This window comes from Kribbella orskensis (assembly GCF_004342085.1).
GTDB classification, from domain to species: Bacteria; Actinomycetota; Actinomycetes; order Propionibacteriales; family Kribbellaceae; genus Kribbella; species Kribbella orskensis.
Map to the genome: position 1 here is coordinate 389,669 of NZ_SLWM01000005.1, position 56,960 is coordinate 446,628.

Annotated in this window: 52 protein-coding genes and 1 pseudogene (2 of these 53 running past the window's edge); 23 read left to right on the forward strand and 30 right to left on the reverse strand. The window is 68.6% G+C overall.

The genetic code is table 11. From position 1 onward, the window contains the following. Positions 1 to 142: the final stretch of a Si-specific NAD(P)(+) transhydrogenase gene (gene sthA / locus EV644_RS17260; protein ID WP_132189275.1), read on the forward strand. It extends 1,265 nt beyond the left edge of the window; 142 of the gene's 1,407 nt are visible here — the last part of the coding sequence; its start codon lies beyond the left edge, outside the window; the stop codon is at positions 140 to 142. Here the strand turns inward: sthA and EV644_RS17265 are convergent. Further along, positions 139 to 591: a GNAT family N-acetyltransferase gene (locus EV644_RS17265; RefSeq protein ID WP_132189276.1), complete on the reverse strand. Its 453-nt coding sequence runs from the start codon at positions 589 to 591 to the stop codon at positions 139 to 141. The two genes, sthA and EV644_RS17265, sit on opposite strands and share 4 nt — an antisense overlap. A gap of 163 nt (positions 592 to 754) precedes the next feature. Beyond that, on the reverse strand, positions 755 to 1,474 hold the full coding sequence (locus EV644_RS17270; RefSeq protein ID WP_132189277.1) for a siderophore-interacting protein: 720 nt from the start codon (positions 1,472 to 1,474) through the stop codon (positions 755 to 757). Positions 1,475 to 1,559: 85 nt separating this feature from the next. Between EV644_RS17270 and EV644_RS17275 the strand changes: the two genes are divergently transcribed. Next, positions 1,560 to 4,226 carry a GNAT family N-acetyltransferase gene (locus EV644_RS17275; RefSeq protein WP_241998284.1) on the forward strand — a complete coding sequence of 889 codons (2,667 nt, stop codon included), beginning with the start codon at positions 1,560 to 1,562 and terminating at the stop codon, positions 4,224 to 4,226. Positions 4,227 to 4,492: 266 nt separating this feature from the next. On the opposite strand, the gene EV644_RS17280 is transcribed toward EV644_RS17275, so the two are convergent. The 14 genes and pseudogenes from EV644_RS17280 to EV644_RS17350 all read right to left on the reverse strand — a co-directional run bounded on the left by EV644_RS17280 (position 4,493) and on the right by EV644_RS17350 (position 19,557). Further along, a complete protein-coding gene (locus EV644_RS17280; protein ID WP_132189278.1) occupies positions 4,493 to 4,684 on the reverse strand; it encodes a hypothetical protein in 192 nt (63 codons plus the stop codon). Between the two features lie 206 nt (positions 4,685 to 4,890). Then, positions 4,891 to 6,621: a malto-oligosyltrehalose trehalohydrolase gene (treZ, locus tag EV644_RS17285; protein ID WP_132189279.1), complete on the reverse strand. Its 1,731-nt coding sequence runs from the start codon at positions 6,619 to 6,621 to the stop codon at positions 4,891 to 4,893. Positions 6,622 to 6,624: 3 nt separating this feature from the next. Further along, positions 6,625 to 9,030, reverse strand: a complete 2,406-nt coding sequence (treY, locus tag EV644_RS17290; protein ID WP_132189280.1) for a malto-oligosyltrehalose synthase — start codon at positions 9,028 to 9,030, stop codon at positions 6,625 to 6,627. After that, entirely contained in the window at positions 9,027 to 11,144 is a 2,118-nt protein-coding gene (glgX, locus tag EV644_RS17295; RefSeq protein ID WP_132189281.1) for a glycogen debranching protein GlgX, read from the reverse strand. The genes treY and glgX overlap by 4 nt, the downstream gene beginning before the upstream one ends. Positions 11,145 to 11,418: 274 nt before the next feature. After that, positions 11,419 to 12,099, reverse strand: coding sequence for a DUF4241 domain-containing protein (locus EV644_RS17300; protein ID WP_132189282.1), 681 nt, complete (start codon positions 12,097 to 12,099; stop codon positions 11,419 to 11,421). Beyond that, positions 12,099 to 12,560: a hypothetical protein gene (locus EV644_RS17305; protein ID WP_132333380.1), complete on the reverse strand. Its 462-nt coding sequence runs from the start codon at positions 12,558 to 12,560 to the stop codon at positions 12,099 to 12,101. Before EV644_RS17305 ends, EV644_RS17300 begins: the two co-directional genes overlap by 1 nt. Before the next feature lie 310 nt (positions 12,561 to 12,870). Beyond that, entirely contained in the window at positions 12,871 to 13,533 is a 663-nt protein-coding gene (locus EV644_RS17315; RefSeq protein ID WP_132333382.1) for an SMI1/KNR4 family protein, read from the reverse strand. Between the two features lie 442 nt (positions 13,534 to 13,975). Continuing rightward, positions 13,976 to 15,244, reverse strand: a complete 1,269-nt coding sequence (locus EV644_RS17320; RefSeq protein ID WP_241998286.1) for a hypothetical protein — start codon at positions 15,242 to 15,244, stop codon at positions 13,976 to 13,978. Positions 15,245 to 15,395: 151 nt separating this feature from the next. Continuing rightward, positions 15,396 to 15,734, reverse strand: a pseudogene (locus EV644_RS47770) (DUF4241 domain-containing protein); the annotation flags it as partial. Between the two features lie 94 nt (positions 15,735 to 15,828). Further along, positions 15,829 to 16,152 carry a hypothetical protein gene (locus tag EV644_RS17330; RefSeq protein ID WP_132189288.1) on the reverse strand — a complete coding sequence of 108 codons (324 nt, stop codon included), beginning with the start codon at positions 16,150 to 16,152 and terminating at the stop codon, positions 15,829 to 15,831. Beyond that, complete coding sequence (locus EV644_RS17335) at positions 16,113 to 16,547, reverse strand: hypothetical protein (protein WP_158292850.1); 435 nt, start codon at positions 16,545 to 16,547, stop codon at positions 16,113 to 16,115. The genes EV644_RS17330 and EV644_RS17335 overlap by 40 nt, the downstream gene beginning before the upstream one ends. Before the next feature lie 327 nt (positions 16,548 to 16,874). Then, entirely contained in the window at positions 16,875 to 17,882 is a 1,008-nt protein-coding gene (locus EV644_RS17340; protein WP_132189290.1) for a hypothetical protein, read from the reverse strand. A 334-nt stretch (positions 17,883 to 18,216) separates the two neighbouring features. Next, positions 18,217 to 18,561 carry a hypothetical protein gene (locus EV644_RS17345; protein WP_132189291.1) on the reverse strand — a complete coding sequence of 115 codons (345 nt, stop codon included), beginning with the start codon at positions 18,559 to 18,561 and terminating at the stop codon, positions 18,217 to 18,219. Positions 18,562 to 18,798: 237 nt separating this feature from the next. Further along, a complete protein-coding gene (locus EV644_RS17350) occupies positions 18,799 to 19,557 on the reverse strand; it encodes a DNRLRE domain-containing protein (RefSeq protein ID WP_241998289.1) in 759 nt (252 codons plus the stop codon). A 251-nt stretch (positions 19,558 to 19,808) separates the two neighbouring features. Here EV644_RS17350 and EV644_RS17355 point away from each other — a divergent pair, with 251 nt between their 5' ends. The 3 genes from EV644_RS17355 to EV644_RS17365 all read left to right on the forward strand — a co-directional run bounded on the left by EV644_RS17355 (position 19,809) and on the right by EV644_RS17365 (position 23,514). Continuing rightward, complete coding sequence (locus tag EV644_RS17355) at positions 19,809 to 20,276, forward strand: hypothetical protein (protein ID WP_132189292.1); 468 nt, start codon at positions 19,809 to 19,811, stop codon at positions 20,274 to 20,276. Positions 20,277 to 20,323: 47 nt separating this feature from the next. Continuing rightward, positions 20,324 to 22,486, forward strand: coding sequence for a bifunctional polysaccharide deacetylase/glycosyltransferase family 2 protein (locus tag EV644_RS17360; protein WP_132189293.1), 2,163 nt, complete (start codon positions 20,324 to 20,326; stop codon positions 22,484 to 22,486). Positions 22,487 to 22,569: 83 nt separating this feature from the next. Next, on the forward strand, positions 22,570 to 23,514 hold the full coding sequence (locus tag EV644_RS17365) for a zinc metalloprotease (protein ID WP_132189294.1): 945 nt from the start codon (positions 22,570 to 22,572) through the stop codon (positions 23,512 to 23,514). Between the two features lie 47 nt (positions 23,515 to 23,561). Here the strand turns inward: EV644_RS17365 and EV644_RS17370 are convergent, their stop codons facing one another. Continuing rightward, complete coding sequence (locus EV644_RS17370; RefSeq protein WP_132189295.1) at positions 23,562 to 25,235, reverse strand: alpha-amylase family protein; 1,674 nt, start codon at positions 25,233 to 25,235, stop codon at positions 23,562 to 23,564. Then, positions 25,232 to 26,200, reverse strand: a complete 969-nt coding sequence (locus EV644_RS17375) for a TIGR03885 family FMN-dependent LLM class oxidoreductase (protein WP_132189296.1) — start codon at positions 26,198 to 26,200, stop codon at positions 25,232 to 25,234. The genes EV644_RS17370 and EV644_RS17375 overlap by 4 nt, the downstream gene beginning before the upstream one ends. Before the next feature lie 110 nt (positions 26,201 to 26,310). On the opposite strand from EV644_RS17375, the gene EV644_RS17380 reads away from it, so the two are divergent. Beyond that, entirely contained in the window at positions 26,311 to 27,345 is a 1,035-nt protein-coding gene (locus tag EV644_RS17380; protein WP_132189297.1) for a hypothetical protein, read from the forward strand. Positions 27,346 to 27,414: 69 nt separating this feature from the next. On the opposite strand, the gene EV644_RS17385 is transcribed toward EV644_RS17380, so the two are convergent. Beyond that, entirely contained in the window at positions 27,415 to 28,119 is a 705-nt protein-coding gene (locus EV644_RS17385; RefSeq protein ID WP_199239866.1) for a TetR/AcrR family transcriptional regulator C-terminal domain-containing protein, read from the reverse strand. A 55-nt stretch (positions 28,120 to 28,174) separates the two neighbouring features. Here EV644_RS17385 and EV644_RS17390 point away from each other — a divergent pair, with 55 nt between their 5' ends. Next, complete coding sequence (locus EV644_RS17390) at positions 28,175 to 29,812, forward strand: FAD-dependent monooxygenase (protein WP_132189298.1); 1,638 nt, start codon at positions 28,175 to 28,177, stop codon at positions 29,810 to 29,812. A gap of 5 nt (positions 29,813 to 29,817) precedes the next feature. Here the strand turns inward: EV644_RS17390 and EV644_RS17395 are convergent, their stop codons facing one another. Both EV644_RS17395 and EV644_RS17400 read right to left on the reverse strand, forming a co-directional pair. Further along, positions 29,818 to 30,522, reverse strand: a complete 705-nt coding sequence (locus tag EV644_RS17395; RefSeq protein WP_132189299.1) for a GAF and ANTAR domain-containing protein — start codon at positions 30,520 to 30,522, stop codon at positions 29,818 to 29,820. Between the two features lie 231 nt (positions 30,523 to 30,753). Then, positions 30,754 to 30,975, reverse strand: coding sequence for a CDGSH iron-sulfur domain-containing protein (locus EV644_RS17400; RefSeq protein ID WP_132189300.1), 222 nt, complete (start codon positions 30,973 to 30,975; stop codon positions 30,754 to 30,756). 80 nt (positions 30,976 to 31,055) lie between these two features. Here EV644_RS17400 and EV644_RS17405 point away from each other — a divergent pair, with 80 nt between their 5' ends. The 4 genes from EV644_RS17405 to EV644_RS17420 all read left to right on the forward strand — a co-directional run bounded on the left by EV644_RS17405 (position 31,056) and on the right by EV644_RS17420 (position 35,565). Next, positions 31,056 to 32,030 (forward strand): iron-containing redox enzyme family protein, encoded by a 975-nt coding sequence (locus EV644_RS17405; RefSeq protein ID WP_132189301.1) that lies wholly within the window; start codon positions 31,056 to 31,058, stop codon positions 32,028 to 32,030. Between the two features lie 213 nt (positions 32,031 to 32,243). Then, positions 32,244 to 33,170 carry a zinc metalloprotease gene (locus EV644_RS17410; protein ID WP_158292851.1) on the forward strand — a complete coding sequence of 309 codons (927 nt, stop codon included), beginning with the start codon at positions 32,244 to 32,246 and terminating at the stop codon, positions 33,168 to 33,170. Between the two features lie 155 nt (positions 33,171 to 33,325). After that, positions 33,326 to 34,906, forward strand: a complete 1,581-nt coding sequence (locus EV644_RS17415; protein ID WP_132189303.1) for a flavin monoamine oxidase family protein — start codon at positions 33,326 to 33,328, stop codon at positions 34,904 to 34,906. After that, the gene (locus EV644_RS17420; protein ID WP_132189304.1) at positions 34,903 to 35,565 is read left to right on the forward strand and encodes a Rid family hydrolase; all 663 of its coding nucleotides are present in this window, start codon (positions 34,903 to 34,905) and stop codon (positions 35,563 to 35,565) included. The genes EV644_RS17415 and EV644_RS17420 overlap by 4 nt, the downstream gene beginning before the upstream one ends. 32 nt (positions 35,566 to 35,597) lie before the next feature. Here the strand turns inward: EV644_RS17420 and EV644_RS17425 are convergent, their stop codons facing one another. Then, the gene (locus EV644_RS17425) at positions 35,598 to 35,822 is read right to left on the reverse strand and encodes a hypothetical protein (RefSeq protein ID WP_132189305.1); all 225 of its coding nucleotides are present in this window, start codon (positions 35,820 to 35,822) and stop codon (positions 35,598 to 35,600) included. Positions 35,823 to 36,487: 665 nt separating this feature from the next. Between EV644_RS17425 and EV644_RS17435 the strand changes: the two genes are divergently transcribed. From EV644_RS17435 to EV644_RS17445, 3 genes are all read left to right on the forward strand, one after another. After that, positions 36,488 to 36,883, forward strand: coding sequence for a nuclear transport factor 2 family protein (locus EV644_RS17435; protein WP_132189306.1), 396 nt, complete (start codon positions 36,488 to 36,490; stop codon positions 36,881 to 36,883). A gap of 79 nt (positions 36,884 to 36,962) precedes the next feature. Beyond that, positions 36,963 to 37,529, forward strand: coding sequence for a helix-turn-helix domain-containing protein (locus tag EV644_RS17440; RefSeq protein ID WP_132189307.1), 567 nt, complete (start codon positions 36,963 to 36,965; stop codon positions 37,527 to 37,529). Next, positions 37,526 to 39,910 carry a VIT domain-containing protein gene (locus tag EV644_RS17445; protein ID WP_132189308.1) on the forward strand — a complete coding sequence of 795 codons (2,385 nt, stop codon included), beginning with the start codon at positions 37,526 to 37,528 and terminating at the stop codon, positions 39,908 to 39,910. Before EV644_RS17440 ends, EV644_RS17445 begins: the two co-directional genes overlap by 4 nt. Positions 39,911 to 39,915: 5 nt before the next feature. Here the strand turns inward: EV644_RS17445 and EV644_RS17450 are convergent, their stop codons facing one another. Next, the gene (locus tag EV644_RS17450; RefSeq protein WP_132189309.1) at positions 39,916 to 42,720 is read right to left on the reverse strand and encodes a LuxR family transcriptional regulator; all 2,805 of its coding nucleotides are present in this window, start codon (positions 42,718 to 42,720) and stop codon (positions 39,916 to 39,918) included. 117 nt (positions 42,721 to 42,837) lie between these two features. On the opposite strand from EV644_RS17450, the gene EV644_RS17455 reads away from it, so the two are divergent. Genes EV644_RS17455 through EV644_RS17470 form a run of 4 tightly spaced genes read left to right on the forward strand, consistent with a single transcriptional unit; the run spans position 42,838 to position 44,862 of the window. Then, a complete protein-coding gene (locus EV644_RS17455; protein WP_132189310.1) occupies positions 42,838 to 43,536 on the forward strand; it encodes an alpha/beta fold hydrolase in 699 nt (232 codons plus the stop codon). 60 nt (positions 43,537 to 43,596) lie between these two features. After that, positions 43,597 to 43,923, forward strand: a complete 327-nt coding sequence (locus EV644_RS47195; RefSeq protein ID WP_132189311.1) for an LLM class flavin-dependent oxidoreductase — start codon at positions 43,597 to 43,599, stop codon at positions 43,921 to 43,923. Beyond that, positions 43,923 to 44,477 carry an LLM class flavin-dependent oxidoreductase gene (locus EV644_RS47200; RefSeq protein WP_255511321.1) on the forward strand — a complete coding sequence of 185 codons (555 nt, stop codon included), beginning with the start codon at positions 43,923 to 43,925 and terminating at the stop codon, positions 44,475 to 44,477. Before EV644_RS47195 ends, EV644_RS47200 begins: the two co-directional genes overlap by 1 nt. A gap of 4 nt (positions 44,478 to 44,481) precedes the next feature. Continuing rightward, complete coding sequence (locus EV644_RS17470; RefSeq protein ID WP_132189313.1) at positions 44,482 to 44,862, forward strand: cupin domain-containing protein; 381 nt, start codon at positions 44,482 to 44,484, stop codon at positions 44,860 to 44,862. Here EV644_RS17470 and aceB read toward each other — a convergent pair whose 3' ends face one another. Both aceB and EV644_RS17480 read right to left on the reverse strand, forming a co-directional pair. Further along, the gene (aceB, locus tag EV644_RS17475; RefSeq protein WP_132189314.1) at positions 44,863 to 46,431 is read right to left on the reverse strand and encodes a malate synthase A; all 1,569 of its coding nucleotides are present in this window, start codon (positions 46,429 to 46,431) and stop codon (positions 44,863 to 44,865) included. 105 nt (positions 46,432 to 46,536) lie between these two features. Continuing rightward, positions 46,537 to 46,905 carry a hypothetical protein gene (locus tag EV644_RS17480; protein ID WP_132189315.1) on the reverse strand — a complete coding sequence of 123 codons (369 nt, stop codon included), beginning with the start codon at positions 46,903 to 46,905 and terminating at the stop codon, positions 46,537 to 46,539. Between the two features lie 110 nt (positions 46,906 to 47,015). Between EV644_RS17480 and EV644_RS17485 the strand changes: the two genes are divergently transcribed. After that, positions 47,016 to 48,035 carry a LacI family DNA-binding transcriptional regulator gene (locus tag EV644_RS17485; protein ID WP_132189316.1) on the forward strand — a complete coding sequence of 340 codons (1,020 nt, stop codon included), beginning with the start codon at positions 47,016 to 47,018 and terminating at the stop codon, positions 48,033 to 48,035. Between the two features lie 130 nt (positions 48,036 to 48,165). Here the strand turns inward: EV644_RS17485 and EV644_RS17490 are convergent, their stop codons facing one another. Further along, positions 48,166 to 49,032 (reverse strand): LLM class F420-dependent oxidoreductase, encoded by an 867-nt coding sequence (locus EV644_RS17490; protein ID WP_132189317.1) that lies wholly within the window; start codon positions 49,030 to 49,032, stop codon positions 48,166 to 48,168. Continuing rightward, the gene (locus tag EV644_RS17495; RefSeq protein WP_132189318.1) at positions 49,029 to 49,592 is read right to left on the reverse strand and encodes a TetR/AcrR family transcriptional regulator; all 564 of its coding nucleotides are present in this window, start codon (positions 49,590 to 49,592) and stop codon (positions 49,029 to 49,031) included. The genes EV644_RS17490 and EV644_RS17495 overlap by 4 nt, the downstream gene beginning before the upstream one ends. Before the next feature lie 170 nt (positions 49,593 to 49,762). Between EV644_RS17495 and EV644_RS17500 the strand changes: the two genes are divergently transcribed. Next, on the forward strand, positions 49,763 to 50,812 hold the full coding sequence (locus EV644_RS17500; protein WP_132189319.1) for a glycosyltransferase family 2 protein: 1,050 nt from the start codon (positions 49,763 to 49,765) through the stop codon (positions 50,810 to 50,812). Next, positions 50,700 to 51,977, forward strand: a complete 1,278-nt coding sequence (locus tag EV644_RS17505; protein ID WP_241998292.1) for a hypothetical protein — start codon at positions 50,700 to 50,702, stop codon at positions 51,975 to 51,977. Before EV644_RS17500 ends, EV644_RS17505 begins: the two co-directional genes overlap by 113 nt. 38 nt (positions 51,978 to 52,015) lie before the next feature. Here EV644_RS17505 and EV644_RS17510 read toward each other — a convergent pair whose 3' ends face one another. Beyond that, on the reverse strand, positions 52,016 to 52,597 hold the full coding sequence (locus tag EV644_RS17510) for a TIGR03086 family metal-binding protein (RefSeq protein ID WP_132189320.1): 582 nt from the start codon (positions 52,595 to 52,597) through the stop codon (positions 52,016 to 52,018). A gap of 146 nt (positions 52,598 to 52,743) precedes the next feature. Here EV644_RS17510 and EV644_RS17515 point away from each other — a divergent pair, with 146 nt between their 5' ends. Together EV644_RS17515 and EV644_RS17520 are read left to right on the forward strand one after the other, a co-directional pair. Beyond that, positions 52,744 to 53,724: an aldo/keto reductase gene (locus EV644_RS17515; RefSeq protein WP_132189321.1), complete on the forward strand. Its 981-nt coding sequence runs from the start codon at positions 52,744 to 52,746 to the stop codon at positions 53,722 to 53,724. A 130-nt stretch (positions 53,725 to 53,854) separates the two neighbouring features. Further along, on the forward strand, positions 53,855 to 54,199 hold the full coding sequence (locus tag EV644_RS17520) for a YciI family protein (RefSeq protein WP_132189322.1): 345 nt from the start codon (positions 53,855 to 53,857) through the stop codon (positions 54,197 to 54,199). Between the two features lie 55 nt (positions 54,200 to 54,254). Here EV644_RS17520 and EV644_RS17525 read toward each other — a convergent pair whose 3' ends face one another. Next, positions 54,255 to 55,487 (reverse strand): MFS transporter, encoded by a 1,233-nt coding sequence (locus EV644_RS17525; protein ID WP_132189323.1) that lies wholly within the window; start codon positions 55,485 to 55,487, stop codon positions 54,255 to 54,257. Further along, on the reverse strand, positions 55,487 to 56,960 hold the 3' portion of the coding sequence (locus EV644_RS17530) for an NAD(P)-binding domain-containing protein (protein ID WP_241998294.1). Its footprint extends 35 nt past the window's final position; only the last 1,474 of its 1,509 coding nucleotides appear in the window; the start codon falls outside the window, past its right edge; it ends in the stop codon at positions 55,487 to 55,489. The genes EV644_RS17525 and EV644_RS17530 overlap by 1 nt, the downstream gene beginning before the upstream one ends.

Genomic DNA, 56,960 nt, shown 5'->3' on the forward strand with positions numbered 1-56,960 from the left:
CCAGGCCATCATGGGCTGCGGCGGCACCGTCGACTACCTCGTCGACACCGTCCTCAACTACCCGACCCTCTCGGAGGCCTACAAAGTCGCCGCCCTGGACGTAACCAACAAGATCCGAGCCCTGGAAGCCTTTGGTTCTTAGCGCGTGCGGCTGAAGTGGGTGACTTGTACTCCGGGGGCGATGGTGGCGCGGCCGGTCTCGGTGTAGCCGCGGGAGAGGTAGAGGGCGGTGGCTGGGTGGTTGGCGCTGCCGGTGGAGACGAGGCTGGTGGGGCGGCGTTCGACGGCGTCCAGGTGATCCAGGAGTGCGCGGCCGTGACCTCGGCGGGCGTGCGCCGGGTCGACGACCAGGCGGCTGATCTCGACCGTCGACTCGTCGGGGAACTCGTAGGCGACCGCGGCCACCAACTCGTCCTCGTCATACCGGCCGAACCAGTGCTCAGTAGACGCCATCAGCCCTGCGAGATCCTCCTGCAGCGGCGGGATGCCGTCGAAGCCGATCAGTTCCGCCTCGACCGCGTACGCCAGGTGCTGCACGACGAGCACCCGCACGGCGGTCTCGGGATCGGCCAGGTCGAGCACACGAATCATCCCGCCACGCTAACGCCCACCCACACCCACCGCCCGCCAATTACCTCAGCACACAGCCGGACCGCCTGCCTGTCACGGTTGGACGAGCCCCGGCCGTGCCCCTGCCGCCGCACCCCGCGGGCCACCGGATGCGCAGTACAGGCGCCGGCCGCCGAGGTACTGGTCATGCGGCTCGCCAGTAGCCGAGGGAGTGGATTCGGGCTTTGGGGATTGCCAGGTCCTTGAGGGCGTAGGAGGTGAGGGCTCGAGTGGTGGCGGTGTCGCAGGCGATCCAGACGAAGGTGTTGGCAGGGTCGTCTATCAGGTCGGGCAGGGTTGCCTTGACGTCGGTGACCAGTTGGTCGTCCTTGCGAGAGACCACGCGGAGGTCGTGATGCTCGGGGTCGAGGCGCAGCGGCAACTCGTGGTCGGAGTCGTGCGAGGTCTCGAACCAGATCGTCGCGGGGACCTTCGGCGCCACCGACAGCAGCGAGTTGATCGCAGGCAACGAGGCCGGGTCACCGATCACGAGCATCCGCTGCGGCAGCGGATCCGGTACCTCGAACCCCGTCCCCTGCACTGTCGCGTCGATGGTGTCGCCGGGCTCCGCCTGGCGGGACCAGACGCTCGCGCACCCGTCGTGCAGCGCGAACTCCAGGCTGAACGTGCCCGCCTCGACGTCCGGATCGACCAGGGTGTAGGCGCGCTGGTGCGGTTTGCCGGCGTTGTCGAACCACAGCCGCACCCACATGGTCGGGTGTACGCCGGTCGCCTCCAGCACGCCGCCGTCGGTGAAGTGCACCCGCCGGTAGCGCTCGGTGACCTGCTCAGCGCCCGTCACGGAGAGCACGAAGTCCTTGCCGCGGAACAGCTTGAGAACCACGCCCTCCCAGCCACGCCCCACTGCCGCCTCCTCCTGGATGATTGCCTCGTTGCGACGGAAGTATCCGACTTGTAAGTTAGCGCAGCCTAACCTAACTGAAAGCAGGATGACGAGAGTGAACGCCAAGGTCTTCAGGGACGCCTGGGGTGTACCGCACTTGAGGGCCGGCGACCCGCTCGCACTCGCCTATCTCCAGGGCCGCAACGCGGCGACCGACCGCGCCTGGCAGATCGAGCTGGAGCGACGCCGCTTCCTCGGCACCAGCGCCGCCTTCCTCGGACCCGAGGCGCTCGGCTGGGACGTGTTCGCGCGTCAGGCCCGCCTCGACGACACGGCGCAACACTGCTACCAGAATCTCGACGACGACACCCGCGAGTGGATCTCGGCGTACGTGGCCGGCGTCAACCACGGTCTGCCGGGCGGCGCTCGGCGGGCGCCCGAGTTCGCCGCCACGGGGCTCACCCTGCAGGAGTGGGAGCCGTGGGCGCCGGTCGGGATCTGGCTGGCCGTGCACGTGCTGTTCGCCGGGTTCCCGACCAAGCTCTGGCGCGAGCACGTCGTCCGCCACCTCGGCGACGCGGCGATCGACCTCTTCAACTCCGAAGGCCCCCGTACTGCGGGCAGCAACGGGTGGCTCATCTCCGGCGAACGCACCGCGACCGGTACTCCGATCGTCGCGGGCGACCCGCATCGCTACATCGAGAGCCCGGGTGTCTACCAGCAGCTCCGGCTGGCCTGCCCGGAGTACGACGTGGTCGGTCTGGCGGTTCCGGGCATCCCCGGGATGGCGCACTTCGGGCATACCGGCGGTGTGGCCTGGGCGATCACCAACGCTATGGCGGACTACCAGGACCTGTTCAACGAGCAACTCCGGCGGACCGGATCGGGGAGCGAGTCAGGGGTCGAGGCGCTCGGGCCGGATGGCTGGCAGCGGGCGACGTGGTACACCGAGGTGGTCGAGGTCGCGAGGGGCGAGTCCGTGGAGATCGAGGTGATCGAGACCGACCGCGGCCCGGTGATCATCGGCGGACCCGGCCAGAGCCAGGCGATCAGTCTGCGGTATCCGCCACGGGTGACCGGACGAATCGGTTTCGAGACGCTCCCCGCGTTGCTCAAGGCAACCACTGTCGCCGACGTGGACGCCGCCTTCGATCCCTGGATGGAGCCCGTCAACGTCGTGATGGCGGCCGACACCTCCGGCGGACTCCTGCACCGGACCGCCGGGGTGGTGCCACGACGCCACCCTCAGAACTGGCAACGCGTCGTACCGGCCTGGGAAGCCGATCACCAGTGGCAGGGCTGGTACGAGCCCATGCCGCGCGCCGAGGTCGGCGGTGTCGCGGTGATGGCGAACGCGCGCGAGTTGGCCGAGCCGCTGGGGGTGGATTTCGCCGCACCGTTCCGATCCCGGCGGATCAGGCAACTACTCGACGAGCGGTCCGACTGGACCGTTGCCGAGATGCCTTCGATCCATAGCGACACCTGGCTCGGATCGGCGGGACTGATCCTGGATCTCCTGGCAGGGTTGGAAGAACTGTCGCCGGAGGCAACCGCCTTGCGTGAGCAGTTGCTCGCCTGGGATCGCCGGATGGATGCCGTCAGCAACGTTGCCTCCAGCTACGCGGCAGTCCGGAAGGCGCTGATCCGCCGGCTGGCCGAGCACCCCCGCCTTGCCGTCCTCGACGAGGATGTCGACTCCTCCGAGCTCTTCCTGCCGTGGCTCGACACGCTCACCCACACGTCGTTCGCGCTCGAGAATCTACTCACCACCGACCTGCTGCCTGACCTCAACGTCACCTGGCTGGTCAAGGAGGCGCTCGAGGAGGTGGCATCCCGCAAACCTCGAGGACCGTGGGGAGACACCCATCACCTCGCTCCCTTGCATGCGCTGAGGGGGCCGGTTTTCGCCGCGGGCGAGGAGAGCTTCGAGCTGGCGTTGTCCGGCGACCACCACTGCGTGATGTCCACCTCGAGCCTGCCGGGGTTCACCGACGTCTGCATCAGAGCGTCTGCCGCCCGTTATGCGTGGGACCTGGGCGACCGCTCCGCCAGTCAGTGGATCGTGCCGCTCGGCGCGTCCGGAGTACTGGGTGATCCGCACCATCACGACCAGTTGCCGCTCTGGTTGCGCGGCGAACTCGCAGCGATCGAGACCGCCTGGGACCAGCTCACCGCCGAGGACGATACGTTCGAGCAGGTGGTGGACGGCTTCGGCACGGTCCGCGTCCTACCGGTCGAACCGCAGCGGGACCTCGACCTGATTCACGGCTGGATCTCTGCCGAACGGGCCCGTTTCTGGGGGATGACCGGCAAGTCGCGCGACGAGGTGCTCGGCACCTACGAGTTCCTCGACTCGTTGCCCACGCACCACGTCTACCTGGTCCACCTGGACGATCAGCCGGTCGCGTTGTTCCAGACCTATGACCCGCAGGCGGATCCTGTCGGCGAGGTGTACGACGTACGGGTGGGCGACATCGGCTCGCACCTGCTCATTGCTCCGGGCGACTGGCGTCGGGGCTTCACCGAGGATCTGCTGGGGGTCCTCGGGTCGTTCCTGTTGAACCACCTCGGACATCCGCGGGTGGTGGCCGAACCCGATGCGCGCAACGACAAGGCCGTCGCCCGGCTGAAGCGAACCGGCTTCACCCTCGGCGCGCAGGTCGCCATCGCCCAGCACGACGGCTCGACGAAGCAAGCTCAGCTCGGCTTCATGACCAGGGAGGTCTTCAACCGGTTCATGGCGAGGACGGAGGCCTCAGGGTCGGGCCGGTGATCGCAGGCGGGCCTTGTCGCAGGCGTGCGGTGACGTGGTCGCGGACTGGCCTCGCTCCTCCGTCGCCGGCATTAGCCCGGCTAGGTCGTCACCGGGCGGCTGTCCGGGAAACCGAGAGGCTTGTGAAGCGCGCAGCGCTGCGCCCGGGTGCGGGTGGCTACCCGGGCGCGGCTCTGTCTAGTGGAAGAAGTCGTCGGGTGCGAGTTCCGTCGGCGGTCAGATCTGGCGGGACTGGCCGGCTCGGGTGTCGCCGGCTCGGCGGCTGGTCAGCTGAGGACCTTGTCGTCCTTGCTGGTGGTGTGATCGCGGCCGGCGGCGCGCCGCTCGGTCTGCTGATGGTCCGTGGTCCGTGGCGCTGGGCAGACCGGGCCACGACGGATCGGGCCGCCTCCCAGCCTCCTGCTCTTCCACTGCTTCTCTTCGTAGTCGTAGTAGGTGTCGACGCCTCCGACTGTCATCGATCTCCTCCCGGTCTTCCCCCCGGCTGCTACCCCTGCTGGCTCTCAACAGTCCGTCACCGGGGGCCACTCGCACAAGCGATTCTTCAACTACCCTCCGACAAACGGACTCTTCGACCGGTATTCGTCCGATTTGTCCAGACTTTTCTGATGGCAAAGGCATTCCGGCCGGATTACCGCGGACTTTCTTCACAGCGCGGAAGAACTCAGGCGGCGAAAACGCCCACCCCGTGCCCGGCAATCCGGACACCCTCGGTGACGATCTCGGCCACGCCGAACGCCATCACCTGGTAAGCCGGTACGTCGTCCAGCGGCACCACCAGCTCGGCCGGATCGAGGTTCACCACCACTCGCAGCGCCCCCCGGCGGACTACCAACCACGAGCCGTCCTCGTCGTACGAGATCTCCGCCGACCCCAAACGATCCTCGCGCAGGTCCTCGCTCCGGGCCCGCAGCGCCAGCAGATCGCGGTACCAGGCGAGCAGCTCGCGATGCGGCGACTCGTCCAGCTCGGCCCAGTCCAGCACCGAGCTCTGCCAGGTCGCCGGGTCCTGCGGGTCGGGGATGTCCTCGGCGTCCCATCCGTACGCCGCGAACTCGCGGCGACGGCCGGTCCGGACGGCCTCAGCCAGTTCAGGCTGGCCGTGATCCGTGAAGTACCGCCACGGCGTGGAGGCTCCCCACTCCTCGCCCATGAACAACATCGGCGTGTACGGCGAGGTGAGCACCAGCGCGGCGCCGATCGCCAACTGGCCGGGGGTGAGGTGCGGCCGATCGCCGAGCGCGCGGTTGCCGACCTGGTCGTGGTTCGAGGTGTAGACGAGGAACTCCCCGCCGCGATGCCGCCCGGGATCCACCGGCCGGCCCCAGTCTTTGCCGCGGAAGGTCGAGTACGACCCGTCGTGCAGGAACACCTCGCGCAGCGTCTTCGCGAAGACCGCCGGCTCGCCGAAGTCCACGTAGTACCCGGCTCGCTCCCCGGTCAGCAGGGTGTGCAGCGCGTGGTGGAAGTCGTCGCTCCACTGCGCGGTCATCCCGAGCCCGCCCTCGGCCACCGGCTCGACCATGCGCGGGTCGTTCAGATCCGACTCGGCCACCAACCCCAACGGCCGCCCGAGTGAAGCCGACAGTGCAGCCGTCTCCTCGGACAGCTGAGCCAGCAGGTGCTTCGGGCTGTCATCAGCCAACGCGTGTACTGCGTCCAGGCGCAACGCGTCGAGGCGGAACTCCCGGAACCAGCGCAGGGCGTTGTCGCAGATCCACCGGCGCACCTCAAAGCTGCCGGCGGCGTCCAGGTTCACCGCCGGGCCCCAAGGCGTGGTGTGCCGGGAGGTGAAGTACGGGCCGAACGAGCCCAGGTAGTTCCCGCTCGGGCCGAGGTGGTTGTAGACCACGTCCAAGCACACCGCGAGTCCCACCGAGTGGCACCGATCGACAAATCGCTGCAGGGCTTCCGGCCCTCCGTAGGGCTCGTGCACCGCGTAGAGGTCGACGCCGTCGTACCCCCAGCCGTGGCGACCGGGGAACGCCGCGACCGGCATCAGCGACACCATCTCGACGCCCAACGCGACCAGGTAGTCGAGGTGACCGGTGGCGGCTTCGAGCGTGCCTTCGGGAGTGAACGTGCCGATGTGCAGCTCATAGAACACCGAGCCCCGCGCATCCCGGCCGGCCCAGCCGCCGTCACTCCAGTCATGCAGACCGGTATCGAAGACCCTGCTGAAGCCGTGCACGCCGTCCGGCTGCCAGGGGCTCCGCGGATCGGGCATCGGCTCACTACCGTCAACGGAGAACGCGTAGTCCGTCCCGTGCCCGGCTTCGGGCACCTCGAGCTCCCACCACCCGCCGTCGTCGGTCTCCGCCATCTTCAGAGCCCCGCTACGCAACACCAGCGAGACAGCAGAAGCGTCCGGGGCCCAGACGGTGAAGGTGTGCATCCATCAACTCCTGGTCAGCAATGCGACTGGGAGATCCGAGAGCAGGTCGTGGATCCGAGCCGCTCCACTACCCACGGACCGGCCGGTCAACACGTCCCGCCACTCACCCTCGGGCAGCACGACCGTGCTGTCACCCCAACCGCCCAGGCGACGCAGGGCCACCGGCAGCCGGGTCGCGATCGTGACCACAGAGTCTCCCCGGGCGAAGGCGACAGCGTGACCACTGGAGGTCGGGAGCGGCGTGTAGCTCCCTGCGAAGACCTCGGGTTGCTGCCGACGCAACCGCAGAGCCCTCGAGGTCACCAGCAGCTTCTCGTCCGACAGCCCGTCCGGGTTGGCGCCGCCGTCCAGCCGGGTCAGCCGCTCGATCCGCCGCAGGTAATCGACCGTCCGCCGGTTGTCCGGATCCACCAGGGACAGGTCGACGAACTCGCTGCCCTGGTAGACGTCCGGAACTCCCGGCATCGTCAGCTGGACGAGCTTCTGCCCGAGCGTCGCCGCCCGGACGAACTCCGCCTGCGCGTCGGCGAACCGGCGTACGGAGTCAAGCAGGGCCTTGTCGGCCAGTACTGCGGTCGCGAAGGCGGCGACGGACTCCTCGTACTCCGAGTCCGGCGAGGTCCAACTGGTGTGCCGCTTCGCCTCGCGGATCGCCTTCTGCAGGTAGGCCTGCAGCCGGTCCTCGGCCAGCGGGCCGTGGTCCCAGGTGCCGAACAGCGTCTGCCACAGCAGGTACTCCGTGCTGCCGTCGAGGGCAGTGTCCCGGTAGTCCGCGGACAGCGAGCGCCAGTGCCGGACGGCCTCCGTCCAGGCTCCCGGCTGTTCCGACAAGACGGCCAGCCGGGCGCGGACGTCCTCGGAGCGCTTGGTGTCGTGCGTGGAGAGCGTGGTCATGGTGCGCGGCCAGCGATCGTTCAGCCGGGCCGCGTAGGCGTGGAACTCCTCCGGCGAAACCCCGAAGTGCTCCGGGTCGCCGCCGACCTCGTTGAGCGCCGTGAGCCGGAACCACCGGTAGAAGGCGGTGTCCTCGATCCCCTTCGCCATCACCGGGCCGCAGGTCTGCTGGAACCGCACGATCAGCTCGTGCCGGGCGTCCTCGTCGATCCGGCTCGCAGTACCGGCTTCGCGGCCGAGCAGGAGGTCCCGGACCAGCTCGAGCGTGTCCTGCAGCTCCTCGTCCAGGTGGCGCCGGGCCAGCTCGGTGGCGTGCTCCATCGCCATCACCGCGGTGTGGTCCGGCTGCTCACCCGGTACTACGTAGGCGCGGTACCGGTCGAAGTTCACCAGCAGCTCGACGACCACCTCGTGGAAGGCCCGGCGGGTGTGGTCGCGCAGCCGCACGTCGTCCTGGCAGATCCGGGCCAGGAGCTCCACGAGCCGGTGGACCTCGGCGTACTGGCCGTGCTTCACCACCTCGCGCTTGGCCTGCTCCACGACCGGGGCGAAGTCGGCCGGCTCGCCGGTGAGCTCCGAGTGGAACGCGGACAGCGGCGCCGCCCCCGACGGGTCGACGAAGAGGCCGCCGACGCGCAGGAGGGCGTCGTACCCGGTGGTGCCGGCGCAGGGCCAGTCGGCAGGCAGCTCCTCCTCGCCCTCGAGGATCTTCTCCACCACGACCCAGGCACCGCCCGTTCGCTCGGCCAGCCGGCGTAGGTAGCCGCGCGGATCGGCCAGGCCGTCCGGGTGGTCGATGCGGAAGCCGTTGAGCTTGCCCTCGTGCAGCAAGGAGAACAGCAACGCGTGGGTGGCCTCGAAGACCTCCTGGTTCTCCACCCGGACGGCGGCCAGCGTGTCGACGTCGAAGAAGCGCCGGTAGTTCAGCTCCTCGTCGGCGACCCGCCAGTGCGCCAGGCGGTACCACTGCTCGGTGACGAGTTCCGCGATCGGCAGGTTCTCCGTGCCGGGTCGCAGCGGGAACTCGTGGTCGTAGTACCGCAGGACGTCACCGTCGACCGACAGCTCGCCGTCCGCGAGCACCTTGCCGATGCGGTGGCCGAGCACCGCCATCAGCAGCGGCTGGTTCCCCGCGCCCCAGTCGACGTCGAACCACTCCGCATAAGGCGAGCTCGGTCCGTCCCGCAGTACGGACCACAGCGCCTTGTTGAGCCGCGCGGGCGTCGGCACCGCCACATGGTTCGGTACTACGTCCGCGATCGCGCCCATCCGGTGATCCGCGAGCTTCGCGGCGAGCCGGTCGAACGCGGGACGCCCGCCGGCCGCCTGCGACAACCTGCTGTGGTCGACCACGTCGTACCCGTGGGTGGAACCGGGCGTGGCCTGCAGGATCGGGGACAGGTAGGCGTGCGAGACCCCCAGGCTGTACAGGTACGAGACAGCCTCGGCGGCGTCGTCGAACCCGAACCCGGCATGCAGCTGCAGCCGGTACGTCGCCTGCGGGACCGCGGTCATCCGGTCGCCTGACGGGGGCGGGTCAGGACCAGCATGCCGTGAGCCTCGATCCGGATGGTGCTCCCCGCGGGGTGGTCCTCCTCGTTGGCACGACCGGTCGGCCTGATGGTGTCCACCACCACGGACCAGGCGTCGCCGTACTCCTTGGTAGGCAGCAGGAAGTCCTGCGGCTCGTAGTTGCTGTTCAGCAGGATCAGGAACGAGTCGTCCACCACCGGCTCTCCGCGCGGATCCGGCTCCGAGATGGCGTCACCGTTGAGGAACACGGCCACCGCGCGGGCGTCGTCCCGGCTCCAGTCGCCGTCCTGCATCTCCTGGCCGTCGGGGGTGAACCAGACCAGATCGCCCAGTCCGTCTATCCCTGTGTCGCCGTGGAAGAACCGGCGGCGCCGCAGTACCGGGTGCTCGTTGCGCAGCCGGACCAGGTCGCCGGTGAACTCCAGCAGGTCCTGCTGCTCCTCCGTGAGGTCCCAGTTCACCCAGGCGAGCTCGTTGTCCTGGCAGTAGACGTTGTTGTTGCCGCTCTGCGTGCGGCCGAGCTCGTCGCCGTGGGCGAGCATCGGGACACCTTGCGAGATCAGCAAGGTGGCCAGGAAGTTGCGCTGCTGCTTGGTCCGCAGCGCCCGCACGGCGGGATCATCGGTCTCACCCTCGGCACCGCAGTTCCAGGAACGGTTGTGGCTCTCGCCGTCGTTGCCACCCTCGCCGTTGGCCTCGTTGTGCTTCTCGTTGTAGGAGACGAGGTCGCGCAGGGTGAAGCCGTCGTGCGCGGTGACGAAGTTGATGCTCGCCAGCGGGCGGCGGCTGTCGTCGCGGTACAGATCCGACGAGCCGGTCAGCCGGGAGCCGAACTCGGCCAGCGTGTACTTCTCGCCACGCCAGAAGTCCCGCACGGTGTCGCGGTACTTGCCGTTCCACTCGGTCCACAGCGGCGGGAAGTTGCCCACCTGGTAGCCGCCGTCGCCGACGTCCCACGGCTCGGCGATCAGTTTCACCTGGCTCACCACCGGATCCTGCTGGACCAGGTCGAAGAACGCCGACAGCCGGTCCACCTCGTGGAACTGGCGGGCCAGCGTGGACGCCAGGTCGAACCGGAATCCGTCCACGTGCATCTCGGTGACCCAGTAGCGCAGCGAGTCCATGATCAGCTGCAGCACGTGCGGGTGCCGCATCAGCAGGCTGTTCCCGGTGCCGGTGGTGTCGTAGTAGTGCGTCTTGTCCGAGTCCACCAGCCGGTAGTACGCCGCGTTGTCGATGCCCTTGAACGACAGCGTCGGGCCGAACTCGTTGCCCTCGGCGGTGTGGTTGTAGACGACGTCGAGGATCACCTCGATGTCGGCCTCGTGCAGCGCCTGGACCATCGTCTTGAACTCGGTCACCTGCTGTCCCCGGCCACCCAGCGACGAGTAGGCGTTGTGCGGGGAGAAGAAGCCGATCGTGTTGTAGCCCCAGTAGTTCGACAGGTTCCGCTCCTGCAGATGCCCGTCCTGGGCGAACTGGTGCACCGGCATCAACTCGATCGCGGTCACCCCGAGCTCCTTGAGGTGCTCGATGATCGCCGGGTGCCCGATCCCGGCGTACGTGCCGCGGATCTCCTCCGGCAGCCCCGGATGGGTCTTGGTCAGGCCCTTGACGTGCGCCTCGTAGATCACGGTCTCGTGGTACGCGTGACCCGGCGGGCGGTCGTTGCCCCAGTCGAAGAACGGGTTGGTGACGACCGACAGCATGGTGTGCTCGCGGTTGTCCATCGTGTTCGGCTCGGTGGGCTTGTCGAACCGGTAGCTGAACAGCGACTCGTCGCCGTCCACCTGCCCGTCGATGGCCTTGGCGTACGGGTCCAGCAGCAGCTTGGACGGGTTGCACCGGTGCCCCTCGCCGGGGTTGTACGGCCCGTGCACGCGGTACCCGTACCGCTGCCCGGGCTGCACCGCCGGCAGGTACGCGTGCCACACGAACCCGTCCACCTCGGTCAACTGGACCAGCTGCTCGGACCCGTCGTCACCGATCAACGCCAGGTCGACACGCTCAGCAACCTCCGAGAACACTGCAAAGTTCGTACCGGAGCCGTCATACGTAGCTCCGAGGGGATAGGGACGACCAGGCCATTTCTGCACTTGACGACGGTACCCACCCCTACCCCCACCCGAAGAACAGTGGGGTGATCTGCCCCCGCAAGTTAACCCAGCCGAGACCAATTCCCGCCTCCCGAACGCCGCTTCACCCGAACCCGAAGCTGCTAGCCTCCCCCCGATGGGTTACTGGCGTTATCTCGTAGCAGCCAAGAGTGACGTACCGCTGGACACGCTGCCGGCCCCCGAACGCCTGTTCACCCTCCTACCCCAAGCAACATCCATCACCAACCGCTGACCTCAGCCACCGCTTCTGGTCTCAAACGGCCGCACCGAGGCTGTGTGACAGCAGTTCCAGATCGATCACGACCGAAACCGGACGCCCTTCAGCGTCGCGACCGATCCATGCTGGATAGACCCCGTCACCCATCCCGCAGGCGAAGATCAGAAGTCCACCGACCAGCTCCGGATCGGTGATGATCTCGGCTCCGTCGGGACCGACCGCATCCAGGATCGAATCCAGCCTCTCCAGGTCATCGCGCTGCAAGCGACGAAGAAACCCGAGGTCGGACGGGTCGAGCAAACATCCCAGACCTGTATCGACGCCGAACCCGGGCAAGCCGTCGGCGTCGTCCTCCGGTGCCTGTTCCCCGGCTGTCAACCCGAGCTCCCAACTCCGGACCTCGGCATCGCCCAACTCGGCCTTCACCGCCGTCGGCCGGCGTATCGGCGGCGGCACCCGCTGATCCGGCGACTCGTCCCAGTGCACGACGGAAAGAGAGATCCGCCAAACCCCAGGCCGCGCGACCACCGTGAACGGCTCTGTCTCCTCCGCATCATCCTGAACCCAGTCAGCCGGGTCCCGAACAACAAGCCTCCCGCTGGGAACTACCAGATCCCCAACTCGGACCACATCCAGCCGCGAGATCCGGCCACCCACCCACCGATGCCGAGCCCCCTCCGCGAACAACGCCCCAACATCAGGCCCGGACAACCCCATCAGTCAGCACTACTCCTCTCAGTCATGTCCTTGAGAACCGACGATGCGGTCGACTCGCTGGTCGGCGCACGTCTCAGCAATACCCTGCTCAGGTCACCTGCGGCTCGTTGCCCACCGCCTACCAGGCCGATTTCGTCTCGAAGGAACCCATCGCAAAGAACTGCTGCGGCGTCGGCCAGCACCACGGCAAAGAGTTTGCTCGGGTCCACGCCGCGTTCACCGGGCGCAAAGGTCAGCGACCACCGATCGGCGAACTCGTAGTCACCCGGAGGCAGTTCGACCACCTGCGCCGACACGGAAGTCCCCCACCGCGCCAACCACACATGCTCGTCATCTTCAGCCACAACGGCGTCGCCCTGCTCGACATCCATAACCGTCCGCATGACCCAACCGGCGAGCCGACAGACGAGCAGCCGATCCGGCCGCTGCCGACAGAACACCTCGATCTCTACTGCCACCATCAAGTCCTCAAGCGTGTCGAACCCGGAAGGCCTCCAGGTCATTGGACAGCTTGGCCGACACGTCGAGGTAACGCAGCCCGGGGAGGTCGTCCAGGAACTCCAGGTCCCCAGGCATCCAATCGGTGCCGGGCGTCAGGCTCAACCCATCGAAGCCCTCGCCGCGGTACCGGGCGCCGCCACTCGACGACCAAAGACAATCAAAGCCACCATCCCACTGCAGCACTCTGTATCCGCGGACGTTCATCGCCTTCCGATCCGAATTCGTGCGGTCCAAAGCGTCGAAGCTCGTATCGGTTGTCTTCGTCACCGGCTATGCCAGTGGCCCGCGAGACTCGGCGAGGTCGCACAGGACGGAGATGAGCCGGCCGCGCCGGTGGGCCAGTACCGGCTGACCGCCGGGATGGACCGAGGAGACGACGAACTCGCCCCTCTCGGCTTCCGACGTGAGGAAGCCCAGCAGGTCGGACATCGACCTCGAGATCACAACCTTCCGATCCTCGTCACGTCCGAAGTTGATTACCTGACCCGGCACACCACCCGGTCCTGGAGCGAGATCCGGACCCAGGTAGTTCGCCTCCATGCTCTCCTTCAAAATCGGCAACCACCCGGCCGCCGAGTACTCCGACTGAACAGCCTCCGCCGGAACCGATTCGGAGAAAGTACTCAGGGCCTGCAGGTCCGCGTCAGACGTCTCCGCTCGGATCGACGACCACATAGCCCATTCACTCAACGACCTCTCCACCCCGAGAAACACCAGCCCGCCGATCGTCCCCCCGCTGGGCTCCGGACCAGCTTCACCATCGTGGATCCTCCAAAGCTGCCCCAACTCACCAGGCAACTCGGCCCCGACAGCGTCCTCATACCGATCGAGCGCAGCGTCCTCCGCCGGACCTCGGAACGCGCCATCCAAACCCGGCACAATCCCCCGAAGCCAGGACCGATAAGCCACAAGGAATGAATTCAGGTCCATCATCAAACCCCAGCTAGCTCAGCGATGGGCATCAACTGTAGGTAGTTGTCGACAAACTCCGCGGAGCCATTGCCCGAATAGTTCATAGAATTGCTCCTGTCAAATAGATCCCCGTCGAGCAGCGTGCTCCAGCGCGACCGATTCAGCGTCATGCACCGGGCGAAGTCCACTGAGCGTCTGGCTGATAATCGGCCGCGTCCTCATAGACTAGTCTTGGAACTGGCAGGCCCGCATAGGTCGGCAACTTTCTCGGACGGCCGGGCGGAAGTACCGGCGCCAACACCTGAAACACTCGCCTCATCGCTTCATCATCGTAATCCTCGAATAACTCTGTGGCGCGGAGCAACGCACCGCCATACGCTCCTGGACTACCTTCCACATGCTCGTACAACACGTGTTGCCACCCATCCCCGTCGAACAGGTTGCCACAATTAGTGTTGACTGTTCACCATTGGTCAGGCGGTTTCGCCGGGCTCTGTCCACCGGTCGTCGACGAGCGATAGAGGGCCGCGATGACCGAAGTCCCGAGGTCTGCACCCCACCGCAGGTTCGAGATGATCGGCGAGTCGATCGGCGGGCTGATGAAGATATCCCCGCGTTGACTGCCTTCGTGGGCCCAGACCCGAACGTCGCCGTTGGCCGGGGTGAGTTCAACCGACACCTGCAGGGACTGGGTATACAGCGTCCGCCACTTCACGCCGCCCGCGAACTCCAAGAACTCGTCCAACTGGTGCGTCGGCTCCGACGTGTCCTCAGCCGCCTCTGCCAGGGCGGCCGACACCACCGCGCCGATCTCGTCGGGCGTACTGGCCGTCGGGATCCGCGCGAACGGCTTGACCGTCGGCCAGCCGTCGCGTGCCCTGGTGAGCCGAGCACAGTGCATCAGCAACTCGCCTCGGTACTGATAGATCGAGACGAACGCGATCGTCCTGAGGTCTTCCCGCCGCACGTCGACCCAGTCGTCCTTGGTTCGCCAGGACGTGTCCCCGTAGTGGTCATCGATCGCACTTGCCAGCAGGGGGCCGGCTCTCAACTGACTCGCCCGACCATGAGCCGCCGTATCCCAGGCAGCCCGCGGCACCTCATGCAGTACTGCGTCCGTCAGCTCGTCATCCGGACTCGCCAACAACTCCTCGACTGTCCGGTACCAACGCCCGAGCACCTCCTCGTCCCCGAACTCGACAGCACGCCTCAGGACGTCGCCGACCAGGATGTCCCGCGTCAGCGCATTGGCGACGTACCAATCCACGGGCCCGGACACGACCACGTTGTCGATCGCTCCCCGGTATTCCGGAAACCGCTCCTTCAGGTAGGCGGCATACCCGGAGAGCCGCGGCACGGCAGGCTCGCAGCCGTGCGCACGCAGATCAGCGCCCGTCGCGGGACCGGCGTACCGGCAGACCAGCGACCACCAGCGGGACCCCAGCAGGTACGGCGTGACCCGGATTCCGGCGGCGTCCCGGACCTCCTGCTCCGGACACGAAAGCATCGCCTCCAACACCTCGAAACACCGGCCCACGAGCCCCAGGTCAGTCCCATCCCTCAACGCAGGCTCAAAAACCGGCCACCAGAACGCCAGCGACACATATCCGTAGGTCCGGATCGCCGGATCGTCCCGATACTCCAGCCGAACCTCCTCGACGGCCTCGGTCGACTCCGGCAGAACCTCGACCAGATACCGCGGCAGATCCTCCGTGCTCTTCAGCACCGTCATTGTTCCGCCGCCTCAGCCCGACTGAGTAGCTCCGGATCGATCGCCAGGTAACCAATCCGTCCCGACGAGTCGCGGACCCGATCGGTGATCGCCTCCAGCTCGCTCCATTGGTCCTGCAACAGCGACTGAACGGCAGACCGGCCGCATCCAGCAGAGCACCGAATCCCCCATTGACGACGAAGCCGGGAAATTCGGTCGCCGTCACCGGAGTCGCCTCCTGGCCGCGCGTCCGCGCGAGTTCCCATCTGACCACGTCACGGTCGGTGACCTGCAATTTCACCCCTGTCACCCGGCGCAGCGGCGCAGGCATCGACGGGTCAGGCGGCTGCTCCCACTGAACGACTGCCATCGACACTGACCTCCAAGAATATCGAGGGCCGGTCCTCCGACCCACTGCCGCCGCGGCCCGGCTGTCTCTTCGGCATGGACCGTCCGTTGACCGTCGCGGTCCGGAAGGCTGCCAGCACCGCCGTTCCGAGATCGGCCGCATCCCGCCAGTCCGGCACAGACAAGGATTCACCCGGCCACCAGTCGACCTGCGGATCACCCCGGTCAGCCTTGTGAACCGGCCAGATCGACAGGGCCTACGAATCTGCCCTGCCCTGCAGATTCACCGTCAACGACTCCGCGTAGAAGGCCACCCAGTCGGCGATACCGGCGAACGACAGGAACTCGTCCACTTGATGCCGAGGATCGTCATCCATCCTCCGCGGCAGGACCTCCAGCATCTCCGCCACCGTGGCCCCGACGCGATACGCACCGCTGCGAGCAGGCATCCGCGCAAAAGGCCGAGTCAGCGGAACCGAGGTCCGATCCCGCGTTTGCCTGGCGGAGTGCAGCAGAATCTCGCCGCGGTACAGATAGCCGCTCACAATGAGCGGCACCGACAGCTTGTCCTCGTACTCCAAGCCGAACCCACCGACCTTGCGTCGCCACGACGCTCCGACCGCGGCATCCAGTCGGGGGCTCTCAACAACGGCCCCGCCAACTCCTGCGTCCACCGCGCCCGATCCGTCTTCAGCACCACCGGCTCGACATAGTCGACGAAGATTTCCCGCAACGACTCGTCCGGACCGCCGAGCACCCGCTCGACGGTCTCGAGCCACCGACCGAGCAACTCCCGGTCGCCGGTGCTCGCCCCGGTCACGAAGATCTGGTCGACGAACACCTCGGCAACCACCATGTCCGCGGTCACCACAGCAGGGTGGTTTCGACTTCGTACGGTCCAGATCGTCGCCAGATAGTCAGAAAAGTTCTGCTCCAGATAGCCCGGAAGCGATTGGCAGGTCAGCGGTTCGTTCATGATCGCAGTAGTCCTGTGGTGACGAGGTGGGTGCGGAAGCGGGCCTCCTCCTCAGGCGAGAACTCCGAGAGGGCAGCACGATCAGGGTGCGGCCGGCTCGGAGGATCCAGTACTTGCGAGTGCGGCGGCCCGCGAAAGCTCGCCCACGAGTAGAACCAGCTGTTCACCTCAGTGCGCCTTGCGATCCCGGTGGCATCGATCAGGGCAGCGTTCTCGTCAACTCGGCTCTCGGTGCTGATCCACCCCAGAAGCCCGGCGGAGCTTGTTCCATGGCGTGCAGAAGGTAAAGCTCACCGATCTTGTAGACGCCAGCCAGCTGAGATTGCATCAGCCGGTCACGGTGCTTGTGCTGAAGGCGGTGCGCAGTGCCAGGCCGAGGGCATCGGAGTCTCGCCAGTCCTGGATCTTCAAGGGCGCGCCCGGCCGCCGGGCAACGGAGCCTCCGAGGTCCTTCACTCGCGGCCAGACCTGCGCTTCGAAGGTCGCTACGGTGGCTGAGATATCCACCGACACCGACGCTGTGTAGAAGGTCAGCCAGTCCGCTACGCCGACGAATTCGAGAAATTCGTCGACCAGGTGCCGCGCGGCCGGCGGCGGAGTCTCCTTCAGCTCCAGCAGCATCCCGGCGACAGTTCCGCCTAGCGACGGGGTGTCGATACTCGCAACCTTTGCGAACGGCAGCGTAGTCGAGTAGGTGCCATCCGGCACCTCCTGCCTGGCGTGGAGGAATATCCCGTCCTGGTACAGGTACGCCGCGAGGTGAAGCTGACGAGCCGCAGGCGGTGGATAGTCGTCGCCGAATCCATCCTTCTGGGTCCGCCACCACGGCCCTCCGGTGGACTCATCAAGCTCGGACAGCAACCTCGGACCGCCGTGCTGTTGAGCCGAGCGGGCCCAACTATCGGTCGACAGGACAGCAGAAACGATCCCGTCGATCGCGGCCGGACGTAACAACTCATCTGGGCTGGCCAGCAGGTCCTCGACGATCGCATAGCAGAGCACAACCATCTCCTCGTCGCCCGCGAGGACAGCAGATCGGAAAGCTCCGTACAGGAACACATCCCGCAGCAACGCAGTAGCCGTCAACCACTCCGGATTCCCGCGATCCACTTCCCTGCGTACATCGGAAACATAGTCAGGAATCTTGCTCGCCAGATAACCTGGCAAAGTTTCAGACGCCACCTTCTCCGGAATGCTCATAAATTCCTTCTCACGACACCGGAGCCCGGCATTGAAGAAACAGGTTCCCGCGCCAGGGTAGAGCATCTCGTCGAGGTCCGTAGGTTCACCGCAGGCCTTGTACCCCTCAAGGTACATCGGGATGTCCAGGGCCACCCAAAGCCACACCAAGCGTTCGTCCGAGGATATTGAACCCTGGCGCGCACCCCAGGAACGTTCTCTTGGGATTGCGCGGATGCTCGACCTTGAACTGGGATCCCGTCTGGGCAGACACGGACTGGTTCGCTGCGAGGCCTTCGACGTTTGCATCGCTCGGCCCGACGATCACGGACGATACCTGCGTCGCACAGGCGCTGTTCCCCCGCACCTTGAAGTTCCAGGTCTCGTTGATCAGTGGAACAGGAGGTAAGCCTCGGGAATCGATCCTGTCGCTGGCCGGTACGTCGCGCGACGTACCGGCGCCACCTCACGCCCGTACAACGCCCAGCATTCACGATCCTCCGGCCGAGCCGTTCCGATACGTTTCGATCATCTCCAGAAGGCGCAGAAGCGCGCCGCGATACAGCTGATCGTCCTTGGTCCCCGCTGACTCCCCTGACGAAATCTTGGACACGTCGGACTCGGCAGCGGATCTCAGCGCCTCGAGCATGTCAGCAGCCAGCTGCTGTTCCCGCAGCTCAAGTGCCACCAGGTTATTGGCAAGCCCGACCTGCAGCCAGTACGTCACATCAGAGCGAGGGCCGGCATGAACATAGGCCTCCTCCACCAGCGCCTCGAAGATCCACCCGGAGACCATCCAACTGCGGCGCGAGTCGAAGGAGATTCCCCCCGACATCAGAACCCCACCCTCACAATTTGCTGCTGGCCCCCCGTCGGACGACGGTTTACATAATTTGACACCAATTCAACCCGAGGGGGCGCGTAACCAGTCATATCTATCACAGTGAAGCCATTTCCCTTACGGAGGTGATGATCAATCGATCGAAAGAACCCAGGTGAACGACGAGCCGGTGGCCGCGTCGTTCTGGTACTTGTACCCGCCGCCGTCCGCGAGGGTCGACGTTCCGGCGAGTCATGCGCCGACCATCGACGTCTTGCTCGTGTAGCTGTCGTCGACACACGCCATGTTGTAACCGAGCGTGCCGAGCGCGCCGTTGACGGGCGAGTTCCAGTTCACCGTGGACTCGGTCCAGGGCAAGGCCGCCTGCCGGACCTCCAGTTGCACGGCGTTGGCGTTGGTCTGGAACGACTGGTCGAAGTACAACTTCAGCTGGGCCGCGTCGATCGGGGTGCCTGGCGGGACGCTGGACAGATCGAACTTCAGCAGACTCCGGCGTTTGGCCGAGGCGGTCGTACCGGCGTACAGACCGGTGATGCCGCCGCAGTTGGTGGTCGGCGCGCCGGAGTCCACCATCGCGTCCTGGGCCTGTTCAGGCGCCGGTTCGATGGCGATCGTCGGATCGATCACCACCGGGAACTGCCGGTCGGCGCTGTTCAGCCAGCCTGCGTCCGCGCTCACAGTGATGTCGATGTTCGCTCCGCGCTGGGTGACGGTCTGCGTCACCTTGTCGCTGAAGGCCTTCCCGTACGGCGACGCCGCGTCGTCCCGGGCATCGGTCATGAACAGCCGCGGCATCGTGAACAGCGGCCGGCCGACCCCGCCCTGCGGGGAGAACACGATCGAGCCGTCCGGCTGCTGCGGCACGGCCTTCACGCCGGCCAGTTTCAGGCTGAAGCGGTACGTCGGGTCGGCCGGCGCCGACGCCAGGACGATGCTCTCCTTCAGCTGGTCCGGCCCGACCTGGTAGACCAGATCGGCATCGCCGAACACGTCCGGGTAGGTGACCGTGTCGCCGGAAATCTTCGGCGTCAGAGCCTTCGAGCCGGCCGGAGCGCCCAGGGTCAGTCCACGGCCGTCCAGGTCGAACCGGACGAGCTGGTCGGCCCGACTCGGGCGGGCGCGGCGCGATACCGGCGGCGCGAGGTGTGGTGGCCATGAGCCGGAGCACGTTCGGTGTAATGGTTCTGACTGCGTGTATCGGACTGCCGGGTAGGCTTCGAGGCGAGTAAGATCCCGCGCTTGTGAAGCCCTTCCCCGCCCGGAAGCCGGTTTTCGTGGACTCGTCCGGGCATCGTCAACGCAGGATTCGTCGACTCGGGCTCGTCGTCGCCATCCCGGTGGTCGGGTATCTGGTGCTGCTGGCCAGCAGCGTGCTGGGCGGACCCCAGGTCGATACGCCGTTGATCCCGCTGCCGGAGGCCGCCAAGCAGCAACCCGCTCCCACGGTCAAGACCACCCAGCAACCGGCGGAAACCCCCGAGCCCGGCGACCCCGCCAGTACTTCGGACACGACCGCGCACCCGGTCACCGAAGAGTCGACCACTCCCTCACCGGGTGACCGGTCGACGCCCTCGGCTCCCACTGCGACCCCGACCGCCGGCACCAGCGCGACGCCGACGGTCGCACCTGTGCCGCCGGGAGGAACACCCGGGCACGGTAAGCCCACCACCGAGCCGCCCGGACGCACCAAGACCCCCGGCAAGCCGTGAGCCGCGCCCGCCGAGCACGGCAGGTCCCGCTACGGACTCACTGGGTCATGCTGACGGTGCTCCTTGTCTGCCTGTCAGGCGCGCTGCTCCTGCACGGGTATACACATCACCTCTACGGCACAGCACCCGACGGCGCGGCCACGGCCGGCGGCCCGCACAACGCAGTACCGGCTGCCATCGCGAATGGTGGGCCGGTCATCGACGCTGGGACCGCGTCGGCCCGGTCGGCGCGGCCCAAGCCGCGGACGATCGCGATCACCTTCGACGACGGCCCGGATCCGGTCTGGACCCCGAAGGTGCTCGACCTGCTGAAGGCCCAGAAGGTCAAGGCGACTTTCTTCGTGATCGGCACCGAGGTCGCCGCGCACCCCGAGCTGGCCCGCCGCATTGTCGCCGAAGGTCACCAAATCGGCCTGCACACCTTCACGCACGCGAACCTCAGCACCATCCCGGACTGGCGGCGGTCTCTGGAACTGCGGCAGAGCCAGTTGATCCTGGCCGGTGCCACCGGAGTCAGTACGCCGCTGCTGCGGCCGCCGTACTCGTCCGGGCCGAGCGCCCTCACCAACGCCGACTGGTCGTCGATCGAGTGGGCGCGGCACGCCGGGTACCTGACGGTGCTGACCACGCTGGACAGCGAGGACTGGCGGCGCCCGGGCACGGCACAGGTGATCGCGAACTCCACCCCCAAGGGCACGGCCGGCCAGGTACTGCTGATGCACGACGCCGGTGGCGACCGCACCCAGACGCTGGCCGCCCTGCAGAAGCTGATCCCCACCCTCAAGGCCCGTGGCTTCCGGTTCGCCACCGTGAGCGACACCGTGGCCCTGCCGCAGCCCGTCCAGCCGGTCGGTGTGGTGGAACGCAGCCGCGGGATGGCCGTGATCGGCGCGATGCGGTTGAGCGACGGCACTCTTGATGTACTCGGCTGGCTCCTGTACGCCGCGGGCGCCCTGAGCGTGTTGCGCGCGGTGGCCACCGTGATCGCCGCGAAGCGGCATGCGCGCGAGCGGTACTGGTCGTGGGGCGAGCCGGTCACCGAGCCTGTCACGGTGATCGTGCCGGCCTACAACGAGTCTGCCGGGATCGAGGCGGCCGTGCGGTCACTGGTCGCCTCGGACCATCCGGTCGAGGTGATCGTCGTGGACGACGGCTCGAGCGACGGAACCGCGGACGTGGTCGAATCGCTTCGCCTCCCCGGCGTCCAGGTGATCAGGCAGCAGAACGCGGGGAAACCGGCCGCGTTGAACACCGGCCTGCAGGCGGCGTCGTACGAACTCGTGGTGATGGTCGACGGCGACACCGTCTTCGAGGAGGACGCGGTACGGATGCTGGTCCAGCCGTTCGCCGACCCGTCCGTCGGGGCCGTCTCCGGTAACGCGAAGGTCGGCAACCGCAAGGGCCTGCTGGGCCGCTGGCAGCACATTGAGTACGTGGTGGGCTTCAACCTGGACCGCCGGTTGTTCGACCTCGCCGAGTGCATGCCGACCGTGCCTGGTGCGGTCGGCGGGTTCCGGCGGAGCGCGCTGCAGCGCATCGGCGGGCTGAGCGACGTGACGCTGGCGGAGGACACCGACCTGACCATGGCGTTGTGCCGTGACGGCTGGCGGGTCGTCTACGAAGAGCGGGCTCGCGCCTGGACCGAGGCGCCGGCCAGCCTGGGCGCACTGTGGCGGCAGCGGTACCGCTGGTGCTACGGCACGCTGCAGGCGATGTGGAAGCACCGCGGCGCCTGGGTCCAGCGAGGACAGGCCGGCAAGCTCGGTCGGCGAGGACTGACCTACCTCCTGCTCTTCCAGGTACTGCTCCCGCTGCTCGCGCCGGTGGTGGACGTGTTCGCGCTCTACGGACTCGTCTTCCTCAACCCGCTGCGGGTGGGTCTGGTCTGGGCCGGTTTCATGGCTCTGCAGGTCGGAATGGGCCTGTACGCGTTCCGCCTGGACGGCGAGAAGCCCGGCCCGCTGTGGAGTCTGCCGCTGCAGCAGTTCGTCTACCGGCAACTGATGTACCTGGTCGTCAGCCAGTCGGTCTTCACCGCTCTGGCAGGCTCGCGCCTGCGCTGGCAGCGGATGGAGCGCTACGGAAGTCTCGCTGTCCCGCCCGCCTCGCTGACGTCACCCGCTGAGGGCGGCGACCGCAGGCGGCGGGAGGGCTCGGCGGCAGGGCGGCGGTCGAAGGATTTCCCTGGTTCCCGGACTTTTACCGGCTGATCGCTTCCGGATCCGGGAATCCGCTCGCATGATTCCGGGCAACCGGCCGCCCGCCCTGCGGCCCGACCTCAGGAGCGCGTCCCATGCGATCTTTCACCCCCCGTCCCCGCGCGCTGGCGGTGCTGCTGGCCGGCACCGCGCTCGCCTTCAGCCCACTCGGTGGGTCAGCGACCGCCAAACTGCCCGTCGACCAAACGGCCGGCGTAGCCGACTGCTTCACTCCGAGCGGAGCCTCGGCCAAGGGCGGTCATGGACCTGACACCCGCGACATCTCCGCCGCCGAGCAGAAGGCGATCGAGGCCCGCACCGCCCAGCTGCTCAAGGCCAAGGCGGGGCGCGGCGTCGGCGTACCGCAGGGTGCTCTCGCTGCCGCCACCGTGCCCGTCTATGTCCACGTGATGCGCGACGCGGCCGGCAACGGCGACGTCACGGACACGCAGATCTCCCAGCAGATCGCGGTGCTGAACACGACGTTCGGCGGCCAGGAGTCGTCCGCGGCGGCCAACACCGGCTTCACCTTCTCGCTGGCCGGCACGTTCCGCTACAACAACAACCAGTGGCACCAGGACAAGCAGAGCTCCACCTACCGCAAGCAGACCCGCAAGGGCGGCGCGAACGCGCTGAACATCTGGCTGGTCGACTTCGCCTACCTGGGCATCGCGACCTTCCCGTGGGACTACGCCCGGCAGCCAGGCATCGACGGGATCCGGGTGCACTACACCTCACTGCCCGGCGGTTCGGCGACGAACTACAACCTCGGTGAGACCGCCACGCACGAGGCCGGCCACTGGTTCGGGCTCTACCACACGTTCCAGGGCGGTTGCACGGCCACGAACGACGAGGTTGCCGACACCCCGGCCCAGAGCAGCCCGACCAACGGCTGCCCCACCGGTCGTGACTCGTGCTCACTGCCCGGCCTCGACCCGATCCACAACTACATGGACTACTCCTACGACTCCTGCTACAACCAGTTCACCCCGAACCAGAGCACCCGGATCAGCGACATGTGGACGGCGTACCGCGCCTGACGAACTCTGGTACCGCCCCGGACCGCGTCGCGGGGCGGTACCAGCCGTCAGACGATGTAGCGGTCGCCCGGATGCACGACGCGGAGCCAGCAGCAGCCGTACGGCGCGACCGGGTGGCGGAGGGTGCCGTCGTTGTCGATCGGAGTGGTCTTGCCGGTCAGCAGGTCCGCGACCTGTACGCCGACGCCGGTGCCCGACACCGCGAGGGTGACCTCGGCTCGCTGGTCCGAGAAGTTGTGCAGCGCGATCACCGTGCCGCCCTCGTAGTCCGATCGCTGCGCGAAGACCGACGGCGACTCGTGCTCCAGGATCGTGTACTTCCCCCAGGACAGCTCGGGGCACTCCCGGTAGGTCTGGGCGAGCAGCTTGATCCAGTTCAGCAGCGAGTCCGGGTCCCGCCGCTGGTCCGCCACGTTCACGTGCTCCGGCGACAGGTCGCCCTCGACCACCGGCCCGGCCAGCTTGTCCGGATCAGCAGTCGAGAACCCGCCATTGGCATCTTTGGTCCACTGCATCGGAGTCCGTACGGCGTTGCGCCCCTCCGCCGCCAGGTTCTCCCCCATGCCGATCTCCTCGCCGTAGAAGAGCACCGGCGTACCGGGCAGTGAGAAGAGCAGGCTGTAGACCAGCTTGATCCGGTTCAGGTCGTTGCCGAGCATCGGCGGTAGCCGGCGCCGCAGACCACGTCCGTACAGCTGCATGTCCTCGTCCGGTCCGAAGGCGGTGAACACCTCCTGCCGCTCCTCGTCGGTCAGCTTGTCCAGCGTCAGCTCGTCGTGGTTCCGCACGAAGGTGCCCCAATGCGCCTCCTCAGGCGGATCGGGACGCTCGCGCAGCGCCTTGATCAGCTCGCCCGGCTCGGAACGCGCTAGCGACAGGTACAGCTTCTGCATGCCGATGAAGTCGAAGCACATCGTCAGCTCGTCGCCGTCCTCGTCACCGAAGAACTGGCGGGTGTCCTTGTAGGGCAGGTTCACCTCACCGAGCAGCACCGCCTGGCCGTCGCGCCGGTTCATGAACGCGCGCAGGTCGCGCAGGTAGTCGTGCGGGTCGGGCAGGTTCGCCGCGTCCACCGCACCCTTGGTCTCCAGCAGGAACGGCACCGCGTCCACCCGGAACCCGGACAGCCCGAGCTGCAGCCAGAACCCGATGATCCGCATGATCTCTTCGCGGACCTCGGGGTTCGCGATGTCGAGATCCGGCTGGTGCTTGTAGAACTGGTGCAGGTAGTACTGCCCGGCCTGCTCGTCGTACTGCCACAGGCTGGTCTCCTGGTCCGGGAACACGATCCCCTGGTCGGCGTCCGCCGGCGGCTCGTCCCGCCAGACGTACCAGTCCCGGTACGGCGACTGCCGCGACGACCGGGCGCTCTGGAACCACGGGTGCTGGTCGGACGTGTGGTTCACCACCAGGTCCGCGATCACCCGGATGCCGCGGTCCTGCGCGAGCGTGATCAGCTCGACCAGGTCGCCGTGCGTGCCTAGCCGCGAATCGACCCCGTAGAAGTCGGTGATGTCGTACCCGTCGTCGCGATCCGGCGTCGGGTAGAACGGCATCAGCCAAAGGCAGGTGACGCCTAGCTCTGCGAGGTGGTCGATCCGCTGGGACAACCCGCGGATGTCACCCCGGCCGTCCCCGTCGGTATCGAAGAAGGTCTCGATGTCGAGGCAGTAGATGATCGCGTTCTTCCACCAGACGTCGGCGGTCTCTGTCAGCCTCACGGGCGGGTCACCTCCAACTGGGGCAGCACTTTCTCGCCGAACATGTCGATGAACTCCGACTGCTCCTGGCCGACGTGGTGCACGTAGATCCCGTCGAACCCGAGCGCGGCGTACGAGTTGAGCCAGTCCGCGTGGCGGCCAGGGTCGGACGAGATCCGGACGGCCTGGTGCATCGCCTCGGGGCGGACATGCTCCGCGGCCTGGTCGAACGTCTCGGCGGTCTCGGTGTCCCAGCAGAAGGGTGGCGCGAAGACGTTGGTCCGCCACTGGTCGTGCGCGATCCGCAGCGCCTCGTCCTCGTCGGCGGCGTAGCTCACATGCACCTGCAGGTTCACCTTGCCGCGTCCACCGTTGTCCTTGTACGCCGCGATCACCTGGCGCAGGTGGTCCTCCTCGGCGGCGACCGTGATCAGCCCGTCGGCCCAACCGGCGCACCACTCGGCGGTCTTGGTGGAGACCGCGGCGGCGAACAGCGCGGGTGGTTCCGCAGGCCTTGTCCAGAGGCGCGCGCGATCGACCTTGATCAAGCCGTCGTGGCTCACTTCCTCGCCCTGCAGGAGTTTTCGCATCACGTCGACGCACTCCTCGAGGCGCTGGTTGCGCTTCTCCTTGCGCGGCCAGCCGCCGCCGGTGATGTGCTCGTTACTCGCCTCGCCGGTACCGAGCGCGGCCCAGAACCGGCCCGGGTACATCGACCCGAGCGTGCCGATCGCCTGAGCGATGATCGCCGGGTGGTACCGCTGGCCTGGCGCGTTGACAACGCCGAAGGACAACCCGGTCGCCTGCAGCGCGGCGCCGAGCCACGACCAGGCGAACCCGGACTCGCCCTGCCTCACGCTCCACGGGCTGAAGTGATCCGAGCACATCGCCGCCGTGAAGCCTGCTTGCTCGGCCCGCACCACCGCTTGCAGCAGGTCGGCGGGTGGGACCTGTTCGTGCGAGGCATGGAAGCCGTAGACAGTCATACCTCCCCGTGCCCATCCCAGCGCCCAGCTACACGCTGCCTTCTTGCGAGGGAGCCGCTTCACCCGCCGGAGGGAGCCCTCCGTCGAGTTGCTCGCTGACGCTGGTCTCCATGAACTCACTGGTCGGAACGGCCCGTCGCTGGCCTGACTGGGCGCCGCGAGCAGCCCAACTCTGGTCAGTCTTCTACGGCGCCCTCGCGCTGCACTGGTTGCTCGGCGGACGCGCCGGCTTCCCGATCGCCAACGTCCGAGGCGATCCGCCCGGCGGCTCCATCACCGCGGCGGTGGTGGCCGCTGTGTTACTGCTCGGCTGCGTCGCGGGAATCCTCTCGGCTCAGTCCTCGTCACCCCGTGCGACATTCGCTCTGGTCATCGCGACCGGCACAGCCGCCGTGGGCACCTTCGGACTGGCTGTCAGTGGCGTGGGGATCATCGCATCCGGCAAGGTCGAACGACCACTCGCACTGGTCGCACAACTCGCCGCGCTCGTCGGCGCCCTGTTGCTCTTCGCGACGACTCGGGTGCAGTCGCGCCGCCGACGATCCCGCTGCCCGCGCTGCGGTGGCTGTCACCCTCTGGCCCTACGCCCCGCCGCACCCCTCGTCCGGAGGCGCTCGAGCCGCGCGTCCACCCGCACCCGGCGTACGGCGTACCTGCTCCTGCTCGGCTTGTTGCCATGGGCAACCGTGAAGGTGGTGTGGGGATGCGGCGGCGACGCCCTCGGCGTGACGTCCTCGGAGTGGCGCACCTCAATGGACGAAAGCGACCTGTCCGTCCTCAGCCGCCTACTGGAACACTTCGGCCTCGACATCACCGTCCTGGCGGCCCTCGTAGGCGTCCTCCTGGTCCACACCCTCCTCCACCGCTGGGGCCTCCGTCTCCCACGCTGGCTCCTGCTCCTCCCCGCCTGGATCGGCGGCGTAAGCCTCACCCTGTATGGCGTCCCGCTAACCGTCTGGGGCTCGCTGACATTAGTGGGCGTGGCTCCAGCCTCTGACGACCCAGACCCGTTCACCCCAACCGGCCTAGCCTGGATGATCCTCTTCGGCGGCCTAGCCTTCACCACCCTAGGCACAGCCCTAACCCTCGCAGCCCGCTCCTACCACCGCAGAACCCAACCCACCTGCGCCCCACCGCCGCGGTGACGACGAAACACCCAAAGAAGACCTGGTCATCCACCCGGAAACCGTGAACCGGTACGCGTACTGACCCGGTCAGGGCCCCAATCGGGCCGCGAGACCGTCGAGCACGCACTCCAGGCCGAACGCGAACTCGCCATCGGGGTCGAGTTCCTCGGCTTCGAGGACGCGGCGGGCGAGCATCGGGTGCTCGCCCGCCGCGAGGACCTCGCTGATGTAGGGGCCGACGCTGCGCTGCCACTGCTCCTCGGTCAGGCCGGTGCGCTGCTCGGCGCGCCGAACGGCCTGCTGGGTGGCCACCGAGCCCAGCACGTACGCGTGCACAGCGCCGAGCGCCTGCGAGGCCAGGGTGATGTCGGGCGTGAGCGCGACGGCGGCGCGCAGCGCGGATTCGGACCGCCGCAACGAGTTGGGGCCGAGCGAGGGCCTGCCCGCCAGTTCGCCCGCCAACCACGGGTGCCGCAGCAGGGTCTCGCGCAGCGCGTGCGCGACCGCGGCCAGGTCGGCGCGCCAGTCCCGCGCGGGCTCGGGGAGCGGGTCCTCGCCCTGTGCCGCGTCGACCATCAGGTCCACCAGTTCGTCGCGGTTGGTGATGTAGCGGTAGAGGGTGGCCGTCCCGGAACCGAGGTCGCCCGCGACCCGGCGCATCGAGACCGCGGCCAAGCCCTCCGCGTCGGCGACGGCCAGCGCGGCGGCCACGTACTGGTCCACTCCCGGCGCGCGCCGGCGCGGTTCGGGGCGCGGCCTGGTCCACACCGACGAGGGAGCGGGTTCGGTCATCGAGTGGTTCCTTTCCTCGTTGACCGGCATCCTACCTTCTGGCTACGCTGTAGCCATGACGAAGACAGCGTATCCAGAAGTGCCGGTGCTCGTGGTCGGAGGCGGCAGCGTCGGGCTGCTCACCGCGGCGCTGCTCGCCCACCACGGCGTCCCCGCGGTGCTCGTCGAACGCCGGTCCGGGCCGTCGGTCCACCCGCGCGCCACCGGCATCGGGTCGCGCACCGTCGAGGTCCTCCGCGAGCTCGGGCTCGACACCGCCGTCGACGCCGTCGCGGTCGACCTCCGGGGCGCCGCGGGCAAGGCGGTGGCGCGGACCGTCGTCGAGATGGGCGCAGGCGACGTCGTGACGGTGCCCATGCCGACCCCGTCCGCCGCTGAACTGGACACCACGCCGTTCAGGCTGCGCGGTGTCTGCGCGCAGGACCGCCTCGACGCCGTGGTGGCGGCCGACCTGGCGCGCCGCGGAGCGGATCTGCGCTGGTCGACCCGCCTGGTCGGCATCGCGCAGGACGCCGACGGGGTCGACGTCGAACTGGAGGGGCCAGACGGCCGCTACTCGCTGCGCTGCGCGCGCGTGGTGGCCGCGGACGGCACGCACAGCGCCGTGCGGACCGCGCTCGGCGTGGGCACCTCCGGGGCGGGCGACCTGGGCAAGTCGATGATCAACATCCTGTTCCGCGCCGACCTCCGACTCCACCTGCGGGGGATGTCCTTCGCCACCTGCACGATCACCACGCCGGAGGCGTCCGGCCTGCTGGCGACCGTGGACGGGGAGACGAACTGGGTCTTCCACGTCTCCTGCGACGTGGACGGGGGCGAGCGCCCCGAGGACTTCACGCACGAGCGCTGCGTCGCGGTCGTCCGCGCGGCGGTCGGCGATCCCGACCTCGACGTCGAGGTGCGCAGCGTGCTCCCGTGGCGGCCCCGGAGCTCCCTGGCCGACCGCTTCGCCGTCGGCCGCGTGTTCCTCGTTGGCGACGCCGCGCACACCGTGTCACCTCTGGGCGCGTTCGGCCTCAACACCGGCGTCGCCGACGCCCACAACCTGGCGTGGAAACTGGCCGCCGTCCACCACGGCGAGGCAGGCGCCGGCCTGCTCGACACCTACGCGCAGGAGCGCGAGCCGGTCGCCGCGGCGACGCTGGACCAGGCGATGCGCAGGCTCGCCGACCCGGAGCTGCACTGGGGGCGTGGACCCGAGGCCGACGCCGCCAGGGCGGCGGCGGGGGTGTGGGCGGCGCCGGTCGTGCACCTCGGCCAGCGGTACGACTCGGCCGCCGTCGTCGACCCGCGGCCGGAACTCCCGTCCACGGTGGACCTGGCGGTGGCGCTGGACGGGTCGCCAGGTTCACGGGTGCCCCACGCGTGGGTCGACGGGGTCTCCACGCTCGACCTGGCCGCGTCCCGGTGGACCCTGCTGGTGGGCACCGCGGGCGACCGGTGGCTCGCCGCCGCGGCGGACGTCGGCCTACCGGCGCACCGGGTCTCCGCACCGTGGCTGTCCGACGACGGGGCCCTGCTCGTGCGACCGGACGCGATCGTCGCGATGCGGGTCACGGCACCGGTCCCGGACCCGGCGCGGTTCCTCGCCGACGTCCTGGACCAGGTGCTGGCCAGGCCGGTAGGCGGTCTCGCCGTTGGAGAGCCAGCGTGCGTCGATGTCCGGCTGGCATCCCACGAGCTCGCCGGCTGATCGACTCAGCGCTGGGAGTTGGCGTTGGACTGGTCCACCAGGGCTGTGGCTACGGTGCGGAGTTTGGTGTTGCGGCTTTGGGAGAGGCGGACGAGGAAGGCGAAGGCTCGGTCGGAGTCGACCTGGTAGCGCTCCATCACGATGCCGACGGCCTGGCCGATCACGTTGCGGGTGGCGAGGGCCTCGGTCATGGTCTGGTCCTGCCGGGCCCAGCCCATCGCGACCGCGATCTGGCCGGCGAACATGCTGCCCAGCTGGACCGAGTCCTGGTCGATCGAGTTCGGTTCGAGCGCGTAGAGGTTCAGCGCGCCGCGGACGTGCGGTTCGGCGCGGAACTGGAAGGCGACCTGCGAGCCGAAGCCGAGCGCCGCCGCCTTCGGGCCGAAGTCCGGCCAGCGCGGGTCGGCCGCCAGGTCGTTCACCGCGACGATCGGGTCGTCCAGCGCCGCGTCCAGGCAGGGACCCTCGCCGAGCTCGTACTGCAGGTGGTCGGCGCGCGTGACCAGCAGGCCGGTCGGCGCCAGGGTCTTGATCTCCCGGTCCTTGGTGGTGATCGAGATGCTCGCCTCGATTATGCCGGGGATCGTGTCCGCCGCACTGCGGGTGATCAGTTCCAGGGTCTCGTCCAGGTCCATCGGCGACTGTAGTGCCGCAGCCACCTCGGACATCACCTCAGCGACCTCGAGATGCAGAGACTTCGATTCCGTCATAACGCAGCTCCTCGGGAGAAGCCGATCCCCCCGGGTCTCGGCACGCCTTGGGCCCACCGTGGTACCCGCCACCAGTGTGCATCAGACGCCGAAAGAAAGTGCTGCACCGCCGGGACCCCGGACAGCGGGCGACCCCGGCGCTGTGAAATTCAACGCCGGGGCCTGGAGCTTGCAGACCCTCGAGTGCCGACAACCTCCTGGCTCTCAGGTGCCCTTACCGACCAGTCCTATTCATGCCTCGCCGCGCGATATCGCACGAGCCGCCCGGCCACGCCTCAGCAGGGCGTGACTCCCGTCACAGAAGGGCTTCAGTGCGGACCGGTCGCAGCGACACAGGGCGATCGTGCCGCGCCGCGGATCGATCTGTTCGCCGTTCTCGTCCTGCAGTTCGAAGTCGCCGCGGACCAGCAGCGGCCCGTCCGGATAGGCCCGGATCACCGTCGGATCTGTCATGGGCCGACCGGTACCCAGGCGGGAATCCGCGGTTTTGATCCGGGTACCGGACGGCCCGACCCCTCGAAGGAGCAGTAACCATGCTTTTACCCCCGGCCCGAGGCCCCTTGAGCGCCTGGCTGATCGGCCACCTCACCGGCCGGCGTGAGCCCATGCCGCGAGTGATCACCACGGCCGAGCCCTGGTCGGACGAGGACCTCCAGCTCGCGCTGTGGTGCTGCAACGAGCTGAGCTACCGCGGCTTCGACGACGCACCTCCGGACGCGGAGTGGGATCTGCGCGTACTGGAGTTCCGCGCCCAGCTCGAAGAACCCTGGACCCAGTGGTTGCGCGCGACCTGCACCCCGTCGGTGACCATCGCCCCGGCATCCCGGCAACTGCGCGAGTTGATCGACGCCGACACCGGCGCCGCGCCGGCAGCGTACCTGCATCGGCATGCGGAGCTCGGCCAGTTCCGCGAGTTCGTCCGGAACCGATCGGTGTATCAGTTGAAGGAGGCCGACCCGCACAGCTTCGGCATCCCCCGCCTGGACGGCGCGACGAAGGCCGCGCTGGTGGAGATCCAGGCCGACGAGTACGGCGGCGGCAGGCCCGCGCGAATGCACGCCGAACTGTTCCGTACGACGATGCGCTGGCTGGGGCTCGACGACAGCTACGGCCGCTACGTTCCCGAAGTACCGGCGGTGACGCTGGCCATCTCGAACGTGATGTCGCTCTTCGCCCTGCACAGCCGCTGGACCGGCGCCCTGCTCGGACACCTCGCGGCGCTCGAGATGACCTCCACCCTGCCCAACCGCCGGTACGCCGCAGGCGCCGCGCGGCTGGGAGCCACCGAGGAGCAGGCCGCGTACTTCACCGAGCACGTCGAGGCGGACGCTGTGCACGAGCAGATCGCGGCGCACAACCTGTGTGACAGCTACGTCCTGGACCATCCGGGAGCCACGGCCGACATCCTCTTCGGAGCTCAGTGCTCGCTGACTCTCGACAACCTCTTCGCCGACCACCTGCTCACGAGCTGGGGTGTGACCGAGACTCAGCACCGTGCCGCCAGCTGAGTCACTTACCGCGCTGGGACGGGCACGTGGAGTAGGTGTTCGTCATGCTGCTGCCCTCGCCGGGATCCTCGTGCTTGGCGTCTACACAGACATCGCTCCCGCCGCGAAAACTCTGACCGCGCAACTGCGCTGATGCCTAGTGGACGGCCACCAACCGTCCTAGAGTCGGGGCTGCCTGGGGGACTACGCCGCTGCAGATCCAAGGGGCAGGACATGAAGCGAATCACGGCAGTTCGAGCCGCCGCTGTCGCACTGATGCTGGTCATAACCGTGGGCGCCGCACCCGCCGCCGTTTCCTCCCCTCCCCCTCCGCCGGCCGCCCCGGTCGAGGACTGCGGTCACACCGACGCCACGAGTACCACGCTGCTCGGCCGCGGTGGTCAGCGTGAACCCGACCTGGGCGAGGTGCACGAAGACCTGCCGGCGAGCGCGGTCAACAAAGCCTCGAAGAACTTCAGGGCGACCGTGCCGGTCTACTTCCACGTCATCACCGACGGCTCGACCGGTGCCCTGACCGCCACCCAGATCGCGACACAGATCGCAGTACTCAACGCGACCTTCGCGGGTGCCGAGGGTGGTGCGCGAACCGGCTTCAGCTTCACGCTGGCCGGCGTCACCCGCACCGACAACGCGGCCTGGTTCGCCGCGAAGCCCGGCGGCGTGAACGAGGACAGCATGAAGCGCGCGCTGCACCAAGGCGGCCCGAACGCGCTGAACCTTTACACGACCACAGCCGGCGACTACCTCGGCTGGGCCTATCTGCCCGACATCGTGACGAAACCCGGCAGGGCCTTCCTCGACGGCGTCGTCATCGACTGGGAGTCGCTCCTGGGTGTGTCGACCACCTACGCGGGCCGCTACGACCAGGGCGAGACCGCGACCCACGAGGTGGGTCACTGGCTCAACCTCGAGCACACCTTCTTCGGCGGCTGCAACGCCAAGGGCGACTTCGTCGACGACACCCCGGCCCAGAAGGTGCCGACCGGCGGCTGTCCGGAGGGCAAGGACACCTGCCGCCAGCCCGGACTCGACCCGATCCACAACTACATGGACTACTCCTACGACACCTGCTACACCCAGTTCACCCCGGGCCAGGCCCAGCGCATGGGCGACGCCTGGCTCCTGTACCGCGCGGTCTAGGCGAGCCATCGCCGACACCGGCCGGCACAGGTTCGTTAACCGGAAACAATCCTCCACAGATCGGCGTCAATCCCTCACCACGCGGATACAGCCAGGAAACACTTTGTTCTTACCTTTCTAGGCAGCTACCCCCACCCGCCTAGTGAGGAGTGCAAATGGCCCAGACCCGACGGCAGTTTCTGCAGCAGGTCGGTATCGCCGGTGGTGCCGGTGTTCTCTATTCGACAATGGGAGCGCTCGGGCTCGGCGCCGCGGCCGAGACGCCCGCGTTCGCCGCGCCGACCCGCAACGACCTGAACGGTCGCAGCAAGAAGCATGTGGTGATCCTCGGCGCCGGGATCGCCGGCCTGACCTCGGCGTACGAGCTGGGCAAGGCCGGGTACAAGGTGACCCTGCTGGAGGCCCGTCAGCGCCCGGGCGGCCGGAACTGGACGGTCCGCGGCGGCACCCAGGAGACGGACCTGAAGGGCACCACCCAGCGCGCGAAGTTCTCGCCCGGCCAGTACATGAACGCCGGCCCCGGCCGGATCCCGCAACACCACCTCACGCTCGACTACTGCCGCGAGCTCGGCGTCGCGATCGAGCCGTTCGTCAACCAGAACGCCGACGCGTACCTGTACCGCGAAGGCACCACATCCCTCTCCAACAAGGCGATCCGGCATCGCACGGCGAAGGCCGACGTCTACGGCTACGTGTCCGAGCTGCTCGCCAAGGCCACGGACCAGGGCGCCCTCGACAGCAACCTGACCGCCGCCGACAAGGACGCGGTGATCGGCTTCCTGCGCAGTTTCGGGGCCATCGGCACCAAGACCAACGGCTTCGCCTACACCGGGACCGACGGCCGCCGCGGCTACGAGGTCGAGCCCGGCGCCGGCCTCGAGGGCGGCACCACGGCCTCGCCGTACGCGCTCAGCGACGTGTTCGCCAGTGGCGTCGGCAACTACTTCTCGTTCGAGTTCGGCTGGGACCAGGCGATGATGATGTTCCAGCCGGTCGGCGGGATGGACCGGATCCCGTACGCGTTCGAGAAGGCGATCGGCCGGGAGAAGTTCGTGTACGGCGCCAAGGTGCTCGGGCTGCGCAACACCTCCGACGGTGTCGAGGTGGTCTACAGCACGGGATCCCAGCCGCGGGAACTCAAGGCCGACTACGCGATCTGCGCGCTGCCGCCGCACATCGCCGCCACAGTGCCGTCCAACCTGCCCACGGACATCATCGCCGCGCTGCAGTACGCCCGGCCGACGAACGCCGGCAAGCTCGGCATCGAGTACTCCCGCCGCTGGTGGGAGCTCGACCACCGGATCTACGGCGGCATCACCAACAGCAACCTCGACCTGGTGAACACCTGGTACCCGTCCACCGGCTTCCACGGCGACCGCGGCACCGTGATCGGCTACTACAACACCGGCGCCAACGCCACCGCGTACGGCGCCCTCAGCCCGGCCGCCCGGTTCGAGCGAGCTGTTGCCCAGGGCACCAAGATCCACGGCGACGTGTATTCCAAGGACATCAACGCCTCGTTCTCGGTGGACTGGGCCAACACGGAGTACTCGCGCGGTTCGTGGGTCGGCTGGCCCTCGCAGATCGACGGCATCTACGCGAAGCTGCTCGATGCCACCGGCAACATCTACTTCGCGGGCGACCACCTCAGCCACACCATCGCCTGGCAGCATGGCGCAATCGTCTCCGCCCGGGCGACCGTGACCTCGCTCCACAGCCGGGTGATGACCCGATGAAGCGGAAACTCCTCGCCGCTGTCGCGGTCGTCGCCCTCTCCTTCACGACTGGAGCGGCTGGAGCGACCACAGCCGCCGGCTGGTGGGACAGGCCGAAGCCCCCGCAGCCCGGCACCGTAGTACCGGCTCTTCCTGCTGGGCAGGCGAATCCGATGATCGCCAGCGGGGTCGGGATCGGCGCGAACACGCCCATCTACAAGACCAGCGGCCTCGGCCCGAGCGCGCTGAACGCCGGAGCACCCGCCGGCAGCGAGGCGGCGTACATCGACACGGTCGTCTTTCCTGGCGGCACTCTGCCGGCCGGCGTCACCATCACCGAGGCGCAAGGTATCAACGCGTTGCGTCGCATCGGTGAGAACCTCGAAGCGGCCGGCCTGTCGTACGAGGACGTCTACACGATGCGCGTCTTCCTGCAGAACCCCGCGGGCGCCGCCACCGCGGACTTCGCCGGCTGGAACCGCGCCTACCGCCAGTACTTCGCCAACACCGACCTCACCACCGGCAAGTTCGTCCCCGTCCCCCTTGGCACGGCAACCCCTGCCAAGCCCTTCTACGTCAACAAGTCCCGCCCGTCCCGCTTCGCCCTCGAGATCGAGAACCTCCCCGTCAACGGCTGGCTCGTAGAAGTAGAAGTAGACGCCGCCTACCCCCAGCGCTGACCGCTCGGCGTCATGAGCACCACGTGGAGCGGTTACAGAACCGCCCCACGTGGTGCAACCTCGACGGCGGAGACGCCCCGCGCATAGAGCACCATGAGCCGGTCGCCATGTCTGCACCGGAGCAGACCGTCGTTGTCGGCAAGCGCTGCAACAGCATGCTCGACGACCTCGTCATCATCCGAGGAGCCGGATTCCTCGTACGTGACATCCAGGTGATCGCCGCTGATGAGCCGGACACGCAACACGATGCCTTTCATGCCCGCAGCGTAGGCGCGTCAGTCACCAACCGCCATCCGTACGCCGCTGGGCAGCCGGGGCGGCGGAGAAGGCAGCCAACACGGCCTCGGGCTGCTCGAAGGCGGGGTCGTCCGCGGCGTCTTCGATGACGTGCATGGGCCAGCCGTAGCGGAGGCTTGCCCTACGTCGAGTGGCGCGTCCCCCAGCCGAGAAGCGCCATGGCCCGGCAGGTCGGGAACAATCACTCGATTCGTCTTCACCAGCTCCGGAACCACCCGAAGCCAGGTGAAGGCGAACTCCCCCGGACCATGCAGCAGGACGATCGGCGGTCCATCACCCCCAGTCAGCACCGCGGTCGAGACACCGGCCAGCATCAGCCGTCGCGCTGTCACCGGGGTCGCCGCCAGCAACTGGTCCCGGGCCCGGTCGCCGTCGCCTGCGCGATCTCTCTTCTCTACCTCGGGCTTGCTCATGGCGATGGCCTCCCAGCAGAACGTCCAGGCTCCGACGCTAGGCCGCGCCGCGACGTGAGCGCATCCGAAGGAATGCCCATTTCAGCCAGACGCGGATGGGTAAGCCTGTGTAGAGCCTGACGAGGCTCGCCCTACCTCATCGGCAACCCGCGGGCGGTTGACCGTGCTTGCGTTCCCGGGAAGAGTCGGGAGCGGATTGAGGTGGTGGGCCGATGGATCACAAGACCGCTCAGGGGTGGCTCGACCGGTACGTCGAGGCGTGGCTGTCCTACGATCCGGGCGACATCGCCGGACTGTTCAGCGAGGACGTCCAGTACCGCTACCACCCGTATGACGAGCCGATCGTCGGCCGAGCCGCCGTCGTCGCATCCTGGCTCGGGGAGGCCGGGTCGGACAACGCGTCCACTCGCGACGCACCCGGCACCTACGAGGCGGAGTACTCCCCGGTCGCAGTCGACGGGGACGCCGTGGTGGCCACCGGCGTTTCGCAGTACCGCGAGGTGCCTGGCGGGCCGGTCGTCAAGGCCTACGAGAACTGCTTCGTCATGCGCTTCGACGGCGCAGGACGCTGCCGTGAGTTCACCGAGTACTTCCTCCGCCGCCCCTGAACGATCCGCGGCACCAGCCGGACCAAGGATGTTCGGAGAGACGTTGACAGTGTCAATATGACAGTGTCATGATCCGCAGATGGAACTGTGGACGCTTGGGGAATTGGCGGAACGGGTGGAGGCGGCGCTGGCCGACTACCCGGGCCAGGTCAATGGCCGGGTGCGTGCCGTTCCGGACGGGCGGGTGATCCGCTGGTACACCACCATCGGCCTGGTCGACCGGCCGGCCGAGATGCGGGGCCGCACCGCTCTCTACAGCCGCCGCCATCTGCTGCAGTTGGTCGCGATCAAACGGCGGCAGGCGCAGGGCCACACGCTGGCGCAGATCCAGGCCGAACTGGCGGGCGCGACCGACGAGTCCTTGCAGCCGATCGCCGCTCTCACCGCCGACCCGCCCCAGCCCACCGTCGGCACGCCCCAGCCGACCCGATCCCGCTTCTGGGCCGATCGACCGACGCCGACCCCGGAGCCGGTCGCGGCCGAGTTGGTCACCGCGATCCGACTGGCCGACGGCGTCACCGTGGTGCTCGATCAGGCGGCCACCACCACCCCGGATACCGCACGACTGGCCGCTGCCGCCGCTCCGCTGCTCGCCGAGCTGGCCCGGCAGCGGCTGCTCACCCGACCGTCAGGAGATGCGACATGACCGTTCTACCCACTGTCGGCCCGGCTGAACTGCGGGACGACGCCGACGACGCCGGCCTGGGCGCGCTGCAGACCGAGCGAGGAAACCTGCCGCTGGAGCGGATCGACGTCCACGCCACCATCACCGGCCTGGTCGCCCGGACCGTGCTGACCCAGGACTTCCACAACCCGCATGACGTCCCGCTGGAGGCGACGTACATCTTCCCGCTGCCCGATCGGGCCGCGGTGACCGGTCTGCGGATGACAGCCGACGACAGAACCGTCGACGCCGAACTCCAGGAGCGTGCCGAGGCCCGTGCGACGTACGACGCGGCGCTGGCTGCGGGTCAGCGGGCGTCGATCGCCGAGGAGGAGCGGCCGGACGTATTCACCCTTCGGGTCGGGAACATCGTGCCCGGCGAGCGGGTGACAGTGCGGCTGACACTGGTCGGCCCGCTCCCGTACGAGGACGGCGAGGCGACGTACCGGCTGCCGCTGGTGGTCGCGCCGCGCTACATCCCGGGAGCACTGCTGCCGTCGCGCAGTGTCGGCGACGGCGTGGTGCCGGACACCGACGCGGTACCGGACGCCTCCCGGATCACCCCGCCGATCTTGTTGCCCGGCTTCCCGAATCCGGTCCGGTTGAGCATCCGGGCCGACGTGGACCCGGCCGGGTTGCCATTGCACGGCATCCGGTCCAGCCTGCACGCGATCGGAACACAGACCGGCGACCGGATGACCAGCGTCGCGATCAACCCGGGCGAGCGCGTGGACCGGGATTTCATCCTGAGGCTGGCGTACGGCGAGGCCGAGGTGACCGCCGCCACCTTCACGGTCGAGCCGGACCAGGAGGATGAGGGAACGTTCGAGCTGACCGTGCTGCCACCGCTCGAGGCCACCGTGCCGCGCCCGCGGGACGTCGTACTGGTGCTGGACCGTTCCGGCAGCATGAGCGGCTGGAAGATGGTCGCGGCCCGGCGGGCGGCCGCGCGGATCGTGGACACATTGACCGCTGCCGACCGATTCGCCGTGCTGACCTTCGACACTGTCGTCGAACGGCCGGCCGGGCTGCCCGAAGGTTTGTCCGACGGCACCGACCGGCACCGGTTCCGTGCCGTCGAGCACCTGGCCGGAGTGACCGCCCGGGGCGGCACCGAACTGCTCGCGCCGCTCCGGGAGGCGGCCGCGTTGCTGAGCACCGACGGCGAGCGGGACCGCGTCCTCGTCCTGGTAACCGACGGACAGGTCGGCAACGAGGACCAGATCCTGTCGGAGCTTGGTGCGACACTGGGCGGCCTGCGGATCCACACGGTGGGCATCGACAGGGCCGTGAACGCCGGCTTCCTCGGCCGGCTGGCCGGTGTCGGCGGTGGCCGCTGCGAACTGGTCGAGAGCGAGGAACGCCTGGACGAGGCACTGGACCGGATCCACCGCCGGATCGGTACTCCGTTACTCACGAACCTCGCGCTGTCGGTCGACGGGTTCACGTTGCTGGACGACTCCCTCAGCCCGGCGCGGATGCCCGACGCCTTCGCCCGTGTCCCGCTGGTACTGCGCGGGCGGTATCGCGGTTCGACCGAGAACGCCGTCGCTCGGTTGCACGGCATCACCGCCGCGGGCGAGAAGTGGCAGGTGACGGTGCCTGCGGTCCGAGCGGAGGGTGCTCTGGCCGCGGTGTGGGCGCGCAGCCATCTGCGCGACCTCGAGGACCAGTACGCCGTCGGGGCCGGTGACTCGCAGGCGCTGGAACACCGGATCGTCGCGGTGTCGTTGCGGCACCACGTGCTGTGCCGGTTCACCGCACTCGTGGCCGTGGACTCCCGGGTCGTCGCGGAAGGTGGTCCTCAGCACCGCGTGGTCCAACCCGTCGAACTGCCGTCGGGCTGGGACCTCCAACAGTTCTCCGGCCTGCAGTTCGCCGGCCCTGCCGCCGCCCGCCCGGCGGGTGACGCGGCGATGCCGTTGTCCAGGTCGCTGTCGTCCGCGCCGCTGTCGTCCGCACCGCCTTCGTACGCGTCGCCGGCGGGCCACGCGCTCGGGGCACGTAGGGCGCAGGCCGGCGGATTCCACCTCGGAATCGCGGCCTCGCGGGGGGAACTCGACCACGACGCACGGACGCAACTTGCCGCCGAGGCGCAACTGCTGCGGAACGCCGGTACACCGACGACACCGGAACGGTTGACCATCCTGTCCGACCTGGCCAGCCGCATCCTCGCCCTGATCCAACAGGTCGGACCGCAGGCCGATCCGCTGCGCGAACTCGCCGCCGCCCTGGCCACCTGCGAAGGCCCGAACCCACCCCGCGACGCCGACCTCGACGCCCTGTGGCAGCGAGCCCTGGACGTCCTGGACAAGTTCGCCGGGACACCGCCGACCCCGCACCACTTCTGGAAACGCCGTTGAACTGACTACAAGTCGTGGTTCGTCGTGGAGTCCAGCTTGTTCAAGCTGTTGGCAAGCTCGGTCCGCGACCGCACCGAAAGCTTGCGGTAGATCCGGGTCAGGTTGGCTTCCACGGTCTTGACGGACAGGAAGAGTTCGGCGGCGGCTTCTTGATTCGAGTGTCCTGATCCGACCAGCTCGGCGACTCGGCGTTCCGTTGCCGTGAGCATGGCCGTGGTGGGGTACAGCCCCACCCGGCCGGCTTCGTCGCGGGCTCGTTCCGCCCATCGCGGGATGCCCAACTGTTCAAAGGCGCCCGCCGCCGCGCTCAGCGCTTCGTCGGCCAGGCGTTTGTGTCCAGCGCGACGGTAGACCTGTCCCAGGGCCAGCCGGGACCGAGCCGCCTCGAACGGACACTCACCTCCAGGCTGATCGACAATCTTGCGAAGCTCGGTCAAGGCCTTGTCCACGTCGCCACGCGCTGCACTCAACAGGGCCTGGCAGCGGTCCGCGGCGACCGCTGCTTCCGGCCTGCCGGCCGCCCCTTGGCGTCGTAGCAGGGAGATCGCCGTCTCGACGTCCTGCAACGCGCCCACCTGGAGGGCGGCGTCGGCGAGGTCGACCGGCCACAACAGTTGCTCCAGGTCGACCAGCTTGGTGCTCGCGAAGATCTCTGCCAGTTCGCGCAGCGGCTCGAGTGCCGCGTGCCAGTTGCGAGCGGAGATCTCGATGAAGCCGAGCTGCGCCAGGAAGCCGCCAAGCCAATATCTCAACCCGCTGGTTCTCGACCGTGCTGCTGCACGCTCAGCCACCTCACGAGCCCCGTCCAGGTCGCCCGCGTATTCCTTGATCAGGATGCGGGCCATGTTCTCCTGGAGGCCGCGTTCCGTCCAGGCACCAAAGCGGTCCGCCTCGTCCAGAGCAGCCTCGGCATCACGCACCTTCGAGGCACGGATGAGGACAAGGATCAGCCAGATGTACAGGCTGGACAGATCGCCATAGCGGCCGGCTTCGATGGCCCGCACGATGGCGTCGCGGACAACTGGTTCGGCCGTCTCATCGTTCCAGGCCGCATAGAAAGCGCGGGCCCCAGCCCATTCCGCAGGGGAGAACTCGATTGACGAACTGTCGACCAGCCTTTCCATGTCGCGCAGCGTCTGCTCGGGTCGACCCACACCCCAGAGCCACTCGATGGACTGTCGCTGGTAGAGCGCTATGAGTTGGATGTCCGGTCGCTCGGCCGCGCGCGCCTCGGTGATCGCCAGCTGAGTCAGCCGCAGTGCGAGGCTGCCGTCACCCTCCATGCGGTGCTGCTCGCTGAGCATTTGCAGAATCCCGGCACGGTCCTCGCCCGGAGGTGCCAGCCGGAACGCCTGCTCGGCAAGGGACCGAGCCCCTCGCAGGTCGTCGGCCAGCCGGGCCCGCCGCGCCAGCACCTGAGCTCGCTGCTCCGCGACAGCGGCGAGCGCCGAACCTTTGTCCAGGGCTGCCCGCGCCGACAGAGCATCGCCGGCGTCGACGTAGGTATCCACAGCGCGGAGCCAGCGACGGAAGCTGTCGGCGGTATCCAAAGTGGACGGGGTGGCCAGCGCGGCTCCTTCCTGCAACTCGCCGGCCAGTTGCTGGGCTCCACGGCTCCGCGAGATCTCGGCTGCGCGTTCCAGTTCGCCGGCGACCGCTTCGTCGGGGGCGGTGATCGACTTCGACCGGTGGCGAGCGCGCTCCACCGGATCTTCGAGCTTCTCCGCGAGAACACGGTGTGTACGACGCCGTTCGTCCGGTGCGGCGGCGTCGTAGATGGCCGAAGCCAGCAGCGGGTGGGTGAAGGCGACGACCGACCCGGCACCCACGAGCGCCACGTCTGCATCCCGGGCGGCTTCGATGGCCGGCCACAGCCGAGCTTCCGCAACGATCCCTTGCAACTGCGTCACGGTAAGCCGCCCCGCCGCGGACACCAGCAAGAGGACCTCGCGTGAGTCTTGCGGTAGTCGCGCCACCCGCTCGCGGAGCAGGTCGGCCAGGCCAGGAGGTACGGGGAGGACCGGATCATGGCCGTCTTGGGCGCTCCCCCGCCAACTGGACACGTCGGCTTGCATCGCCCGCGCGATCTCCAAGGCCAGGAACGGATTCCCGCCACTTGCCCTGGCCACCCCGGCAGACATGGGCGGAGTCCATCGCGAACCCAGGCGCTTGCGAAGCAGCTGTCCTATCGCCCAGTCATCCAGCGGTGGCAACGAGAACTCGTGCCGTGGCTCGGGCAGGCAGCGGATCAAGTCGGTACCGGCGCCCGGATCCGGTCTCGTACCGATCAAGACACTCAACCGGTCGGGTTCGACGGAGATGCGGCGGAGCGCGAAGCTGAGGCTGCCGACAGTTGACTGGTCCAGCCACTGCAAGTCGTCGATGATGAGCACGACCGGCTCGGATTCGCACAGGCGTGTCAGCAGACCTCGGACAGCCAGCGGTACAGCCAAGGCGTCGACTTCTCGGCCCTCGGGTTCGGCACGCTGCAGCGCAACCGCCAGTGCGCGCCGCTGCGGACCCGGGAGGTCCTGGTCCGCGCCTTCGGGACACTGGCCGATTAGTTCGGCCAGCCCCGCGAAGGGCAATCCCCGGTCGAACTGTGTCGGGGTGACAGAAAGCACCCGTCGCCCGCGGCGCTGAGCCAGTTGATCCACGACCTTCAGCAGGCTGCTCTTGCCGGCGCCGGGCTCGCCGCTGGCGACGGCGCTTCCACCCCGGTCCAGGACGTCGCTCATGACTCGCACAGCGTCCTCGCGGCCGAACAACCCGTATGCGGCCGCCGATACCTCGTTCACAAGGGTCATCATCCTGCACCTCGTCTGTCCGGATCGAGGGTTCCGGCCGAGGGGTATCCCTGATGCCTCGAGCGCAGGCCCACGCCTAGCGTCACCGGCGTATCTCCCACCAACCCAAGGAGGAACGCCATGAGCACAAGCACCCGTCCGGCGGTCGTACTCATCCACGGCGGGTTCGTCGACGGCTCCGGCTGGCGAGGCGTCTACGACCGGCTGCGTGCCCAGGGTCACCGGGTCGCGGTCGTGCAGAACCCGACCGTGTCGCTCGAGGGCGACGTCGCCGCGACCAAGCAGGTCCTCGACGACCTCGACGGTCAAGCGGTACTCGTGGGCCACTCCTACGGTGGCGTCGTCGTCACCGAGACCGGCAGCGACCCTCGCGTCGCCGGCCTCGTGTACATCGCGGCCTTCGCCCCCGACAAGGGCGAGTCCGTGAACACCCTGATCGCGGACCCGCCGCCGGGAGCGCCGGTGCCGCCGATCCTGCCGCCCAGGGACGGCTATCTGTTCCTGGACCGGGAGAAGTTCCACGACTCGTTCGCCGGAGACCTGCCGGCCGACGAGGCGGCGTTCATGGCCGACTCACAGCTCCCGTGGGGCGTTGGCGCGCTCGGCGGCACGGTCACCGAACCCGGCTGGCGGCTCAAGCCGAGCTGGTACCTGGTCGCCGGCGACGACCGCATGATCCCGCCACCGGCACAGCGGGGCATGGCCGAGCGGGCCGGCGCATCGGTCCGTGAAGTTCCAGGCAGTCACTCGGTCTACGTGTCCCAGCCCCAGGCGGTCGCCGACCTCATCCACACCGCCGTCGAGTCCCTCGTTCGTTGACAGCATCCCTGGTGGGTCGCAGGCTGCAGGAACGGGCGGTGTAGACCGAGCGGAGGCAGCATGCGGTACGGGATCTACTTGCCTAACCAAGGCGCGTTCGCCGACGTGGGGGTGCTCGTTGAGTTGGCCCACGCGGCGGAAGCGGCTGGGTGGGACGGGTTCTTCATCTGGGATGAGTTGCTGCCGCTGTATGCCCACAACGAAGCGGTTCGGGCCACGCTCGGGGAATCCCACGACGCGGCCGACGCGATGGTGGCGCTGACAGCGGTGGCGGCCGCGACCGAGCGGATTCGGTTCGGCAGTCTCGTCACCGCGGTGGCTCGATTAAGACCGGAGGCCTTGCTCGCCAGGCGGCGACGCTCGACCAACTGTCAGGTGGTCGGCTGATACTCGGCGTCGGTCTCGGCCATCCGGACGACCAGTTCACCGCGTTCGGGCTCGACGTGGACCTGCGCACCAGGGCGGCGATGGTCGACGAATTCCTGGACCTGGTGAATCAGCTGTGGAGCGGCGAACCGGTGGAGTTCAACGGCAAGTACTACGCCTGCCACGGTGTCGCGATGGCGCCGACACCGGCACAGCGTCCGCGGATCCCGATCTGGATCGGCGCCGGCGGCTCGTACCGCGCACCCCGTCGCCGCGCAGCCCGCTGGGACGGCTTCGCCCCGGCCAGTGAGCAATGGCCGGTCGAGCTGATCCCGCCGGAGACCTACGCCGAGATCGCCGACGACCTCCGCGCCGCAGGAGCCCCCACTTCGCAGTACGACTTGGTCCTGATCGGCAACGGTGACGCGTCCGAGCCGACGCCGGCCGCGATCCCGGAGTACGAGCGCTCTGGTGTCAACTGGATCCTGGTCCAGGCGCTCACGGTCGCCGACGCCAAGGCCCGCATTCTCTCCGGGCCGCCCGGTGGCGAGGTGATGCCGGCAGGTTCAGACTGACGGTATGAGTGAGCCCATTCGCGTATTCAGGCCGGGTGATCTGGTGGCGGCAGACCCGACCTCGGGGATGCTGCGGAGCCGGGCGTTCGAACTTCCCATCCTGTGGGCCGGCCGCGTCGAGACCGCTCCGGGCGCGATCTCCGGATGGCACCACCACGACCTCAACGAGTCGAGCCTGTACGTCGTGTCGGGCGTGCTCAGGCTGGAGTTCGAAGGCAGCGACGACTACCTCGACGCGGTCGCCGGCGACTTCGTCCACGTCCCCGCCTACACCGTGCACCGCGAGAGCAACCCCACCGACGAGCCCTCCGTCGCCATCATCGCCCGGGCCGGCGGCGGCATCCCCACCGTGAACGTGGACCCGCCGTCGACCCGCTTCAGCTGATCAGGGCATCTGCTCGTAGGCAGGGAGGGTGAGGAAGTCGATGTAGTCGTCGGCGAGGGCTACCTCGAGGAAGGTCTTGCGGGCCTCGGCGTAGCCGTCCGGGTCGTCGAGTTTGGCGATCTCCTCGTCGGCGATCTGGGTGACGAGGTCGCCGGTGACGGTGGTGCCGGTGTCGAGGACGACCTGGTTGTGGCGCCACTGCCAGATCTGCGAGCGGGAGATCTCGGCGGTCGCGGCGTCCTCCATCAGGTTGAAGATGCCGACCGCGCCGGTGCCCTCGAGCCAGGCGGCGAGGTACTGGATCGCCACGCTGACGTTGTTCCGCAGGCCCGCCTCGGTCACCTCGCCCGGCGTCGACGCCACGTCCAGCAACTGCTCGGCGGTGACGTGGACGTCTTCGCGGAGCTTGCCGAGCTGGTTGGGCTCGGAGCCCAGCACCGAGGTGAAGACCGTCTTGCAGATGTCGACCATGCCCGGGTGCGCGACCCAGGAACCGTCGAACCCGTCGCCGGCCTCGCGCGTCTTGTCCGCCTCCACCTTCGCGAAGGCCTGCTCGTTCACCGCCGGGTGCTTGCTCGGGATGAACGCCGCCATCCCGCCGATCGCGTGCGCCCCGCGCTTGTGGCACGTGCGGACCAGCAGTTCGGTGTAGGCCCGCATGAACGGCACCGTCATCGTCACCGAGTTCCGGTCGGGTAGCTGGAAGTCCGTACCTCGGGTTCGGTACGTCTTGATCACGCTGAACATGAAGTCCCAGCGCCCCGCGTTCAACCCGGCCGAGTGCTCGCGCAGCTCGTACAGGATCTCCTCCATCTCGAACGCCGCCGGGTACGTCTCGATCAGCACGGTCGCCCGGATCGTGCCGCGCGGGATGCCGAGGAACTCCTGCGCCAGCACGAACGCGTCGTTCCACAGCCGCGCCTCGAGGTGCGACTCCATCTTCGGCAGGTAGAAGTACGGCCCCTGCCCGCGGTCGAGCTGCAACTGCCCGCTCGCCGCCAGGTAGAGCGCGAAGTCGACGAGCGAACCCGACGCCATCTCGCCGTCCACCAGCAGGTGCTTCTCCGGCAGATGCCAGCCGCGCGGCCGGACCACGATCGTGGCGAGCTCCTCGTCCGGCTTGAGCTGGTACGACTTGCCCGCCTCGCTGGTGAAGTCGATCTTCCGGTTGATCGCGTCGAGCAGGTTCAGCTGACCGCCGACCACGTTCGCCCAGGTCGGCGTGTTCGCGTCCTCCTGGTCCGCGAGCCACACCTTGGCGCCGGAGTTCAGCGCGTTGATCGTCATCTTCCGGTCGGTCGGCCCGGTGATCTCCACCCGCCGGTCCACCAGCCCCGGCGCCGGGTCGGCCACCCGCCAGGACGGGTCGTCCCGGACGCTCGCGGTCTCCGGCAGGAAGCCGAGCGAACCACCCGCGGCGATCTCGGCGACCCGCTCCCGCCGCTTGTCGAGCAGCTCCAGCCTGCGGCCGTTCAGCTCCCGGTGGAGCAACCCGATCAGTTCCAGAGCCCGCTCGCTCAGGATCTCGTCGTACCGCTCGTGCATCGGTCCAAGGATGTCGACTGACACAGACAACTCCTGTCTCCGGTGGTGTCCCACCAACTCAGCTCAGAACCACGACTTCGTGATCGGTCACGCGCGCTACTTCGACCGTAATCCAGCCGTCCTCGACGCTCACGTCGGCCTCCCGCCGGCGACCAGCAATTCGGCCCGCTCGCGCTCGAACGGCAGCCGGATCGTGAACGGTCCCGCGGGTGTCAGCTCCTGCAGCCGCCCCTGCCAGGCGCCTCCCTGGTCGAGGTTCACCAGGTGCAGCACGATCGTCTGGCCCTGCCGGTAGAGATGGCAGTCGAGCACGCCCGCTCCCTCCACCGACAGCGGGATGGTGCCGCGCGCGGCCCAGCGGACCAGGTTCGCCAGCAACCGGCCGTGGTCCGGATGGTGGTACCGCGCGTACAGCCGATCGAGATCCGCCGCCAGATACGCGACCCGGGACGACGACCGCAGTCTCGAGATGGCCTGGGCAAGCCCTGTGGAGGACAATGTGAATACGTATACACGCGCGTCGGCAGGAGGTCAACGGCACAGAACGAACGGGCTGAACATGAGACTCTCTGCAAGAGCGCGCACGGCGACTACGGGAGGGAACGACGATGGGCGGTACTGGACGGCCACCGACGAGCAGGGATCTGGCGCGATTGGCGGGTGTCTCACAGGCCACGGTGTCCCGGGTGCTGACGAACAGCCCACGCGTCTCGCCCGACACCCGGGCCCGGGTGCTGCAGGTGCTGAAGGACGCGAACTACACGCCGAACGCGCTGGCCCGGGCGATGAAGACCGGGCGGACCGACACCATCGGCGTCTTCATGACCCGGGTGACGAGCCCGTTCCACGCCGCCCTGCTGGACGAGATCGGCCGGCTGCTCAGCGAGGTCGGCCTGCACATGATCCTGTGGAACATCGAGCACGACCCGGAGGAGACCGTCAGCGAGGTGATCCAGCAACGACTCGTGGACGGCTTCATCCTGACCTCGGCGACCTACGACTCGAAGCTGCACAGCATGGCCATGGCCTCCGGTACGCCGACCGTGCTGCTGCACCGCGGCATCGACGGGCTCGACTGCGACCAGGTCGTCGGCGACAACTGGCAGGGCGCCTTCGACGCCGGCCGGTACCTGGTCGAGGCCGGCCACCGCGACATCGGCCTGGTCACCCTGGAACACACCGGCAACACCTCCCGCGACCGCGACCTCGGCTTCCGCGCGGCGCTCGCGGAGGCCGGGGTGCCGATCAAGGAGCGCAACGAGATCAGCACCGGGGTCTCGCACGACCACGGTCATGCCGCGGCGGTGCAACTGCTCTCTGCCGAGCAGCCGCCGACCGCCATCTACACGGTGACCGACCTGCTCGCGTTCGGGCTGCTCGACGGTGCCCGCGCCCAGGGGGTCAAGGTTCCCGAGGACGTCTGGGTGATCGGGTTCGACAACACCGACCTGGCGTCCTGGGAGGCGTTCGACCTCACCTCCGTGAACCAGCCGATCCACGCGATCGTCGAGCAGGGCATAGACCTGCTGCGCCGCCGGATCGGCGATCCGGCGGCGGAGACCACCATCATCAACCTGCCGTGCCAGCTGGTGGTCCGTGGCTCGACGGCCAACACCGTCATCGGCTGAAACTGCCTGGCGGTGACGCGCCCGGCAAGGGACGGCAGCACCCCGCGTCCGGGGTACGGATTATGAATTTCTTGTTTCGGCGCGGGCCCGGGAGATCGTCGAGGAGGAGGGCATCACCGTGATCGGCTACTCAGCGATCCTGCAGCAGTGGCAGGACGTCGCGTAGTACGGCCGCATGCTCCTCGGGCTTGGCCAGACCCATATTCATCGTGTTCACGCACAGGTGGGTGGCGCCGAGCTCACGCCAGCCGTCGACGAACGCCGGCCACTCCTTCTCGGGCACCGCGCCGAGACTCAGGCGCGCCTCGATCCCGACCTCGGCGGGGCCCCGGCCGGCCTCGACCGCGGACGCGCGGATCAGCTCGACCTGGGCACGGGCTTTCTGATCCGGCGGGCTCTGCGGCATCCACCCGTCGCCGATCCGCCCGGTACGCCGGAGTACGGCATCGGCACTTCCGCCGAACCAGACCGGGATGTTCCGGCGCGGCGGCAGCGGGTTGAGCCCGGCCTCGACGACCTCGTGGAAGCGACCCTCGTAGCTGATCACCGGCTCGGCCCAGAGCTTGCGCAGCACGTCGACCTGCTCGGTAAGCCGGGCGCCGCGCTGCTCGAAGGGGATGCCGAGCGACTGGTACTCGACCTCGTTCCAGCCGATGCCGACGCCGAGCCGGAGGCGGCCACCGCTGAGCACATCGACCTCGGCGGCCTGCTTCGCGACGAGCGCGGTCTGCCGTTGCGGCAGGACGAGCACACCGGTGACGAGCTCGAGCGAGGTGGTGATGGCGGCGAAGTACCCGAACAGGACGAAAACCTCATGGAACAAGGACTTGTCGGTGTATCCCTTCCAGCCTGGCCGGTTCGCCGGGCTCGCGCCGAGCACGTGGTCGTAGGCGAGGGCATGGGTGTAGCCGGCACTCTCGACGGTCAGGGCCCAGTCGCGGACCACCGCCGGATCCGGACCGATCTCCAACTGCGGGAAGACGGCACCGATCCTCATGCGCTCACTCCTGCCAGCAACGTGATCAGCCCTTCCACTGCCTGCTCGAACGGTTCCTCGGAGTCCGCTGCCCGCGCCAGCACGTAACCACCCTGGAGTACCGCGGCGATGGTGGCCGCCGTCTTGGTGGCGTCCAGCGCGGCTGGGTACTCGCCCTTCTTCTTGCCCTCGGCAATGATCTCGGCGAGCCGGGTGCGGAGCCACCGGAAGGTCTCGTCGATCGGGGCGCGCAGGGCCGGATCGGCGATCACGTCGGGGTCGGAGGTCAGCCGGCCAATCCGGCACCCCCTGAGCACCTCACGGTCGCGTTCGAGGTACCGGGTGATCCGGTCGGTCGCCGTACCGCCGCTACTGAACTGCTCCTCGGCGGCCGCGCGCAACTCGGCGCCGGACCGCTCGATCGCCGCCCTGGCGAGCTCCGCCTTGCCGCTGAAGTGGTGGTACATGCTGCCCTGGCCGGCCTCCGCGGCGAGCTGGATCGCCTTCGGGCTGGTGCCGACGTAACCCCGTTCCCAGAGCAGATCCTGGGTGCTCCGGATCAACCTTTCCGCTGTCTCCACGCCGCCACTGTACCCACTCGTAGGTACAGCAAGTTCGCGACTTTTGTTACCGGCTGATTTCGGACTGTTGTCAAACCGGGGGCGGCCGGGTGACCGCCACGGGGGCGGCGGGGGGTCGACACCCGGCCGGATCTGACCCCGGCTGGTCCCAACAGATAGTCTCAGCCACCATGAGCACCCGGGTCGCTATCGCCGTCATCACCTTCCGGCGACCCGCCCTGCTCAAGTGCCTACTCGACAGCCTGCTGGCCCAGGAACTTCCGGAGGACTCCGGCTACCAGGTGCGCATCATCGTGGTCGACAACGACGACGAGGGCTCGGCGAGCGAGGTGATCGCACTCGCCGCCAAGGACGGCCGTTTCCCGGTCCAGGCGGCCGCTGAACCCGAGCCCGGCATCCCGTTCGCCCGGGAGAAGTCGGTCCAGCTCGCCTGGGACGACGACGCGCTGATCTTCGTGGACGACGACGAGGAGGCCCCGCCCGGCTGGCTGGCCACCCTGCTGGACGCGTGGGAGACGACCGGCGCCGATGTGGTCACCGGCCCGGTCAAGGGCATCCTGCCCGAGGGCGCGCCGTCCTGGAACCGGTACAGCGACGTGCACGACTCGACCGGGCGGCACCAGACCGGCGACGCGCTGAACAAGGCGTACACGAACAACACCCTGGTCGCGCGGCACGTCTACCACTCGGTGACGCCGAGCTTCCACCCCGCCTTCCGCTACACCGGGTCGAGCGACCTGCATTTCTTCCTCCGGGTGCACCGGGCCGGGTTCCGGATCGTCTGGTGCGAGCAGGCCGGGATCGAGGAGAACGTGCCGCCCGCGCGCACCACCCTGCGCTGGCTGATTCGCCGCGCCTTCCGCTCCGGCAGCGGCGACACCATCAGCCGGCTGCTGATCCGGCCGGGCGCCGGCGGCTACGCGCTGGTGCTGGCCTATTCTGTGGCCCGGATCGTGTCGGCCGCCGGTTTCGGCCTCGCCGGTCTGGTGCTGCTTCGCAAGCCGTACCTGCTGAAGGCTGTCCGCCGGTTCTTCTCGGGGATCGGCAGCCTCGCGGGGATAGTAGGAATCAACCACGACGAGTACCGGGAGCGGCACCATCCTGACGGTGACGACGCTGTGCCAGGCGATCTGGAAGCTGGAGCGGGAACTGGACCTGCTGACCTGGCAGATCAACGGCGCGCACCCGTGGCCGATCATCCGGATGCGCGTCTTCCATGAGCTGACCAGGCGCAGCGGGCTGCACGGCAACCCGCACCCGGTCCGCCGTACCCGGGCCGACCAGGCACGACTGGTCGGCCGGCACGTCGCGGGCACGGTGACCCGCAACCCGTTCCTGGCCCGCGGGCCGTTCGACGCCCTGGTGGTCCCGCACCCGCGGAAACCGGGCGGTGTCGAGATCTACACCGACCGGCTGCGCGCCGCCCTCGGGGACTCGGCGCTGGTGATCGACTCCGGCATCAACGGCACCCCGCTGGCCGGCAGCCGCAACCTCGACTTCTTCACCTCGGCCTCAGGGGCGATCCCCAGCCGCTCGGTCGACGCGCGGTGCCGCGAGATCGCCGACGCCCTGGAAGGCCTGACCGGGGTCAAGGTGCCGATCGGGGCGCTCGTCGCCCGCGAGCTCCCGAAGCACACCCGGCTCCGTGCGCTCTACCGGTCGCTGCTCAGGCGCCGGCGGATCAAGACCGTGTACGTCGTGGTCGCCTACTTCCACCAGCACATCGTCGGCGCCGCGCGTGATCTCGGGATCCGGGTGGTCGAGCTCCAGCACGGCGCGATCAGCCCGTTCCACCTCGGCTACAGCTACCCGGGCCGGCCGGTGGTGGCGGACCAGCCGGACGAGCTGTGGACCTTCGGCTCGTACTGGTCCGAGGTGGCCGAACTGCCGGCCGGGATGCGGACCGAGGTGGTCGGGGCGTCGTTCATCCAGCCGCTGTCGGAGGAGCAACTGGCGGCGAAGGATCCGCGTCGGGTGGTGTTCCTGTCGCAGGGGACGATCGGGCCGCTGCTGCTCGAGTACGCCGTCGCGGTGGCGGAGGCCCGGCCCGAGCTCGAGGTGATCTTCCACCTCCATCCGAGCGAGCGCTCCGGCGACTACCCCGCGCCCCCGTCGGTGCGGGTCTCGTCGGAGGACATCCTCGACCTGTTGGCGTCGGCCACCTACCAGGTCGGGGTGGCGACCACCGCGCTCTTCGAGGGCATGGTGCTCGGGTGCCGGACCGGCGTGGCGGATCTGCCGGGGCACGAGTACCTGGACCCGGCGATCGGGCGCGGCGACGCCGTACTGGTGCCGAGCCCCGAGGCCCTGGTGACCGGGCTGGCCACCTTGCCCCGGAGCAGCGACCCCACGGCGTACTACGCGCCCCTCGCGCTGCCGCTCTGACGTCGTACGGGGCTCGCAGTACGGGTGGGTACGGCGGGTTAAGGCGTGCGGCCGATGAAGCCCAGTAGGCGGTCCTGCAGCGGGGCGTCGGCCGGAACCACGACCTCCGGGCCGAAGACCTCGATGCCTGGGCCGAAGGCGTCCGGGGTGCGGTACATCTCGATCACCTCGGGTGGGATCGAGGAGTTGCTGGACCACAACCGCTCGACGTCGCCCGGGTCCATGGTCTCGTCCTGGCCGGTCGCCCGGGCCAGGTCCCAGCCGTGCAGGACCAGGTCGTCGCTGATCACCTGGTCGATGTGCGCCTCGGACGTCATCCGGCCGGCCGGCGTGTCGGACTCCTGCTTCGCGAGCGCCGGATCGTCCAGCACCGCCTCGACCGCGGCCCGCGCCGCCTGGAACGCCGCCAGCGGGTCCTCCTGCACGGTGGTGGCTCCGTCGAGGGATCGGCCGGCCGGTATCAGCATGTAGCCGTGCATGCCGACGATGTGGTCGACCACGTCACGCGCCGTCCACTTCTCGCACGGTGACTGGTCGCCCCACTGCTCCGGCCGCACTGCGGCGACCTTCTGCTCGAACGCCTCCGCCCGGCGGCGATAGCGCTCCGCGATCTCTTCCATCTCGCCCTCCCCTTGCACTCGGCACCCGGCGCTCGGTCGGCCGCCGTGGCTGCGAGTATGCACCTCCGCTCGGACAGTCTGAAGGCACCGCGAGGGTCGGAGTCGCCGACCTGGAACTGTCGGTGCAGCCTTCTACGCTCGCGGCCATGGAGTTGGTGGAGCTGGGGCGGACGGGGTTGCGGGTCAGTCGGCTGGGGCTCGGGTTGGCCTCGCTCGGAGGGATGTTCGCCGCGGTGCCGGAGCAGCAGGCCGTGGCCACGATCGACCGGGCCTGGGAGCTCGGCATCCGCCTCTTCGACACCGCTCCCGTCTACGGCTATGGGTTGTCCGAGCGGCGCGCCGGGCTCGCGCTGCGGGGTCGGCCGCGCGACGAGTTCATCCTGTGCAGCAAGGTCGGCCGGCTGATCGAGCCGGGCGGACCGGACATCCAGCCGATCTGGGCCGAGCCGCCGGCCGGACTCGGTCCGCGACTGGACTACTCCTACCCGGCCGTCCTCCGCTCCTTCGAGGACAGCCTCAGCCGGATGGGGATCGACCGCATCGACATCCTGCACATCCACGACCCCGAACTCGACTTCGCGACGGCATCCACCGGGGCCTTCCGCGCCCTGGCCGAGCTCCGCGGCCGCGGCACGATCCGGGCGATCTCCCTCGGGGTGAACCACGCGGACGTCGCGGCCCGCTTCCTCCGCGAGACGGGCCCGTCCGGCCCGGACTGCATCCTGCTCGCCGGTCGCTACACCCTGCTCGACCAGACCGGCGCCGACGAACTCCTCCCGCTCTGCCACAACCTCGGCGTCGCAGTACTGGCCGCAGGCGTCTTCCAGGGCGGCGTGCTCGCCGACTCCTCCGACGGAGCCCCGCACGGCTACAACACGGTCCCCAGCGCACTTGCCGCGCGCATCAGCGGACTACGCACGCTCTGCCGCCAGTACGACGTACCGCTGCTGGCCGCCGCTATGCAGTTCCCGATCGCACACCCATCCGTCCCGGCGGTGGTCGTCGGCGCTCGCAGCCCGGCCGAGATCTCCGAGGTGGCGTCCCTGCTCGACGCGGAGATCCCGGCCGACTTCTGGTCGGCGCTCGAGCGAGAAGGCTTGATCGCCGCCAGCGCGTGGGCCGGCTGAGCGACCCCGGCTCCGTACGTCCGGCAGTGGCTGGCTGACCCGTCCGGACTCGATACGCCCGGCGGGTGGGCTGGCTGATGACCGGCTGGACTGGTTACGGTCGAGGCCTGGCGACCGGGAGGGTGGACCGATGCGGTTCATGTTGTTGCACAAGTCCAACGAGGGGCTCGAGGCAGGCCAGCCACCTGACCCCGAGATGCTGGCGCGCGCCGACGCGGTGCTCGAGGAGATGCGCCAGGCCGGCGTTCTGCTCACCGCCGAGGGCCTGCTCCCGAGCTCCCGCGGCGCCAGAGTCGCCTTCCCGGACGGCAAGGAGGCCCGCGTCATCGACGGCCCCTTCACCGAGACCAAGGAACTCGTCGCCGGCGTCTCGATCATCCGCGTCGACTCCAAGGACGAAGCCGTCCGCTGGGCCCTCCGCTTCGCCGCCGCCGACCCCGGCACCGAGATAACCATCCTCGAAATCGCCGACTGACGGGCTGGCGCCCGGGACCGGCAGCCCAGGACGCCGGGTCTGCGGCCGGTGGAGGTCACCCCGGCGGACGTCCCAGGCGGAGCGTCAGGGCCAGAGCAGCCGCGGCGGTCAGACAGATGGCGGCGGTAGCGAGGATCAGCGAGCGGTAGCCGACGGTGGTGGCGATGACGGCGGCGCCGAGAGGGGCGGTCGCTCGGGCGATGGTGATGGGCGTGCTGAGGATGCCCGCGATGGTCGCGTAGTTCTGGTCGCCGTACCGGTCGAGCAGGATCGCAGGGATCGCGATCGAGGCAACGCCGAAGCCCAGACCGAACAGCACCAGACAGCCGGCCGCACCGGCGACGGTCCGGCCGATGAACGGCAGCAGTCCGATCGCAGCAGCTTGCAAGGCGATGATGGCCGCCGTGATCGACGCTATGCGCAACCACCGCTGCAACACCGTCGTAAGCACCCGGCCGGTGACCGACAACAGCCCGAGCAGGCCCGTGAGGCTCGCGGCGACGGTGGCCGAATGTCCGAGCCTGGTGAGAAACACGACCAGGTGAACCGCCACGATCGCGAGCGCCGCACCGTGCAGGACGAAGGCGAACGCGAGCAGCCAGAAGCCCAAGTCGCGGAGCACCCGGCCGGGCGAACCACTCCGGCTCTCTCGCTCGGCAACTGGCCGGGTACCGCGCAACGCGACCGCGTGCAGCGGAACGGTGACGACGGCAACGATCAGCGCGAGCACGCCCAACGCGCTACGCCAGCCGTAGGCGTGGACGAGCAGTCCGGTCAGCGGGATGAAGATCGAGCTCGCGAAACCGGCGACCAGGGTGACGCCCAGCAACGCGTTGGTCCGCTTCCCCGCAGCGGTGACCGCGACGATCACGGCGAACGCCGGCTGGTACAACACCATGGCCGATGCGGCGCCGACAGCGACGAACACCCCATAGAGCTCGAAAGCCGTCTGAACCTGCGACCACGCCAGCACCGCCGCGGCACCGAGCAATGAACCCGCGGTCATCAGGGCATGTCCACCGTGACGATCCAGCCAGCGGCCGACGGGTATCGCCAATGCTGCGCTCACCAGTACTGCGAGAGTCAGCGCGCCCGTGACCGTCGGCGCGGAGATCCCGAGGTCAGTGCTCATCGGCTCCAGCAGCACGCTGAACGCGTAGTACAGGACGCCGTAGCCGATGGTGGTGCTGACGGCCAGCGCGGCAACCACGTCAGGCCGCGCACCGCCGCGGCGACCACCCGTCCCGGCAGAACCGGTGTCGGTGACCGTCGCGGCGGTGCGGAGCATCAGTTGCAGCAGCCCTTTTGGTTGGTGGGCACGGAGTCGACGATTGTCAGGAGGCCGCCCGTGATGCCGGTGGCAAGGCCTCGGCTGGCTGGGACGGCCAGGTCAACTGCCTGCGGTGCGGGACCGCAGCAGCCGCCGGTGGACTCGGAGTCGCTGTCGCCGTAGGCGAGGTTCGAGGAGCAGACGCCGGTTTCGGGGAGGGCTAGTTGGACGTCGCGGGCCGCGGCCCAGTCGCCGGCGAGGGCGGCTACCACTGAGCGGGCCTGCTCGTGGCCGGTGGCGAGGAGGAACGTCGGGGCGCGGCCGTAGGACTTCGCGCCGATCGCGTAGTAGCCGGGCTCGGGATGGGCGAGCTCATCGGCACCGTGCGGCGGGACCGTGCCGCAGGAGTGCTGGTTCGGGTCGATCAGCGGTGCCAACGCCCGCGTCGACCCGAGGATCGGATCCAGGTCGAGCCGCAACTCCCCGACGACCCCGTGGTCAGGACGGAACCCAGTCGAGTTCACGACTGTGTCAACCACGACTCTGCGGTCGCCCGCGGCCAGCTCGACCCGGCTGTCGGCGGTCTCCGTGATCGACTCGATCCGGAAGCTGCTGACCAGCTCTACCCGGCCTGAGCGGACGAGCTTGTGGAGGCGGGAGCCGAGGGCGCCGCGGGCCGGGAGTTCGTCGGCGTCGCCGCCGCCGTAGGTGCGGGCCTGGTCGGCGCCGCGGACCACCCAGACCACCTCGGTACCGGGGACCTGCTCAGCCAGTTCGCCGAGATCCAGCAGCGTCGTCGCGGCCGAGTGACCCGCGCCGACGACCGCAGTACGGCGGCCGGCGAAGCGCTCGCGGTCACGGCCCAGCACGTCGGGAAGCGCGCGGGAGATCGACCCCGCAACGTCATCCTCGCCGCGCGCGGGAATGCCTGAGGCGCCGAGCACGTTTGGGCGGCGCCAGGTGCCGGCTGCGTCGACCACCGCCGAGGCGAGGAGCTCGGTGCCATCGGCAAGTCGAATGAGGAACGGCGCGTCCTCCCGGCCCGCAGTACGGATGCGGTCGAAGCCGAGGCGGGTCACGGCGACCACGGGCGCGTTGTAGCGGATCTTGTCGGTCAGCGGCGCCGTCTTCGCCAACGGAGCGAGGTAGGAGTCGATCAGGTCGCCGCCCGTGGGCAAGGTGTCGGGATCGGGCGCGTTCCAGCCACCCGCCTGTTCGAGCAGCCGCCGAGCGGCCGAGTCGATGCCGTAGCGCCAAGGACTGAAGAGCTTGACGTGCCGCCACTCGTCGATCGCGGCAGCAACGCCCGAACCGGACTCCAGCACCACGAAGTCGAGGCCGCGTTCGACCAGGTGAGACGCCGCGGCCAGGCCGATCGGGCCCGCGCCGATGACGACGACAGGCAGGCCGTGGAGGTCGGCCGGCACCTGCGTCCCGTGTGATTCCGGGTGGGTGACACTCATGAGTTCGTCTCCAAGCTGGGGCGTCGGC

Coding starts and splice junctions, on each gene's coding strand:
- EV644_RS17390 (WP_132189298.1), top strand. CDS start 28,175: ATGACGAAGACAGCGTATCCAGAAGTGCCGGTGCTCGTGGTCGGAGGC.
- EV644_RS17490 (WP_132189317.1), bottom strand. CDS start 49,032: ATGAGGATCGGTGCCGTCTTCCCGCAGTTGGAGATCGGTCCGGATCCG.
- EV644_RS17300 (WP_132189282.1), bottom strand. CDS start 12,099: ATGGGGTTGTCCGGGCCTGATGTTGGGGCGTTGTTCGCGGAGGGGGCT.
- EV644_RS17315 (WP_132333382.1), bottom strand. CDS start 13,533: ATGATGGACCTGAATTCATTCCTTGTGGCTTATCGGTCCTGGCTTCGG.
- EV644_RS17500 (WP_132189319.1), top strand. CDS start 49,763: ATGAGCACCCGGGTCGCTATCGCCGTCATCACCTTCCGGCGACCCGCC.
- EV644_RS17305 (WP_132333380.1), bottom strand. CDS start 12,560: ATGGTGGCAGTAGAGATCGAGGTGTTCTGTCGGCAGCGGCCGGATCGG.
- EV644_RS47195 (WP_132189311.1), top strand. CDS start 43,597: ATGCGGTACGGGATCTACTTGCCTAACCAAGGCGCGTTCGCCGACGTG.
- EV644_RS17510 (WP_132189320.1), bottom strand. CDS start 52,597: ATGGAAGAGATCGCGGAGCGCTATCGCCGCCGGGCGGAGGCGTTCGAG.
- EV644_RS17360 (WP_132189293.1), top strand. CDS start 20,324: ATGCTGACGGTGCTCCTTGTCTGCCTGTCAGGCGCGCTGCTCCTGCAC.
- EV644_RS17375 (WP_132189296.1), bottom strand. CDS start 26,200: ATGACTGTCTACGGCTTCCATGCCTCGCACGAACAGGTCCCACCCGCC.
- treY (WP_132189280.1), bottom strand. CDS start 9,030: ATGACCGCGGTCCCGCAGGCGACGTACCGGCTGCAGCTGCATGCCGGG.
- EV644_RS17485 (WP_132189316.1), top strand. CDS start 47,016: ATGGGCGGTACTGGACGGCCACCGACGAGCAGGGATCTGGCGCGATTG.
- EV644_RS17515 (WP_132189321.1), top strand. CDS start 52,744: ATGGAGTTGGTGGAGCTGGGGCGGACGGGGTTGCGGGTCAGTCGGCTG.
- EV644_RS17455 (WP_132189310.1), top strand. CDS start 42,838: ATGAGCACAAGCACCCGTCCGGCGGTCGTACTCATCCACGGCGGGTTC.
- EV644_RS17440 (WP_132189307.1), top strand. CDS start 36,963: ATGGAACTGTGGACGCTTGGGGAATTGGCGGAACGGGTGGAGGCGGCG.
- EV644_RS17320 (WP_241998286.1), bottom strand. CDS start 15,244: ATGACGGTGCTGAAGAGCACGGAGGATCTGCCGCGGTATCTGGTCGAG.
- EV644_RS17400 (WP_132189300.1), bottom strand. CDS start 30,975: ATGACAGATCCGACGGTGATCCGGGCCTATCCGGACGGGCCGCTGCTG.
- EV644_RS17385 (WP_199239866.1), bottom strand. CDS start 28,119: ATGACCGAACCCGCTCCCTCGTCGGTGTGGACCAGGCCGCGCCCCGAA.
- EV644_RS17395 (WP_132189299.1), bottom strand. CDS start 30,522: ATGACGGAATCGAAGTCTCTGCATCTCGAGGTCGCTGAGGTGATGTCC.
- EV644_RS17380 (WP_132189297.1), top strand. CDS start 26,311: ATGAACTCACTGGTCGGAACGGCCCGTCGCTGGCCTGACTGGGCGCCG.
- EV644_RS17265 (WP_132189276.1), bottom strand. CDS start 591: ATGATTCGTGTGCTCGACCTGGCCGATCCCGAGACCGCCGTGCGGGTG.
- EV644_RS17520 (WP_132189322.1), top strand. CDS start 53,855: ATGCGGTTCATGTTGTTGCACAAGTCCAACGAGGGGCTCGAGGCAGGC.
- EV644_RS17365 (WP_132189294.1), top strand. CDS start 22,570: ATGCGATCTTTCACCCCCCGTCCCCGCGCGCTGGCGGTGCTGCTGGCC.
- EV644_RS17435 (WP_132189306.1), top strand. CDS start 36,488: ATGGATCACAAGACCGCTCAGGGGTGGCTCGACCGGTACGTCGAGGCG.
- treZ (WP_132189279.1), bottom strand. CDS start 6,621: ATGCACACCTTCACCGTCTGGGCCCCGGACGCTTCTGCTGTCTCGCTG.
- EV644_RS17445 (WP_132189308.1), top strand. CDS start 37,526: ATGACCGTTCTACCCACTGTCGGCCCGGCTGAACTGCGGGACGACGCC.
- EV644_RS17450 (WP_132189309.1), bottom strand. CDS start 42,720: ATGATGACCCTTGTGAACGAGGTATCGGCGGCCGCATACGGGTTGTTC.
- EV644_RS17420 (WP_132189304.1), top strand. CDS start 34,903: ATGAAGCGGAAACTCCTCGCCGCTGTCGCGGTCGTCGCCCTCTCCTTC.
- EV644_RS17280 (WP_132189278.1), bottom strand. CDS start 4,684: ATGACAGTCGGAGGCGTCGACACCTACTACGACTACGAAGAGAAGCAG.
- EV644_RS17410 (WP_158292851.1), top strand. CDS start 32,244: ATGAAGCGAATCACGGCAGTTCGAGCCGCCGCTGTCGCACTGATGCTG.
- EV644_RS17335 (WP_158292850.1), bottom strand. CDS start 16,547: ATGAACGAACCGCTGACCTGCCAATCGCTTCCGGGCTATCTGGAGCAG.
- EV644_RS17345 (WP_132189291.1), bottom strand. CDS start 18,561: ATGTCGGGGGGAATCTCCTTCGACTCGCGCCGCAGTTGGATGGTCTCC.
- EV644_RS17525 (WP_132189323.1), bottom strand. CDS start 55,487: ATGCTCCGCACCGCCGCGACGGTCACCGACACCGGTTCTGCCGGGACG.
- EV644_RS17405 (WP_132189301.1), top strand. CDS start 31,056: ATGCTTTTACCCCCGGCCCGAGGCCCCTTGAGCGCCTGGCTGATCGGC.
- EV644_RS17275 (WP_241998284.1), top strand. CDS start 1,560: ATGACGAGAGTGAACGCCAAGGTCTTCAGGGACGCCTGGGGTGTACCG.
- EV644_RS17415 (WP_132189303.1), top strand. CDS start 33,326: ATGGCCCAGACCCGACGGCAGTTTCTGCAGCAGGTCGGTATCGCCGGT.
- EV644_RS17425 (WP_132189305.1), bottom strand. CDS start 35,822: ATGAAAGGCATCGTGTTGCGTGTCCGGCTCATCAGCGGCGATCACCTG.
- EV644_RS17470 (WP_132189313.1), top strand. CDS start 44,482: ATGAGTGAGCCCATTCGCGTATTCAGGCCGGGTGATCTGGTGGCGGCA.